The 56,212-nt window shown below is 51.1% G+C and carries 59 protein-coding genes, 1 tRNA gene and 1 pseudogene (1 of these 61 cut by a window edge); 30 read left to right on the plus strand and 31 right to left on the minus strand.

Annotation, left to right across the window (positions count from 1 at the left end; genetic code table 11):
* Positions 1 to 2,727, plus strand: a 2,727-nt coding sequence (locus tag D6029_RS06550; RefSeq protein ID WP_120063991.1) for an Ig-like domain-containing protein, incomplete at its 5' end; no start/stop codon positions are given.
* Positions 2,728 to 2,739: 12 nt separating this feature from the next.
* Here the strand turns inward: D6029_RS06550 and D6029_RS06555 are convergent.
* Together D6029_RS06555 and D6029_RS06560 are read right to left on the minus strand one after the other, a co-directional pair.
* Entirely contained in the window at positions 2,740 to 3,690 is a 951-nt protein-coding gene (locus tag D6029_RS06555) for a hypothetical protein (RefSeq protein ID WP_120063992.1), read from the minus strand.
* 159 nt (positions 3,691 to 3,849) lie between these two features.
* Positions 3,850 to 5,034, minus strand: a complete 1,185-nt coding sequence (locus D6029_RS06560) for an OmpP1/FadL family transporter (protein WP_120063993.1) — start codon at positions 5,032 to 5,034, stop codon at positions 3,850 to 3,852.
* Positions 5,035 to 5,474: 440 nt separating this feature from the next.
* On the opposite strand from D6029_RS06560, the gene D6029_RS06565 reads away from it, so the two are divergent.
* Both D6029_RS06565 and D6029_RS06570 read left to right on the plus strand, forming a co-directional pair.
* Entirely contained in the window at positions 5,475 to 6,998 is a 1,524-nt protein-coding gene (locus D6029_RS06565; RefSeq protein ID WP_120063994.1) for a DUF1254 domain-containing protein, read from the plus strand.
* A 52-nt stretch (positions 6,999 to 7,050) separates the two neighbouring features.
* Entirely contained in the window at positions 7,051 to 8,469 is a 1,419-nt protein-coding gene (locus tag D6029_RS06570) for a DUF1254 domain-containing protein (RefSeq protein WP_120063995.1), read from the plus strand.
* Positions 8,470 to 8,628: 159 nt separating this feature from the next.
* Here the strand turns inward: D6029_RS06570 and D6029_RS06575 are convergent, their stop codons facing one another.
* The 5 genes and pseudogenes from D6029_RS06575 to D6029_RS06595 form a co-directional block, all read right to left on the minus strand.
* The gene (locus D6029_RS06575; RefSeq protein ID WP_120063996.1) at positions 8,629 to 9,168 is read right to left on the minus strand and encodes a DUF2058 domain-containing protein; all 540 of its coding nucleotides are present in this window, start codon (positions 9,166 to 9,168) and stop codon (positions 8,629 to 8,631) included.
* A gap of 74 nt (positions 9,169 to 9,242) precedes the next feature.
* Entirely contained in the window at positions 9,243 to 9,674 is a 432-nt protein-coding gene (locus tag D6029_RS06580; RefSeq protein WP_120063997.1) for a hypothetical protein, read from the minus strand.
* 5 nt (positions 9,675 to 9,679) lie between these two features.
* Positions 9,680 to 9,946, minus strand: coding sequence for an ash family protein (locus D6029_RS06585; protein WP_120063998.1), 267 nt, complete (start codon positions 9,944 to 9,946; stop codon positions 9,680 to 9,682).
* A 585-nt stretch (positions 9,947 to 10,531) separates the two neighbouring features.
* Positions 10,532 to 10,783, minus strand: a pseudogene (gene xisR / locus D6029_RS06590) (excisionase family protein).
* Between the two features lie 65 nt (positions 10,784 to 10,848).
* The gene (locus tag D6029_RS06595) at positions 10,849 to 11,076 is read right to left on the minus strand and encodes an excisionase family protein (protein WP_120064059.1); all 228 of its coding nucleotides are present in this window, start codon (positions 11,074 to 11,076) and stop codon (positions 10,849 to 10,851) included.
* Positions 11,077 to 11,615: 539 nt separating this feature from the next.
* Here D6029_RS06595 and D6029_RS06600 point away from each other — a divergent pair.
* Positions 11,616 to 12,059, plus strand: a complete 444-nt coding sequence (locus tag D6029_RS06600; protein WP_120063999.1) for a hypothetical protein — start codon at positions 11,616 to 11,618, stop codon at positions 12,057 to 12,059.
* A 116-nt stretch (positions 12,060 to 12,175) separates the two neighbouring features.
* On the opposite strand, the gene D6029_RS06605 is transcribed toward D6029_RS06600, so the two are convergent.
* Both D6029_RS06605 and D6029_RS06610 read right to left on the minus strand, forming a co-directional pair.
* Complete coding sequence (locus D6029_RS06605) at positions 12,176 to 13,159, minus strand: hypothetical protein (RefSeq protein WP_120064000.1); 984 nt, start codon at positions 13,157 to 13,159, stop codon at positions 12,176 to 12,178.
* 159 nt (positions 13,160 to 13,318) lie between these two features.
* A complete protein-coding gene (locus D6029_RS06610; RefSeq protein ID WP_120064001.1) occupies positions 13,319 to 13,507 on the minus strand; it encodes a hypothetical protein in 189 nt (62 codons plus the stop codon).
* Positions 13,508 to 13,612: 105 nt separating this feature from the next.
* Here D6029_RS06610 and D6029_RS06615 point away from each other — a divergent pair, with 105 nt between their 5' ends.
* From D6029_RS06615 to bamE, 5 genes are all read left to right on the plus strand, one after another.
* Complete coding sequence (locus D6029_RS06615) at positions 13,613 to 13,804, plus strand: helix-turn-helix transcriptional regulator (protein WP_120064002.1); 192 nt, start codon at positions 13,613 to 13,615, stop codon at positions 13,802 to 13,804.
* A gap of 759 nt (positions 13,805 to 14,563) precedes the next feature.
* Complete coding sequence (locus tag D6029_RS06620; RefSeq protein WP_120064003.1) at positions 14,564 to 14,884, plus strand: hypothetical protein; 321 nt, start codon at positions 14,564 to 14,566, stop codon at positions 14,882 to 14,884.
* 16 nt (positions 14,885 to 14,900) lie between these two features.
* Positions 14,901 to 15,128 carry a hypothetical protein gene (locus tag D6029_RS06625; protein WP_120064004.1) on the plus strand — a complete coding sequence of 76 codons (228 nt, stop codon included), beginning with the start codon at positions 14,901 to 14,903 and terminating at the stop codon, positions 15,126 to 15,128.
* A 27-nt stretch (positions 15,129 to 15,155) separates the two neighbouring features.
* Complete coding sequence (locus D6029_RS06630; protein WP_120064005.1) at positions 15,156 to 15,539, plus strand: hypothetical protein; 384 nt, start codon at positions 15,156 to 15,158, stop codon at positions 15,537 to 15,539.
* A 14-nt stretch (positions 15,540 to 15,553) separates the two neighbouring features.
* The gene (gene bamE, locus D6029_RS06635) at positions 15,554 to 15,982 is read left to right on the plus strand and encodes an outer membrane protein assembly factor BamE domain-containing protein (RefSeq protein WP_208642670.1); all 429 of its coding nucleotides are present in this window, start codon (positions 15,554 to 15,556) and stop codon (positions 15,980 to 15,982) included.
* Positions 15,983 to 16,006: 24 nt separating this feature from the next.
* Here the strand turns inward: bamE and D6029_RS06640 are convergent, their stop codons facing one another.
* The 19 genes from D6029_RS06640 to D6029_RS06735 all read right to left on the minus strand — a co-directional run bounded on the left by D6029_RS06640 (position 16,007) and on the right by D6029_RS06735 (position 32,777).
* Entirely contained in the window at positions 16,007 to 18,820 is a 2,814-nt protein-coding gene (locus D6029_RS06640) for a transglycosylase SLT domain-containing protein (RefSeq protein ID WP_120064007.1), read from the minus strand.
* Complete coding sequence (locus tag D6029_RS06645) at positions 18,820 to 20,169, minus strand: phage DNA ejection protein (protein ID WP_120064008.1); 1,350 nt, start codon at positions 20,167 to 20,169, stop codon at positions 18,820 to 18,822. Before D6029_RS06645 ends, D6029_RS06640 begins: the two co-directional genes overlap by 1 nt.
* Before the next feature lie 8 nt (positions 20,170 to 20,177).
* A complete protein-coding gene (locus D6029_RS06650) occupies positions 20,178 to 20,822 on the minus strand; it encodes a DNA transfer protein (RefSeq protein ID WP_120064009.1) in 645 nt (214 codons plus the stop codon).
* Complete coding sequence (locus D6029_RS06655) at positions 20,816 to 21,277, minus strand: DUF2824 family protein (protein WP_120064010.1); 462 nt, start codon at positions 21,275 to 21,277, stop codon at positions 20,816 to 20,818. The genes D6029_RS06650 and D6029_RS06655 overlap by 7 nt, the downstream gene beginning before the upstream one ends.
* Positions 21,278 to 21,297: 20 nt before the next feature.
* Complete coding sequence (locus D6029_RS22500) at positions 21,298 to 21,465, minus strand: hypothetical protein (RefSeq protein WP_167455978.1); 168 nt, start codon at positions 21,463 to 21,465, stop codon at positions 21,298 to 21,300.
* 176 nt (positions 21,466 to 21,641) lie between these two features.
* Positions 21,642 to 21,890 (minus strand): PerC family transcriptional regulator, encoded by a 249-nt coding sequence (locus D6029_RS06660; protein WP_120064011.1) that lies wholly within the window; start codon positions 21,888 to 21,890, stop codon positions 21,642 to 21,644.
* A gap of 36 nt (positions 21,891 to 21,926) precedes the next feature.
* Positions 21,927 to 22,361, minus strand: a complete 435-nt coding sequence (locus D6029_RS06665) for a single-stranded DNA-binding protein (RefSeq protein WP_120064012.1) — start codon at positions 22,359 to 22,361, stop codon at positions 21,927 to 21,929.
* A gap of 202 nt (positions 22,362 to 22,563) precedes the next feature.
* A complete protein-coding gene (locus tag D6029_RS06670) occupies positions 22,564 to 25,332 on the minus strand; it encodes a DUF927 domain-containing protein (RefSeq protein ID WP_120064013.1) in 2,769 nt (922 codons plus the stop codon).
* Complete coding sequence (locus tag D6029_RS06675; RefSeq protein WP_120064014.1) at positions 25,319 to 25,711, minus strand: hypothetical protein; 393 nt, start codon at positions 25,709 to 25,711, stop codon at positions 25,319 to 25,321. The genes D6029_RS06670 and D6029_RS06675 overlap by 14 nt, the downstream gene beginning before the upstream one ends.
* Entirely contained in the window at positions 25,708 to 25,935 is a 228-nt protein-coding gene (locus D6029_RS06680; protein WP_120064015.1) for a hypothetical protein, read from the minus strand. The genes D6029_RS06675 and D6029_RS06680 overlap by 4 nt, the downstream gene beginning before the upstream one ends.
* Positions 25,932 to 26,159 carry a hypothetical protein gene (locus D6029_RS06685; protein ID WP_120064016.1) on the minus strand — a complete coding sequence of 76 codons (228 nt, stop codon included), beginning with the start codon at positions 26,157 to 26,159 and terminating at the stop codon, positions 25,932 to 25,934. Before D6029_RS06685 ends, D6029_RS06680 begins: the two co-directional genes overlap by 4 nt.
* Positions 26,156 to 27,445: an ash family protein gene (locus D6029_RS22795; RefSeq protein WP_472297466.1), complete on the minus strand. Its 1,290-nt coding sequence runs from the start codon at positions 27,443 to 27,445 to the stop codon at positions 26,156 to 26,158. The genes D6029_RS06685 and D6029_RS22795 overlap by 4 nt, the downstream gene beginning before the upstream one ends.
* On the minus strand, positions 27,438 to 28,280 hold the full coding sequence (locus D6029_RS06705; RefSeq protein WP_120064017.1) for an antA/AntB antirepressor family protein: 843 nt from the start codon (positions 28,278 to 28,280) through the stop codon (positions 27,438 to 27,440). The genes D6029_RS22795 and D6029_RS06705 overlap by 8 nt, the downstream gene beginning before the upstream one ends.
* Before the next feature lie 13 nt (positions 28,281 to 28,293).
* A complete protein-coding gene (locus D6029_RS06710; protein WP_120064018.1) occupies positions 28,294 to 28,725 on the minus strand; it encodes a hypothetical protein in 432 nt (143 codons plus the stop codon).
* The gene (locus tag D6029_RS06715) at positions 28,725 to 28,922 is read right to left on the minus strand and encodes a helix-turn-helix transcriptional regulator (protein ID WP_120064019.1); all 198 of its coding nucleotides are present in this window, start codon (positions 28,920 to 28,922) and stop codon (positions 28,725 to 28,727) included. Before D6029_RS06715 ends, D6029_RS06710 begins: the two co-directional genes overlap by 1 nt.
* Before the next feature lie 230 nt (positions 28,923 to 29,152).
* Positions 29,153 to 29,989 (minus strand): hypothetical protein, encoded by an 837-nt coding sequence (locus D6029_RS06720; RefSeq protein ID WP_120064020.1) that lies wholly within the window; start codon positions 29,987 to 29,989, stop codon positions 29,153 to 29,155.
* 132 nt (positions 29,990 to 30,121) lie between these two features.
* Complete coding sequence (locus tag D6029_RS06725; protein WP_120064021.1) at positions 30,122 to 31,348, minus strand: tyrosine-type recombinase/integrase; 1,227 nt, start codon at positions 31,346 to 31,348, stop codon at positions 30,122 to 30,124.
* A 166-nt stretch (positions 31,349 to 31,514) separates the two neighbouring features.
* A tRNA-Arg gene (locus tag D6029_RS06730) sits at positions 31,515 to 31,589 on the minus strand.
* Between the two features lie 222 nt (positions 31,590 to 31,811).
* A complete protein-coding gene (locus D6029_RS06735; protein WP_418230248.1) occupies positions 31,812 to 32,777 on the minus strand; it encodes a formate/nitrite transporter family protein in 966 nt (321 codons plus the stop codon).
* A 205-nt stretch (positions 32,778 to 32,982) separates the two neighbouring features.
* Between D6029_RS06735 and ccmA the strand changes: the two genes are divergently transcribed.
* The 9 genes from ccmA to mlaA all read left to right on the plus strand — a co-directional run bounded on the left by ccmA (position 32,983) and on the right by mlaA (position 40,105).
* Positions 32,983 to 33,591 (plus strand): cytochrome c biogenesis heme-transporting ATPase CcmA, encoded by a 609-nt coding sequence (gene ccmA / locus D6029_RS06740; protein ID WP_120064022.1) that lies wholly within the window; start codon positions 32,983 to 32,985, stop codon positions 33,589 to 33,591.
* Positions 33,588 to 34,247, plus strand: a complete 660-nt coding sequence (gene ccmB / locus D6029_RS06745; RefSeq protein WP_120064023.1) for a heme exporter protein CcmB — start codon at positions 33,588 to 33,590, stop codon at positions 34,245 to 34,247. Before ccmA ends, ccmB begins: the two co-directional genes overlap by 4 nt.
* 81 nt (positions 34,248 to 34,328) lie before the next feature.
* A complete protein-coding gene (locus tag D6029_RS06750) occupies positions 34,329 to 35,066 on the plus strand; it encodes a heme ABC transporter permease (protein ID WP_120064024.1) in 738 nt (245 codons plus the stop codon).
* The gene (gene ccmD / locus D6029_RS06755) at positions 35,063 to 35,275 is read left to right on the plus strand and encodes a heme exporter protein CcmD (RefSeq protein WP_120064025.1); all 213 of its coding nucleotides are present in this window, start codon (positions 35,063 to 35,065) and stop codon (positions 35,273 to 35,275) included. Before D6029_RS06750 ends, ccmD begins: the two co-directional genes overlap by 4 nt.
* Complete coding sequence (gene ccmE, locus D6029_RS06760) at positions 35,272 to 35,751, plus strand: cytochrome c maturation protein CcmE (protein WP_120064026.1); 480 nt, start codon at positions 35,272 to 35,274, stop codon at positions 35,749 to 35,751. The genes ccmD and ccmE overlap by 4 nt, the downstream gene beginning before the upstream one ends.
* On the plus strand, positions 35,748 to 37,700 hold the full coding sequence (locus D6029_RS06765; RefSeq protein WP_120064027.1) for a heme lyase CcmF/NrfE family subunit: 1,953 nt from the start codon (positions 35,748 to 35,750) through the stop codon (positions 37,698 to 37,700). The genes ccmE and D6029_RS06765 overlap by 4 nt, the downstream gene beginning before the upstream one ends.
* Entirely contained in the window at positions 37,697 to 38,254 is a 558-nt protein-coding gene (dsbE, locus tag D6029_RS06770) for a thiol:disulfide interchange protein DsbE (protein WP_120064028.1), read from the plus strand. Before D6029_RS06765 ends, dsbE begins: the two co-directional genes overlap by 4 nt.
* Complete coding sequence (locus tag D6029_RS06775; protein WP_120064029.1) at positions 38,251 to 39,330, plus strand: cytochrome c-type biogenesis protein CcmH; 1,080 nt, start codon at positions 38,251 to 38,253, stop codon at positions 39,328 to 39,330. Before dsbE ends, D6029_RS06775 begins: the two co-directional genes overlap by 4 nt.
* A 16-nt stretch (positions 39,331 to 39,346) precedes the next feature.
* A complete protein-coding gene (gene mlaA / locus D6029_RS06780; RefSeq protein WP_120064030.1) occupies positions 39,347 to 40,105 on the plus strand; it encodes a phospholipid-binding lipoprotein MlaA in 759 nt (252 codons plus the stop codon).
* Positions 40,106 to 40,172: 67 nt separating this feature from the next.
* Here mlaA and fadL read toward each other — a convergent pair whose 3' ends face one another.
* Complete coding sequence (gene fadL / locus D6029_RS06785; protein WP_167455979.1) at positions 40,173 to 41,495, minus strand: long-chain fatty acid transporter FadL; 1,323 nt, start codon at positions 41,493 to 41,495, stop codon at positions 40,173 to 40,175.
* Positions 41,496 to 41,870: 375 nt separating this feature from the next.
* Here fadL and D6029_RS06790 point away from each other — a divergent pair, with 375 nt between their 5' ends.
* The 4 genes from D6029_RS06790 (at position 41,871) to sixA (ending at position 46,562) form a co-directional block, all read left to right on the plus strand.
* Positions 41,871 to 42,155 carry a YfcZ/YiiS family protein gene (locus D6029_RS06790; protein WP_120064032.1) on the plus strand — a complete coding sequence of 95 codons (285 nt, stop codon included), beginning with the start codon at positions 41,871 to 41,873 and terminating at the stop codon, positions 42,153 to 42,155.
* 262 nt (positions 42,156 to 42,417) lie between these two features.
* The gene (gene fadI, locus D6029_RS06795) at positions 42,418 to 43,728 is read left to right on the plus strand and encodes an acetyl-CoA C-acyltransferase FadI (protein WP_120064033.1); all 1,311 of its coding nucleotides are present in this window, start codon (positions 42,418 to 42,420) and stop codon (positions 43,726 to 43,728) included.
* On the plus strand, positions 43,728 to 45,851 hold the full coding sequence (gene fadJ / locus D6029_RS06800; protein WP_120064034.1) for a fatty acid oxidation complex subunit alpha FadJ: 2,124 nt from the start codon (positions 43,728 to 43,730) through the stop codon (positions 45,849 to 45,851). Before fadI ends, fadJ begins: the two co-directional genes overlap by 1 nt.
* Before the next feature lie 222 nt (positions 45,852 to 46,073).
* Entirely contained in the window at positions 46,074 to 46,562 is a 489-nt protein-coding gene (gene sixA / locus D6029_RS06805; protein ID WP_120064035.1) for a phosphohistidine phosphatase SixA, read from the plus strand.
* Positions 46,563 to 46,667: 105 nt separating this feature from the next.
* Here sixA and smrB read toward each other — a convergent pair whose 3' ends face one another.
* Positions 46,668 to 47,219 (minus strand): endonuclease SmrB, encoded by a 552-nt coding sequence (smrB, locus tag D6029_RS06810; RefSeq protein ID WP_120064036.1) that lies wholly within the window; start codon positions 47,217 to 47,219, stop codon positions 46,668 to 46,670.
* A 171-nt stretch (positions 47,220 to 47,390) separates the two neighbouring features.
* Here smrB and prmB point away from each other — a divergent pair, with 171 nt between their 5' ends.
* The 6 genes from prmB (at position 47,391) to D6029_RS06840 (ending at position 52,001) form a co-directional block, all read left to right on the plus strand.
* On the plus strand, positions 47,391 to 48,323 hold the full coding sequence (gene prmB, locus D6029_RS06815; RefSeq protein ID WP_120064037.1) for a 50S ribosomal protein L3 N(5)-glutamine methyltransferase: 933 nt from the start codon (positions 47,391 to 47,393) through the stop codon (positions 48,321 to 48,323).
* Between the two features lie 80 nt (positions 48,324 to 48,403).
* Positions 48,404 to 49,489, plus strand: coding sequence for a chorismate synthase (gene aroC / locus D6029_RS06820; RefSeq protein ID WP_120064038.1), 1,086 nt, complete (start codon positions 48,404 to 48,406; stop codon positions 49,487 to 49,489).
* 4 nt (positions 49,490 to 49,493) lie between these two features.
* Complete coding sequence (mepA, locus tag D6029_RS06825) at positions 49,494 to 50,318, plus strand: penicillin-insensitive murein endopeptidase (protein ID WP_120064039.1); 825 nt, start codon at positions 49,494 to 49,496, stop codon at positions 50,316 to 50,318.
* Positions 50,319 to 50,329: 11 nt separating this feature from the next.
* Complete coding sequence (locus D6029_RS06830; RefSeq protein WP_120064040.1) at positions 50,330 to 51,127, plus strand: sulfite exporter TauE/SafE family protein; 798 nt, start codon at positions 50,330 to 50,332, stop codon at positions 51,125 to 51,127.
* A gap of 16 nt (positions 51,128 to 51,143) precedes the next feature.
* Positions 51,144 to 51,698 carry an elongation factor P hydroxylase gene (locus D6029_RS06835; protein WP_167455980.1) on the plus strand — a complete coding sequence of 185 codons (555 nt, stop codon included), beginning with the start codon at positions 51,144 to 51,146 and terminating at the stop codon, positions 51,696 to 51,698.
* A gap of 27 nt (positions 51,699 to 51,725) precedes the next feature.
* Positions 51,726 to 52,001, plus strand: a complete 276-nt coding sequence (locus D6029_RS06840) for a YfcL family protein (RefSeq protein WP_120064041.1) — start codon at positions 51,726 to 51,728, stop codon at positions 51,999 to 52,001.
* A gap of 160 nt (positions 52,002 to 52,161) precedes the next feature.
* On the opposite strand, the gene mnmC is transcribed toward D6029_RS06840, so the two are convergent.
* Positions 52,162 to 54,162, minus strand: coding sequence for a bifunctional tRNA (5-methylaminomethyl-2-thiouridine)(34)-methyltransferase MnmC2/FAD-dependent 5-carboxymethylaminomethyl-2-thiouridine(34) oxidoreductase MnmC1 (mnmC, locus tag D6029_RS06845; RefSeq protein ID WP_120064042.1), 2,001 nt, complete (start codon positions 54,160 to 54,162; stop codon positions 52,162 to 52,164).
* Between the two features lie 156 nt (positions 54,163 to 54,318).
* Here mnmC and fabB point away from each other — a divergent pair, with 156 nt between their 5' ends.
* Positions 54,319 to 55,536, plus strand: coding sequence for a beta-ketoacyl-ACP synthase I (gene fabB / locus D6029_RS06850; protein WP_120064043.1), 1,218 nt, complete (start codon positions 54,319 to 54,321; stop codon positions 55,534 to 55,536).
* A 77-nt stretch (positions 55,537 to 55,613) separates the two neighbouring features.
* Positions 55,614 to 56,212, plus strand: the 5' portion of a protein-coding gene (locus D6029_RS06855) for an MFS transporter (RefSeq protein ID WP_120064044.1). The gene runs 580 nt beyond the window's last position; the window shows 599 of its 1,179 coding nt (coding positions 1–599); it begins with the start codon at positions 55,614 to 55,616; its stop codon lies off the right edge, out of view.

Genomic DNA, 56,212 nt, shown 5'->3' on the forward strand with positions numbered 1-56,212 from the left:
CCATCGGTGATGCCGATGCAGACGCTGACGGATTCCGTGATGCCAGTGTCAAACCTGACGCCGTCGGTGATGCCGATGCAAACACTCACGGATTCGGTTATGCCAGTGTCAAACCTGACGCCATCGGTGATGCCGATGTCAGATCTGACGCTGTCGACGAAGATAACCATAGATTCGCTCGAACCCATTGAAACTCCGGATTCAAATGAGACTTCCGGTTCTGTCACGCATGTGAATGGCGGCAGTCATTCGCCAGATGGATTCGATGTTCAGAACGGAAATATTACGGCGATTGGTTCAAATGTGCATATCTGGTTGAGCGATGGCGATACCCGGCCCGAGTGCGCCAATCCTGACGATCAGATTAATTATTACCATGATGGCAACCCGAAAGGTGATGGGGCGCATACGGATGTTTTTGTGGCGCACCCAGGCAGTGGATATACCACTCACCAGGGCGGAAACCAGCCAATTGATATTCAGCAGTATTTGAATGCTATTCACGGGGATGGGCAGCAAGCGGCTGGCAGTGGGCATTCGGATTACATTTTCCTGCCAGATAGAACAGGGCTGGACGATACCTACACCAACACGCAGGGCAACAGTAACAACGCCAATGTTAACGTAAACACGCTGGATAATATTTCCATTGGCGGCAGCAATGGTGTTGATCATAACCTGAGTTTATCGGGCGTGAACGGTATCGAAGGGATCATCTTTGGCGATGGTTCCCAGCCTTACCTGGCCAATAATCAGCGCACTGAGATAACGTCTACGCACGCGCCAGTAGGTGAGCCAGAAGCCATGGTTAGCGGCACCGTCAGTGGTGATGTTGAAGCCGGTGACTCCGTTGATTTGCTGGTCAATGATCACATCTATCATGGCACGGTAGTGGAATTGGCTGACGGCCATTTGGGCTACCACATTGCCGTAAAAGTCGCCGATATCAATGCCGGACACGAGGTTCATGCCACTTTAACGGCAACAGACGAAGCGGGTAATCCGTTCACCGCAACAGCAGATCACACCTTCAATGTTGATGACGCCTCCGAGGGCAGCACCGAACTTGATGCCAGTACGGCTGCGAATGTTGATCTGGTTATTGACCCAGTGACGGGTGATGACGTCATCAATCACCATGAAAGCCAGGACAAGACCACCGATGTTAGCGGGACAGTGACGGGGGATGCCAGAGAAGGTGACGATGTCGTGGTGACGGTTGGTGGGGTTTCCTATGGCGGCCATCTGTTTATGCAAAACAGCGGTGAGCTGGGTTTCAGGATCCCCGTAAGTACCGGTTATTTAGTTGCAGGACAGGGCGTTCACGTTCAGGTCACGACCACGGATGAAGCGGGTAATACCAAGATCTTAATGGAACAAGATCATACGGTTAAGATTGACCTTGGTGCAGACGCCACGATCACTATCGATAACACCAACCCCGATGTGATCATGGATGAGGATGGCCATTCGACTTCCATGATTACAGGCGGAGTCAGCGGCGAAGCCAGGGTGGGGAATATTGTGCATTTGAATGTTCACGACAATGACTACACCGGCACGGTTGTTGATTTGGGTGACGGGCATTTGGGTTACCGTATTCCGGTAAATACAGGGGATTTGGCAGCTGGATACTCTATCCGTGCCAGAATCGATGTCACTGATAATGCAGGGAATACCACCACGGCAACGGCTGAGCATGCGATTACGCAAGACGTACCGGCCAGCGCTCCAACGCATAACGATGACGCAATCACGCATGACGCTCCAGTTGCCATGGAAAATCCCAATCCTGTCACTCATGTGAATGGGGGGAGCGGCTCTCCAGATGGCTTCGATGTTCAGGAGGGTAAAATTGTCGCAGTGGGTTCGAACGTGCATTTGTGGATCAGTGAAGGGGATTTAATCCCCAAATGCGCGAATCCTGATGAACAGATAAAGCACTACGGCAATAATAATGGTGGCGGCAACCCGCAGGGCGATGGATCTCATACTGATATTTTTGTGGTTCACCAGGGCAGCGGCTATTTGCAAGATGGCTCTCATCGAGAGTTGAATGCCATTAACGGAACGACGCAGCAAGTTGATAGTGGGCATAAAGACTATATTTTCGTGCAGGACGGAACCGAGTCTGATTACCACTTCTCATTTGGTAGCAATAACAATGCGAATAGCAACGTCAACACGCTGGAAAATGTCTCGGTGACAGGCACCAATAATGACGCAGGCCAGGGGTTGCATCTGCAAGGGGTAAACCATATCGAAGGCATTATTTTCGGGGATGGTAGCGCCCACACAGCGAATGATAGCCGCACGTCTATTGTTCACTCTGACTCACATCTCGAGGGAACCCAGACGCCGCCGGATGTCGATCACCATGCCCTGGCTAATTTGATAGAAAATACCGATAACATCTTCCATGCAGCTCCGTCGCCAGAGACCACCCTGCATCGTGAAATCTCGGCGGCTCCGGGTTGGCAACCTGAGCATCCGAGTGTTGGCGATACGGCTGAAAAGGTTAATTTAAGTGACCTGGCGCATGAACTTGAGAATGGCACGGATATCACAAGCCTGATTAAAGGTGCGGGGCAAGGTTCAGGAGAAGTGGCGCACACGGTGGCAGATGCGCATATCGTTTCGCCAGTGATGTCGGAACCTGCGGTAATAGATAGCGTGGCACACTCTTCATTTGACCATTTATTGGCTAAACCAGAGCATCACTATTAACCCGATTTTGACTTAAAAACTCATTGCCAGGCCGATACCGTAACCCGTGGTGTTATCTCCAAACATGTAACGCGCAACCAGGCGGGTGCGCGTGACAAAAACATGATATTCGCTGCTATCAAGTTCCAGGCCCAGCCCCACCGATGACAAGCTATTAAAGCCCAGTTGCCCGCGTTGTTCGCCGAGATATTCCGTGTGAGCACCTTCCAGAACGTAGCGCAGCGGTTTTTTCAGGAGCGTCCAGTCGGAAATCGGCGCACGGCGGCGCAGGTAAATGCCGAGGTTTTCGGCGCTTGCCTGGCCCTGAACGGATTTTGAGGTGCTGCCAAAAGATTGCAGGCTCATGGCGGAGTAGCGCAGCTCAATATCAATATCCTGCGGTTTGGAAAATAACTCATAATCGAGCATCAACGCGCCGCCGAGGCCATACGCATTGAGCCGCCCGCCGTCCAGAAACTTAAAGTCGTCGTCCAGGCGTTTTTCCACCACGTAAGTGCCGATGCGCAAATCGCTCGCCATAGTGCCTAACATCACATTGCCAATCGGGCGCAAGACCAGCTTTCCGCCCCATTGATCGGTGTACAAATGAAAGTCCCAGCCAATGCCGCCGGTGGCCGTCAGGCTGTTCCATCGGGTAGGGATTTTGCGGGTTTCTTCACCGTTGGACAGTACAAATTGAGGGTCATAACGGCTGTAACTCATGGCCCCTTCGAGGTAAATCGGGAAGCTTTGGCTGAGCGTGGCGCCGCCGCCAAATTGGGTCATCGTCAGCGCGTTATTCTCGTTTGAGCCGCTATCGACATTCAGGTCGCTGGCGGTGACATCGGGCACCACTGTGTAACTCATGAGGCTGAGTACGGCGTCAGCACGATGTTTAAGGCGGCTGCCGTCTAAAGCAAAACAAAGCGGGCTGGCGAACAGTGCGGCCAGGACAATGAAAGTGCCAGGAAACGGAATTGTCATAAGTTACTCATCGCCTCCTGATTGCTGAGAAATTTAGCGTTTGTCTTTGTCGGATGACGCTGCGCTTATCCGACCTACGGGCTGGGTTTTGTAGGGTGGATAAGCGCCAGTGTCATCCACCGTTTACCCCGCTCGTGGGCGTTACACCGGGCTTTAATTTTAGAACTGATAACTGTAGTTCACGCTCGCAAACCAAAGATAAGGATGGTCATAGCTTCCTTTTAGGGTCTCTGGTGTCTGGGTTTTGGATGACTGCATATGCAGATATTCCACGGCAAACCCAATGTTGCTGGCCTGGGTTAACTGATACTGTGCGCCAGTCGCGAAGCGCCATTCATCGCCCGTTGGGATAGTCATCGCGACATTGCCCTGGTCTTTATACGGCGTGCTGTCAAATGCCACACCCGCATTCAAGCGCCAGACATCGGTCGGACGATACTGCACACCCAGCGCCGTGTGCCAGGTGTCTTTCATACGGCTGGATTTATCCAGCGGCTGGCCGACAACGGTAACTTGCGGTGCGCCAAATCGGCTCCAGTCCTGCCAGCCTAAATCCCCCATTACCGACCACTGTTTATTAATGTCATGCACCAGGCTCAACATAATTTGTTGCGGCGCATAGACTTGCGCGGTCAGTGGCAGGTCATATTGCACGTTTGGCAGGTTCGGGAAACGCGCTTTACCGTCGATGCTGAAATCGTATTTAGTTTCACTATTCCAGGTCACGCCCGCGCGCGTCTGGTCGGTTAACTGCATCAATAAACCCAGGCGGTAGCTCATCGCCCAGTCGTGATCTTTTTGCTTCTCGTCGGCACCATCGACATTGCGGGTGAGCGACAGGAAACCGTAGTTAATATTGGCAGACGCGCCCACGGACACGCGGTCACTCAATTTATAGGCCAGAGAAGGGCTGAGGGTCATCGCCAGCAGGGCGCTCTTCTTGATCAGGCGGTCGCCTTCCCAGTTGCCAAAATCCACCCCCAAACCGTAGTTGCCATACATCCCGATACCCGCATACAGGTCGTCATTAATTTTCTGGCTATAGAACCCGCTGGCATTGGGCATCACGTCCAGGACATTGCCAGGACTGCGCTGTGAAGAATCATCCAGTTGGTAATTGATATCGCCGCCCAGCGCTTGCAGGCCGCCGGTCACCATATGGTCGGGCAGACGCGTCATGCCTGCGGGGTTGGTCACGATGGTGGACGCATCTCCCGCACGCGCGGCTTGCCCGGCACCCGCAAGCGCGGTGTCTTCTGTACCGATTTCATAAAAATAGAGCGCGCTAGCATGGGTGAGCGAAGAGAGTAAAAGCCCGGAGCAGAGGATGGCGATTTTCTTCATTGGCCTGCTGCCTTGCTCTTATTAAGAGTCGGTGTCGGTTGGTTCATTATTATCTCCATCTTTACCAGGGGTGTTGAATCGCCATGCTCAGGATGTTTCGGAATATGACAAATATAGATGCAGTTGCTTCAAAGCGTTGAGTTTCTTCAGGCTAAAAAGAGGGAATAAGCATCCGCGCAAATTTTTGAGGGCGCGAGGTTACTGAATCGAGGGGTTTTAAAGGGGGCAATAAGTGCTTTGGGGAATGAAGAACCGTTTAAAATTAAATGTATTTTTTAAAATTCTTAAACGGATTTGCAGGAACACTGTGCAATGCTTAATAACCGACAGACATAGCAATACAGTGAGTGCGGATATTTTGTCCCGCAGGTTAAAACTCTATTAGCAGCTACACTGGAACTATAAATTTATCGTCATTCATCATTTCTTTGAGAGATAACATGGCTTTAACGCGCAGAGAATTTTATAAACTCGCCTTGGGTTCAGCAGTAGGCCTGGCCGTTCTTAAGCACTCCTCCCTGGCACTTGCGGATTCACGCCAACTCCCCATTTCTTTAAAGCAAGGCGCTGGTGATAAAGGGGAAACGCTGGGTGGGCTTCCGCCTGCGAATTCCACCTGTTCGGTCACTGACTTTGATTATCAAATCAAGTACCAGCGGGCTTTCGAAGCGGTGTTGTGCTACATGCCTGCGGTTGCGATTTACAGTTTTCGCCGCGCGGCATTTGAAAATTTGGGGCTAAAAGATAATGACATTATTGCCTACTCAGCCCCGGCAACCCCTAAGCTTGAAGCCATTACTGCCAACAGCACCACGCCTTATATCACCGCTTTTACCGACTTGCGCAACGGGCCGGTTGTTCTGGAATTACCCGCAGCGGGAAGGGATGGCAGCCTGTACGGGCAGATTGTGGATGCCTGGCAATTCACCATTGCCGACGTTGGCCCGGCGGGGCTTGATAAGGGCAAAGGCGGTAAGTTTTTATTAACTCCACCAGGCTATAAAGAGGCCGTGCCGCCGGGTTATATCCATATTCCGTCGCCTAATTACCGCGTTGCCTTCGCTTTCCGTTCCGTACCTGTTGCCGGCAAAACGGCGCAAGATGCTTACCATTATTCGAAACGCCTGCGGATGTACTCTTTATCGCAAGCGGGTTCACCGCCCACGCAGCGCTTTGTCGACCCCATTAATGACCGTTACCCGACGCTGCCGTATTACGATGAGCGACATTTCAAAGATCTGCATGCGATAGCCAGCGTAGAGCCTGTCCGGGAACAGGACAAAATCATGATGGGCATGCTTTCTTCGCTGGGTATTAAGCAAGGCGAGGCTTTTAATCCCGACGAGAAAACCATAAAAGCATTACGTCAGGCGGCCATTGATGCCTGGTTTTATCTGCAAAACTGGTTCGATAATATTCCAAAAGACAAGCTGTACTGGTCTGACAGGCATTATGCGTCTCTGCTAATGGCAGATAAAAATAAAACATTCACCTTCGTCTACGACGATAAGACTGACATTATTGAACGGGCCGCAGAGTATTTCTGGTGTACTTACATGCCGAAAGAACTGACTGACTCCCCAGCCACACAATATTTAATGTCGATGGCGGATAATAATGGCAACCTGCTCGAAGCGGGTAAGCTCTATAAAATTAATATCCCCGCAAAAATGCCAGTTAAACAATTCTGGGCATTAACCGTTTATAACCGCGACACCATGTCCTTTATTTACAGCCCATCAGAAAGAACCACCTTGTCCTCGTATGACCTGGAAAAAATGAAAAAAGAGGCCGATGGCAGCGTCAATATTTACGTCGGGCCGCAAGCCCCTCAGGAACTGGAAAATAACTGGATACCCACCAGTGGGAAGCGTCCATTACCGGCGATGCGCTTTTATGGCCCAACTGAAGAACTCAATAACAAAACGTTTAAGTTGAATGACTTCGAGTTAGTCAGCCTGTGATTCATGTAAAACCCAGACATGACCGAACATTTTTAGCCGAAAGGAAACATCCATGATTAGTCTAAAACCCTTAGCCAAAGCGCTGCTGCTAACCGGGTTGCTCGGTGCCTCTTCCTTCACGCTGGCACAAACCCAGGCGCAGACCTGGCATGATCCATTGCTCACATTGCAGGGCACGCCGGACGTGGTTAATAAAGGCCTTGATGTTGACGGTTACAGCTCGGCAATTTCTGCCTGGAGCTGGGGATATCCGATCGTGCGCATGGAACAAGTGGTGCGTGATTACACCAACGTGCCGTCACCCAAACCGGCAACCAGCTACCGCGCCCAACTGAATCAGATTGGCTGGGCGACAGAACTTGCGACACCTGACGCAAAAGATATGCCGACCGCCAACAACGACACGCTGTATATGAGCGCAGTGGTCAAGCTGGATGAGCCTTACATCCTCACCGTTCCTGATACGCAGGATCGCTATTACGTGGTTGATGTATTCGACATGTGGCAGGAGCTGGAGCATTACATCGGCAGAAGAACCACCGGTACGCAGGCGGGGAAATTCGTTTTAGTCCCACCAGGCTGGAAAGGTGAGCTGCCCGCTGATGCGAAAGTCCTGAATGTTTCGACCAACAAAATCTGGCTGTGGGGGCGTTTGCGCGTCAAGCAGGGCGAAGACATGGCCCCTCTGCACAAGCTACAAAATGAATTTAAGCTGACTTCGCTGAGCGGAAAAGTGTATTCCGACACACTGCCGCCGCTGCCTGAATTGAAAAATGACGGCCTTGATTTCTTCCGTCTGTTAGCCGCAGCGCTAAAAGAAAACCCGGTTAAACCTGAAGATAAAGGTTTATTCGGCCAGTTCAGCCGAATTGGCCTGACCGACAGCGGATTCAATCCTGAACATGTGCCGCAGGTGATGATTGATGGCGTGAAGCGTGGCCTGGCGGATGCGCCAAACGTAGCGGCTTCAACGTTGACCAGCACCTCCGAAGACCGAAACGGCTGGAGTTACGTGCGGGGGCTGGATTCCTTTGGCTATAACTACCCATTGCGCGCGCTGGTTTCCGGGCCGTATCTCGGTGGACAAGGTGAAAAAGAAGCCGTTTACCCGATTCGCTATAACGACAGCGAGAATCAGCCGCTGACAGGGGCGAATAATTACACCATCAAGCTGCCGAGCGAGCCGCCGGTGAACGCGTTCTGGTCAATCACCATGTACGATGCCAAAACTAAAATGCTCGTTAACAATGAGCTAAATCGCTACAAAGTAGGCACCGACACGGAAGGACTAGTTAAGGGAAGCGATGGCAGTATCACTATCTCGCTTAGCCACAAAAAACCTACCGATCCGAAGGTAAATTGGTTACCGGCACCTGAGGGTAATTTCTACCTGCTGTTCCGTATGTACCAGCCGAAGGATGCCGTCATGAAGAATGAATGGAAGCTCCCGCAGGTGACAAAAAGTCAGTAAAAATAACCGGTTGTAGGTCGGATAAGCGCGAGCGTCATCCGACAACACTGCAATAAAAGGGCAACAGGTAAAACCGTTGCCCTTTTATTTTTTTGCAGCATCTGCTTTAAGCCGAATATTCAATCTCTACCTGACACGATAATTACCTGAGCGGAAGGATTACCACATCAGATCGTCAGGCACGACGAAATCTGCATACGGATCTTCTTCGTCTTTAGTTTCCTGGCTCTGTTCGCAACTTAATACAATGCTGCCTGGATCGCGCTGGGCAATTTTATCGGCCACGATAGATGGGATAATGGCGTATTCGCCTTCAGGTTTACTATCAGTCACCAGACGAGCAATGGCGAGACGGCCACTGATCAGCTGAGCCTGAGTTGTTTTATCCACATCTATTTTTTTAATCAGATTATTATCAGTGAAGTTGTAAGCAATATTCCCTTTTGAAATGACGATTCGGTTCATTTCAATAAGTTGTTTTACTTGAGCCTTATATTCTTTCGATAAAGCCGCTTGCTTTTGTTGTTCGCTTAATTGCTTATCACGTTCGATTTGCGCTTTTTTATTTTCTTCTACGGCTTCTCTTGCCTCACGAGCCTGAACGCGTGATTTTTTAGCCGTTCTCTGCACCTTAGCGACTTTTTTACTGCTGACTAAGCCAGCTTTGAGCATCTGCTCTTGTAATGTGAGTTTTGTCATTTTCGTTTCAGAAACCTATGAAATAGTGCCTGGGATTATACCTGCAATTGTAGAGGCTGTGCCAGACAACCGACTTAACCACGCACAAAGCGCGGCGCCTGTAGATCCTCGACCATTTCATTGATCAACTCAAACAACATGTCGGTTAAAGCGCGATTCACTTCCTCCGTATGGGCGCGGCTTAACAATGTTTGGGTAAGCGCATGGCAATACTGGCGCTGAATTTCTGAATCGCCATTCACTTGCACTATGACACCTTTTTCAGCGGTGAGGCTTTCGACCAGATAAGCGGGCAGCGGTTGTGTAAAGGTTGTTTTCAACACGTCCAGGCAATGCGCGATTCGCCCGCAAAGCGCCAGTTGTTCGGTTTCTGATTCAGATTCGATCAGTTCGTCGGCAAGGGACTCGCAAACGTCGAGCAGTTGGAAGAGATCCATGCTGGTGGTGATTGGGGAAAGCAGGGCGCTGTAAGGTTGCGGCTGAGAAATATTTTGAGCTGATGTCATGATGATTATCTCCGTGTGTGATCAATGTCATCACCACCGGAGTTTCCACGCTCATGGGTGGTGACGCTAATGAGGGTGGAAATACCGGACACAACGGAAACCGGCCAACCATAAGGTTGCCTCACCAGCGACACCATTGATAAGGATAAAGGTGTGATGGTGCTGCGACAATAGAAAACTATTGCCGCCGTTGTTATATCCGGGTTTCCACTCCCGACACCAGATTTTGCTGGTGCACAGGAAGAATACGCCCGTAGGTTTTCAGGTGACAAGTAGAATTATGGAGTTTGCAGCGTTGCATTTCTGAGCTGCGAGGTGCTACGCAAAATACAGATAATGTCGGAAGACGCTGCGCTTTTCCGACCTACAAAAACGTTGTGCAACAAAAAGATGGGAGTTCAGTGAGCAAGAAGAGAAACTGGTGTGATGAGAGGCTTAAATGGTGCCCTGCAGGAATGAATAATCACTCATAATTCATTGTTTTATATTGATTATATTTTGTTGTTGTTTTAAGGGTACCCCCATATATACCCCCACATGCATTTGTGAACTCTGGTTCTGGCTGTTTTTTGGCATGAATGGCCCTTGGGTTTGTTTGCTTAGCCACACGAGATAATTAGTTAAAACTGTTGGGGAGGGCTACTTTTTTTCACCTGGTCAAAAGTCTTTTAGTGTCATATATACCTGTCACACTTTTCTGAAGGAAGTGCCACAAGATGGAAAGTACCATGTGGCACTTTTCTTCAATAAGTGCCACAAGGAGGCCCGTAGCATGTGGCACTTTTACTGGATAAGTGCCACATGGTTATCACTTCCTAGGCACGGCAATTTAGTATCATCATCGGATGAGTTTTCTCCTACTTAAATTGACGTGGTTTTGCTGGATGCTGTCGCTCCACCCAGTTATCAATTTCGTAACGATTGTAGAGGAAAGGGCTGTTATCACTAGGGTGGCAGTCGCCGGAGTAGTGTCGGTATTCACGCCCCTCCAATCATGATTTGTTGCGAGCTGACTTGATGGCATTCTTCGTCAAACCAGTTATAGCCATCAATACTTCTTCTGAAACCCACTTGTTGGGCACCAGTTGGATTGTGTTCTTTTCTGTCACATAAACCCCTTTAACCTAGTAAACAAAATCCATCATTAAGCGTAAGAATTGCCTCAAACGCGAAATCAATTCCTGGGCTGCTTTTTAATCTGTGACTCAATCCACTTATTTATAGCTTCGATGTTATACATGCATTCACTGGTAGGCTTTGGCTCTCCCTCCGGTGATACATGCAGATACTCCCGCCCCTGCATCCAGGATGTTTTGCGTGCCCGACGAATCGTCCCTTCACGCAGGCCAGTAATTGCGATCAGCACAGTTTCAGTGACCCATTTGTTTGGCGCCAGCTGTATAAATTTATCCTCAGCCACAGAACAACCTCACTTCCAGTTTTTGTGTCTTCGATGCTAACTCACAAATCACCATCGTTATTGGAGTTGCGTTTCCTTTCCTGAATCTTATGTGGGATTTGATGCGGTGCGGAGAAACCATGTGATGAAGAGATTTTCTATATATACAGAAAAGTGCCTGATTTCTTGGGATAACGGGATAACTTTAAAATATATTATTAATATCAATTGCTTATTGTTTTAGATTTATCCCAAGGTTATCCCATTTATCCCAAAAAATGGCGAGTTATCCCATGATTTATGCGCAAAGCCTCGCTCAAACAACTGCAGGTGCTTCGCCATTTTTATCAATGAAATCAACTGACTCAAAATTGCGCCTCCCTTAAACACGGCCTTTTCCGTGGAAACCTGTATGGAAACCTCACGCGTACTTGTCCCGAAACCCCGACTGGCAAGGCTTGCATGACCACCAGCATTAAGATGTATAACAGCGTTATACAGTAGTACACTTATGTCTACCTATCAGCTATCGAGATTCACCCATGAGTAAATCAACATTAGTGGCCTTCCGCATTCCAGCAGAGCTACACGATACTTTTGCTATGGCAGTAGCTGAAGCTGGCACCGATAAAACGGCATGGCTCATTGACGCGGTACGCCAGAAACTAAACCAGCCGGACAGTAACCCTGATTCTCGTATGCTCGTGCTGGTGGAGCGAATGGAAGTGGCTGCTTCAGCTCTGGCTGGAGGCAAACAAGGGATACCAGCACAACCATACAATGAACCGGCTGTGCTCCAGATTGTGGCGGACACCATCAGGGAAGGTCTGGACAATGGGCGCATTATCGCAGAACGACTTAATGATGCCGGGTATCAGACTAAAATGGGGAAAGCATGGGACAAGGATATCTATAGCGCGTGGAAACGACAGGGTAATCATGCTGACTTGATTTCATCATTGAGGGAAAAATCTAGCGAACTTTAAATTACTAGAAATCCCCAATACCCTTTGGGGTTTGGGGAAGTGTTTTTACTCTCTTTGAATATCTTTGATTACCTTTGAATAACCTTGATAAACCTTGATGTGTAAGAAGTGATTAATTAATAATCATCTTCGCGGTCAATAGCCTTTGCAGTCTCAAGGCCTATAGCATTTTCAAGTAATTTTCTGCAGTAAGAGTCTCGTTCACTTTCCAAAGCAAACCATCTTGATGTTTTGGTTGTATGTGGCCGATAACGGAGTCGCATTACTGTGCGAAAATCGGGGGTCTTAATATGCTTGGGGACAATCGCAAAATGGCCATTTTCCTGAAGGTTAAAGCGATTGCTAGACTCTCTTTGTAGCTGCTCGAATAAATCCTCTACGACGTTTCTGCCATACGTTGGGCCCACAATTTCCGCATCGTCAACTGAAGCCTCATAGACATAGCCATAAGCCTCTATCAACCCCATGCTTCTTAGATCTCTCATGCCATCCTGGAATGCTTCAAAACCTGTCGCATCATCATTAAACAGCGCTGAACGAGCAAACCAAGGCCAACTGTACTCATAACCCCAATCTGAGCAGCTAAATACAGACATGACTTCGTTTGCGTATAAATGTGTTAAATCTTGCTTTTGAGCTTTCTTGGTCATCGCAGGTGGCATGCCGCCGTCATTATCCAAGTCATGTATTGAATAAAGTAAAATAAACAAACGCATTAGTTGCACATTATGCATTTGGCGGAGCCTGCGAACCGGCGCTATCTCATCACTGGCACCATCAACAATGGAGTTGGGCAGGAAAATGTAATCATCTTCTAACTCGGATATTTGAATTTTATACTGAGGCCGAGAGCCTGCTCTAACCTGTTCAACCAAACCATTCTCAATCAACAGTAATACAGCATCAGTTGCACGCTTCCTGGTAATTCCGGCATATTCAGCAATTGCGTTGTGACTCCATGATGTGGTCGCGTTGTCCCTACCTGAACCTCTAGCTATAACCAGCAATGAAACCGCGGCATTCAAACTGAGATTGCACGCCATTAAGAACACAGCACGATCAATGATGAAAATACCATCCTTCTTTTTTTCGCCAGCCATGAAAATCCTCAAATGGCGGCGAACAGGTGGATAATTGTGCTAAGAAACACTAAAATATCTCCGTTCGACACCACGTTACTTATGTACATTACGCCCCGGTTTAGCCTGCCAGCTCAGGGGCGTTTCCCTTATTCAAACCCAATGCTATCAATATTCATCTCATCTACGTAGCGTATCTGGTTTCTTCCACTGGTAAGCCGGGCTGGTCATCATGTTCCTGAAGCGGTTACGGTGCGCGATGCTGTCTTGTATCGAGCGGTGTATCTCTCGCTGGTCTGCCGGGGTGAGCTGGTGGCCTTCATGTTCAAGTTTGGCGATAGTGAGTAATTCTATCTCGCGTGGCGTCATAATTATTGTTCCCGGCTGCTGGTAGTAGGCAGAGCAAGGTTAGCACTTGTTGTGACTTTCTATAATTAGCGTGACAAGTACGCGCAAAAATTTAAAGGAGTCGCGATGACATTAAATCAATCTCTCCTGATCGCAGAATCCGAAGTGATGGAAATCCTGTTAATTTCGTCCAGGCAAACTATCTGGAATTACATCAACCATTACGGATTCCCGAAACCGATTCGAACTCGGCCCAAAGCCTACCTCCGGGAAGATGTGGAGCATTGGATCAGAAATGGTGGCGTTAACCAGAAATGACGCAGCAGTTCTAACAATGACGACGTCTGAATGACGCTATACTTTTTTCTTTACGTATCGCGGAGAAAATCGATGCCTTTGTCACTGATGAGAATTGACCAAGTGTGCGCGGTTATAGGCTATAAAAAACCCACCATATACCAATAGATGCGGGAAGGAAAATTCCCTCGGCCGATTAAAATTGGGCGCAGCGCTCGTTGGCCTTCGGACGTAGTAGACTCATGGATTAACGATCGGATAAATGAGAATAAAAATTACGGCTGGATAGCTTGCCAAGCTAGCAGCAGCCTTGAATGAATTACAGCTTTTGACAACCACTACTTGTTGGAACGGCTTTCATCAATCCCTGCACATTCCCTTTTTAGTGGCTCTAAAAACTCACGTGCGCGTGTTGGGCGTGAAAGTCGTCTGCTCGCGTAGTGATGACCGATTAATCTTCCTCGTGTGGTGACCCCAGATAAATCTTCCCGCATTTTAATGCGCCGGCACTCACGTGCGCGTATTGGGCGCGAAACTAACTGGAACAGCATTGGCATTGGGCTGAGCTATCGCATTCCAATGTCTGGTTTTGTGAGGTTCCCTTCACAATATGCGCATCTGCAATATCTCTTTTCTGCGCGAACCAATGTGCGAACTTAGTGCTGATACCATGTTGTGAATTGACCAGACCTACAATTTTTCGTAGGTCATTTTTTGATTTGGATTGAACTTGAAACCTGAAGGCTATGGTAGGGTGATGCGAAAAATAAGGGGGGTTAAATGCGTAGAGTACTTATTGTCGCAGCAGCGAGCCTTTGGCTACTTTCTGGACATGCGATAGCTTTGGATGCGAGTGATTTTTCTGACTTAGAAGGGTATACGGTAGCCAAGATAACCAAAGTAGATGGTGATTTTGAAGGCTGTGAATATGACAAAAAAATCACATTAATCAATGGCTGGACTCTCACTTGTAGTACATACCATTACTCGTATTCGTACTCGCCTCAAGTAGCCATTCTGAGTAGAGATATAGGCTCTGGGTATTCCATCAAGGCTGTAATCGGTGATTATGTTTATGAAATGCAGCCAATAAGAAAATAACAATAGTGAGAATTTAATGAATAAATTAATTGTGTTGCTTCCCTTCCTGCTGGTTGCATGCACTACAACGACAGAGATAAATCGCGGCAATGGTAAAAAGCAATTCTTGATTGCTTGCGGAGCTTCAACCCCTTGGAGTATCTGTTACGACAAGGCCAATGAGGTTTGCCCATCAGGTTATAACGATGTATCAAAATCTGGTGGATTCAACCGCAAAGAATTAACAGTAGAATGCATAAAATAAGAACATTATAAAATTAAGGTGATAGCAATGAAAAAGATTTTGATTACCGCTTTCGTCGCAATAGCGTTAGCTGGTTGCGCCACGAAAGGCACCCGCATTATGAACATTCAGGCAAACTGTGATGCCGTTAGTCCTGAGCCGCAAGACTTCTATAATTTCGTTGCTTGCATGAAGTCTGGCATTGCGCAGGATGAAAAACTGGCATCAACGCCAGTGGTCATTAAGTACGTTACAATGGCAGATCGTCTTTCTGCTCGCGCCCGCGCCGGAGATATCTCTCTTGCAGAAGCGCAATGGGAGCTTGATGGGTATTACCGCCAAGCTAACCCACGCGCCCGCCACCGCCGTGCGCCTAAGCCAGTACAATCCGTTCAGCAACCGGTTCAAGTTGACAAACAAGTACAACAATAAAATTAGAGATAGCTATGAAATATTTAATGATAGCGCTACTTTCACTTTTATTAACCGCGTGCGCGACTGGCGAGAAGATTGGTGATTTGTCACCTGGAATGTCTCGCGAGCAGGTAATACAAACTCTCGGTAAACCTGATGGTGACGCGGTTAATGGTAAGAATGAACTTCTAACTTACTCTAATCGCCTTATGTCAGGATGGAGTTATGATCGAGCCGATTACAAGGTAGTTCTTGAGGATAATAAGGTTGTGCAGTATGGCGCTGATGTAATTCGCCAGGATAATGGCATGGCGGCGGCAAGGGCACTAACGGCACAGCAAAGTCTGTTAATTTGGCAACAGCAGCAAGCTCTGCAAAATCAGTCTTCTTCTGTAGTGCCAAGAAGCACGACGACGAATTGCTTTAAAAATGGCAACAACGTTACATGCAATAGTTATTAGCCATCCTTGGCACTTTGCTTGATTTTACTTCTCGTGCGAATCTCCTGATAGCCAGCCAATAATGCCCACTCTGGCTATCTTCTCTTTCTCCGCTGCTGGAAGTACCCGGTTAAACTCCTTCCATGCATGAAGCTGGGACAGGCGCTTATCAAAGTGATTGACGATCTTATCCTGAGTTGCTGCTGGTGGCTTAGTTCTGGCAGCCGCGACCATATCTTTCCATACAGGGCTGGTCATTAAATCCTGAACCGCCTCGGCTCCGGTTCTTCTCGTCGCTGCCTTGGCCCCCATATGAGAAGCAATGGATGTATTAAGTACCGGGCCCACCACCGGAACATGCCCCATTGCTGTTGCGATTAATGCCATCTTCCCGTGCTTTGATAACTGGTCAACAAATCCCCCTGGCTGGTCAAATTTTTGGAGGAACCCGTTTAGCTTGCCGTTCGGAATATGGAAACGGTTAGTTGCCTTAACCTCACGCCCGAAAGTATAAAAACTCTCAAGCTCGCGCATTGTCTGTGGTGGAAGCTCTTTCGCCAGCAGTCGCACCGTCCCTTTGCGCTTCAGCTCACCATAGAAATCTACCAGCCCATTGATGTTTTCAGCCAAATCAGAGCGGCTACCTTTCCGCAGCATGTCGCGCATTCCGGTAGCAATGAGCTGGCTACGCATCTCTTTGTCAGGCATCGAGCGCATAAGCTGAGTGAATGGCTTTGTATTGCCGCTATACAGTCCATCAAGGGCGTTCTTGGCCTTAACCGTCACATCTCCTGTGAGATCTTTACCAAGCAGATTATGAACGCGCTTTTCCATCATCTTACGCTGTGCGGTAACGGCATTGGCGGCCTTTATCTGATCTCCAAACCCAGCCGCAATTGCTACAGAGTCACGATCTTTGGAAAGCACTGAATAAAGCTGGCTGAGGTTTCTTTCCTCTGTACTGCCAAAAAGAGTTTTCGATTTATCCAGCTCAGCGCCAACGAGTGACCTCATATTTTTCAGGCGTTGATAGGTTAATGGGCCGCTGTTCTCTGACATGGGCGATATGGCGTCATACACCTTTTTTTCGACCGTAGAGAGGTGTTGATACCCGCCAACATCATCAGCCATGGTATCAAGCGCATTACGTGTATTAACCGCGTCAACCTGTGTACGTGGCGATAGTCCCTCATTCACTGGTTTATAAAGCTCGTCCTCTTTGGCCTTCAATGCTTTTCGCGTGGTTTCAAAACTGGTTTTGAATTTATCGTCCATCGCCAGTCTGTCAGGCATCGCCCCGGCATCATCAATTATCTTTGATGCTCGCTCCGAGATACGTTTAATACTGTCGCGCTTCACTGCTGCCAGCGCCGATTCATCCTGAGAGGCAAGACCCATCTGCACAGCTTTAAATGCGTCATTGCCTGATGTGTACGCCTCAAGCATATCGTTGGGATCAAGGCCGAGTTGTTTAGCGGCATCTATAGTTTCTTGCTTCGGCTGGATATCGTTAATCACCTCAGCAATACGCCCTTCATTGCCAGACTGAGCCGCTTTTCCGTAGCTGGCTGCCGTCGCGTTAGTTGTTTCAGGCCCCGCTTGGGTAACGTTTGGCGCGGTAGCCATATCGGGCGCTGCTGCGTTCATTGTGGACTGTGCGCCAGCATCAGCATCCTGACCGGCACCACGAATAGCATTAACAACCTTCTGCCCACTTCTTACCATCGCTCTACCAGCCGTGGATCCAGCAAGCCCCAGCGCGGTTTCCTGTGCAAACTTAGCTGGGTCAATTTGTCCATTCTCTTGCGAGGCCACCAGCGTACCCGGCAAGTTTTCAGACAGCATACCTGCAACCTGTGTGGCTGCTCGTTGTGCGCGGGGAGCATTTGCAACTGAGGCAGTTGCGGCTGCGGTTTTTTCTGCGGCCACTCCGGGTATCAGGTACGGGCCAATCTCCTCCCCAATTTTTGCGTAAGGGTCTGTCGGACGGTCAACAGGACGTGATACAGGTGAAAGCGGAATGTATGTGCCATCACCCATGCCAAGCTGCTTTCCTGCCCATGCTCCTGCTGATTGGGCCGCATTCATCACCCCGATCCCGGCATCCATCACATCAAACGGTATGTTTGCAATTCCGCGAGCAGCCTGCTCCGGCGCGGCCTTCATTTCTGGCGACAGATACTCCATTTCTGGATTCAGATTCGACTGCGCAACCTCTGGTTGCTGCTCGCCAGGGGAAGTATTAGACAGGAACTGCGCGCGCTTTTCTTCCCATGAGCTTGCTGTTGGTCTTCCCGCCTGCTGATTGGTGAATTGCGCACGCCTGGATTCCCAAGCTGATGTATCACCTACAGCCGAGATAGCATTATCCAGCTCACCATAATCAGGCTGCTGGAGTTCCTTTCGTGCTGGACGCTTTGCAGACTGAGCATACTGAAGTGCTTCGCTATCTTCGGGAATAATCCCCGCATCTGAAAACTTCTGGAGATAGTTGGCGGTTTCATCTGGCAGGGTCGTTTTGCCGTTTCTGACAGCGTTCATTCTGCCATTGCCGGAGTTGTATCCAGCTATAGCCATACCAATATCGCCAAACCTTTTCATTCCACGGTTAAGGTGTGCGGCTGCGATGCTCAGTTGCTGCTTGTAGGGTAATGAAGCAGGGTCTACGCCACTCATCCCGGCGTCGGTCATAGCAGAGGGCATCAACTGTGCATAACCGCGAGCACCTTTGCTGGATGTGACATCTCCTTTTCCCCCAGACTCTGTATGAACAAGAGTTTCCATTGTTCCCTGCGGGAAGCCGTATTTGTTGTCGAGATTTCTGGCGAATGACGCCTGTGAATCATTCAATCTCGCCATTACATGCCACCATTGAGCTGTGCCTGATAATAACCCTCTGGCAGGTAGCCATGAGCCGTGACGTACTCTTTCACCAGTGAAGGATCTTGCATCAACATCTGAACATCTGTGGTTTCGTCTTTTGATTTAGTGACCGGGATACCAAGATCGGATATCTGGCGCTTTTGCATGCGCATAATAGCGTTTTGGCTTTTATTCAATTCCCGCACAAAGTCAGTGTTGCTGGTGGCATTTTTCAGGCCAGTCTGTGCTTGCATTAGCGCCGTTCGCTCCCCCTCTGTTGGGTTCCCACCAAACGTACCGCGCAGGGCTGGAAGCACCACCTTCAGGTTGTATTCGTTTGATTTGGCAGCAAGCGTTTTAGTGTCGTCTGATAAATTCGGTAATACACCGAGCACTCCACCCTGGTTGCGACTTACCGCGGTAGGGTGAGCTCCAACAATTGAGGAGAGTTCTCGGCCCACGCCGAGAGCCTGATTCAGGCTGTCGAGATTGCCAGCCACAGTATTGATTTTGTCAGTCTGTTTTTCAGTCTTCGCCTGCTGAACCTTCGTTATCTCGTTATTAATTTTCTCACGTTCAACATCATTGGTTTCCTTGCCAAGACGGGCTTTGAGAACCATTTCACGAGTTCTAAGCTGGTTGTCAGACTGAGCCTTATATTGATCCAGGTCTAAACGCTCATCACCTTGTCTTACAACCTGCACAGCGTTATAGGCATTAGTGTTGGCATTTTGCTGTGCCACGCCCTGCGCTTGCTGCTTATCTCTCACGCCAAAATAGCTGTTAGGGTCAGCGTGAAGATGAATAAGGTCTGTCATCTGGTTAAAGCCTTGCGGGTTCTGTTGCCATGACTGATAAACCTCTTGAGGGGTCAAGCCAAGACGCTGTAATACTGGTTCAGCTCCTTGTGCCGCATTAATCACGGCTTGCGGGTCGTTACTTTGTGATGCCAGGCGAAGATTCATCGCAGCGCTGGCAGTTTGCTTGTTCTGCTCGGCATCAACGAAACCCATTTGCTTTTGGGCATCCTCCAGGAATTGAGGGTATTGCGCGAATAGTTTTTGTACTGCCTCCTTATCGTTATTTGCTACTGCCGCACCCACCTTGGATTGGTAGTCTTTCTTTTGCTGCGCCATTTCCGCTTGCTGCAAACCCATTCGGACATCACCAAATCCCTTTACCGCCTGTAATCCAATATTGTTCTGGCCTGCACGCTCCCGGTCGTTGTTGTCACGGATGTATGCCATAGTCCGATCAACATCACTGGCTTGCGGTGCGTTGGTATTATTCATCCCAATGCCACCAAGCAAGCCACCTGGATTACCATTTTGTTGCCATGTAGCCATTTCTCACCTCAGAATAAAGTTGATGCTCCGCCGATCACGCCGCCAGCTATCGCTCCGTATGGCCCACCAATCTGCGCACCCATTGCGGCCCCAGAAGCGGCTCCCATTGCAAAGCCGCCGAGTTTAGATGGCTTGTTAGCATTAGCTGCGGAAATTCCCGCCTGCTGCTGCGCTAACTGCCCGGCATTGTTGGCGTAGGATTGCCCGGCATTCATCTGCCCGGTTAACGCGCCGAATCCCATATTCGCCAAGTTTTGATAGTTATTCATCTGACCACCAAGCCAGGCCTGCCCAAGTGTTGGAGCAATAGATGCCATCTGGTTGCTGGTTGCCGTGGAACCAAGCCCTCCAGTTGCCTCTGCTGCTGCCAAATTCTGATAGCGAGCCTGATCTGCCATCATTTTGTATTGGTCAGAATTGTAAAACTGCCCTAAAGCATTAGCCTGACCGCCAAGAGTGGATAAATTCTGTAACTGGCTAACCCCCTCCTGTGCAAGTGGCGTGAACGGGGCAAGATTTGCCAGCGTCGTCTGCCATTGCTCACGTTGAAGCTGAGTAGCCTTTTCTGTTGCCTTGGCAGCGCCTCCATCCCCGCCACCTTTGCAGTAGACGGCCTTGTTGAGATGCTTGCTTGCGATTTGATGAATTAGCATTTGATTAGATCCTTGTACTGATTGCGGCAGAGTTGATACAACGTCACCCCTACAGGGTTTCCGTTGCTGATGTAGGCATCATCAAGGTGTCCAACGCGAGTTGCGCCAAGCAAGCGGATAATTGCGCGTCCGTATTTGGTTGTATCGGGAACCATGGTGATGCTGTTTGTGAAAGGGGAGTTTTCGAGAAGCCATTTGCAGAATAAGCGGTGTCCCTGGAGAGCATATTCACCACGGAAACCGGGGGAGTAGATGGCGTGGCATTCAACTACCATATGCCAGAAGCTGCGCACCTCATGGACTCCGACAAGTAACACGCCCTCGTACACGCCAAGGTAAAGCGCTTCAGGTTTTATCAGGTAGCTCCCCCCTGTACCCACAATATTTCCTGTATTGCTGCGGTCATTGAGAAAGGCCTGTAAGCGCAATGGGTCATCAATGATTTTTAGTTTCATGCGCTATCTCCTGACGGATTTCACATCGCTGAAGCTAGGGCTTTATTCACCAGGCTACGCACAATGGCATTAAGTGAAGGAGCCAGATTAAGCGGCGATTTGCTGCGTTCTTCGTCCTGAATGCGCTTAACTTCTGCCATTTGCTCTTTGGTGAGTAACACCGGTTTAAAGTTTGGGTTCTGTGCCATTTCATGCCTCTCTCTGTATGTTTATACAGGTCAATAATATTTCATAAAACGCAACGTAACAAACAATCATTGCAAATTATGCAATACAAGGCCGTAAAAAAAGCCACCGTTCTGGTGGCCTGTGAAGTAGCGCTGGTATCTGGAAACATCAGCAAAATATTTTGCCGGTGATAAGGCTAATTCTTTTTGCCGGATAGCCGGAATGCTTCTCCGCCTGGCTGCGCTATTCCCATGCGGTGCTGTGTCTCTTTTGCTGCTCTGCTTAGGCCACCAAAGTTCTCTGCCTGCTGCGGTGGCAGCCTGGCGAGATCAATACATCTGGCTCTGCGTGATGCTATCCACTCCCGATCGTTCTCACTGGCGCACTGCTCGAGCACTTCCAGCCAGCGTGATGCGGCACGGCGGTATAACCTTTTTGCTTCCAGTTCTTCGGCCGTCTTTCACCATCTCTCTTTCCCTTGTCAGAACGGCGCTTCATCGTCAAGCTGTGGGCGCTGGTCAAATTCATCACTCTGCTGCTGGCTGGCATGATTCAGGGCGCTGGTGGCCTGACCTTGTGAGCCTTTCTTACCACCGGGACGTGCTGTCCTGGCGCTAATCACGCTGTCGGCTATAACCTGCGGCTGCTCCTTCTGTACGCCGTCCTGTCCTGCCCACTGGTTTAACTGCATGTTGCCGGCAACGCTTATCAGATCGCCTTTCTGGTGCTTCGCCAGCAGTTCGGCCTGTTTGCCAAATGCCACAACGCCCAGCCAGTAAGTGGCTTCACCGTTCGGTCCCGTATGGCAGGGCAGAGATACCGCTAGTCGCGCCATTGTCATTTGCTTGTCGTTCGCTGTAGTGCGGGTCTGGGGATCTGCCACCAGCCGCCCGTATGCTGAAATCTGTGCTGTCATTTTTCATCTTCCTCATGATCTACGTGACATTGCCAAGGTAATTCAGGCCGCAATGGTCATTTTCTGGGATAACTTGGGATAACTTTGGGATAAATTGAATACTATTAACTAACTGTAATATAAGCATTCATATTTAACTTATCCCGCTATCCCACTTATCCCAGACATTTACTCGCGTATGAGAGATTTATAACTGGCTGGCTTAGTCTTCTTCAACATCCACCAGAACCACAAAGCGCTGCTGTGTGCCATTGATACTGATTGTGCGACTGTCAAGGCGTCCCTTTTCCTTCCGCACCAGCATTCCGGCATCATCAAGGGCTTCACCGCCCAGCTTCTTCTGAATACCAGCGAGGATCTCCGCTTCAAATACAGAAGGGATGACGTGATATTCCTTCCGGCCGTCTTCACGCCGACCATCCACCAGATACCCTGCAAGGTTCTGAATGCTCCGCGCATGGGTCTGATCCATGTTCCCATTGGTCTTGCTGGTGGTGTAAGGCTGGAAGCGTGACAGGCCGTAACGCTGAATAAAGTCACGAGCACGGGTTACCACCTGGTGTTTCTCACGATTACCCAAACCATAATTCTCCAGCCAGTCTTTGAAGCTCTGGCGAACGGCAGCGGCGCATTCCTCGGAGCCCCAACCGGTAAGCTGCGCGGATAAGGTGGCTGCTGCGTCGAGCAATGCAAAGCGAGTCGCCACACGCTTCACCTGCGCGGAGGCACCCTCTGGCAGGCTATCAAGCCACTCATTTTCCTTGCTACTCACCATCTGAATGGCAGTTTCTTTGTCTGCTGCGAGCAGAGCAATCCATTCACGCCCAACTGACCCGCAACAACGAGCTGCCTCTCGCTTAATCGCGCGAGAATGCTGATCGCCATCATCCATGCCGTTAAACTCCACGGTATCGATAAACGGCACACTCACCAGGCGCACCAGTTGCCCGGCCTTCGGACTCATGCCATGTTTGAGCATGAAGGTCTCAAAGTCTTCCTCGCCGGTACTAAGGGCTGAGACCGTCCAGCGCAACACCGCACGGTTTCCACCTTCCTTGGCACCCTGTACCTTTCCTACACCGTTAAAAAGGGTATAGGCGCTGGTGGATACCTGCTTTGCATCGCCTCCCTGACCGATTTCATCAATGGGTAAGAACCCATCGTTACGGGATGCCGCCTCCACAGTCATGCCGTAGGCCGTAGTGAACCAGGATAGTTTCAACATATCCGGGACGCCGTAGATGCTCGATGCCGCTTCCACTGTTGTTGTCTTCCCGGCTGAAGACTGAGCAAACAGGTGAATACCAAAGCAAGAACCACCCGCCAGGGAGTTAAGTGGTGCGGCAAAGGCCACCAGCGCTCCCAGCATCATTGACTGATTGCCACGCATCAGCGCGGCTACGTTCTCACGCCATTGTTTTGTATTACCACGCACTATATAACCCGCCACCGCAGACGTGCCGCCACAGAACGCCACAGGCATATCAGGAACACCGACAATCTCACCGTCAGGCATGACATAAGCGCCACAATGCCAACCCGCTGTTTGAGTTATCGTCCATGGCGTACGTTCACCACGTCTTTGCAGGTGATCACCCAGAATATCGAGCAATGATTTACGTGTAGTGATGTTCACCCCGCGAGAGCGCAGACGCCCCCATCCAGCAGGCTGTCCCACCTCGCGCCGTGGTACCGCTTCAAACATTACGGCACTGCTTCCCTCTGGTTTCAGGCGAATAACCAGATAGTTCTCGCGCCCGTCCTGACCGATCCCCACCGTTTCCAGCTCATCGCATAGCCATGTTTCTTTCTCGTCAATGTCGCCGGTATCGTTATTCACCTTGGGTTCAACCCAGAACAAACCGCCGTGTCGAGCAGATATATAGGGTTTCAGTTCCTCACGTTTAGGCTTGTTTCCTGCAACCAGCGTCAGCGTTGGAGCGGTGTTAGTGTTCATAGCGTACATCTCATTGTTAAAGGCGCTGGTGGCAGCGTCGATACCATGTAACTGGCGGTAATCGTCCCAGTCAGCTTTGCATTCCCCTGGTGGCATGGACACCCACCCTGAAACAGCTTTCGCTGCTTTTTCTGCCATAACTTTTCCAGTGTTTACCTTTGGCTTTCCCTGATCGTCCAGCTCACCGGGCTTATGCCAGTCGTTATCTGCACAAAGGACAATTCTTGCCTCCGGATATCTCCGACGCATAAGCTCAGCAATGTGGATCATGTTGCCAGCGTCTATTGCTGCCACCGCAAGCGCATCAGGCAGCATCAGGTGAGCCGTTAAGGTATTTGCCAGCCCTTCGCCAATTAAAACCATCTGCGGTGCTTCTGGTGCGTTTACAGCGTGATAAGCGCCTCGCTTGGCTGAGCCGTAGAGCACTTTCTTTTCACCATGCGGTGTAATTGTCTGCGCTGCGGTTACATCCCCTGACTCACCCACCAGCGCCAGCAGCAGTGAACCATCAGAGAGAGCCGGGTAAGTGAAGCCCCCCAGTCCTTTGGCTTTCAGGTATTCGCTTTCGCCCGGCGCGGCTTGTTCTGCCAGTGCCTGGTATCTGGTGGTGAAGGCATTACGGCGCTTTACCGCATCCTCTGCGGCTTTCTGGTCGCGTTCTTGTTCCCGCTGCTGGCGCTCTGCTTCCAGTTGCCCTTTGTTCTGGCTGGCTACCGGTTCGGCTGCCCGGTAATCAATACCCAACACACCTGCAACCAAACGGGCTGCTTCTGCGGCATCACAGCGATTCACTTTCTTCACCAGCTCGAGACCATCACCCGCACCACATACATTGCAGAAATGCGCACCGCGCCCATTATCATCAAAACGGAACCGGTCTTTGCCACCACAAGCTGGACAAGCAGCCTGCGCACGAGGTGAAGCGGGAACGTTTATATCCAGCATTGAGAGCACGTCAGGCCACTTACCGCGAGCGACCTCAGCTACCTCACGGATCACATCAATGTTTCGCATCACCGTACCCCGTGTAATCAACCGCCCTGGCTATGTAGTCCATCAGCGTTTTCCATTTAATCTGACCGTATTCAGAGAGCTGCCCCTCATCATCCAGCCACATATCAAACTCCGCTGAAGCCGTTAACTTCCATGCTTCCTTGTGCGCTAACTTCATCAGTGGAAGAAGGACGGCATCAATCAGTTCAGTCACATCTACCGGTTTGAGTTCTGTCTCAACCTCCCGGCCTTCTGGCGTATGTAGCGTGGTTGACTCAACACCATTCACATACAGGTTATGAACCCAGACAGCTCCGGCAATTCTGGCGACCTGCTTAGCCAGTTCATCACTCAGGGCGTACTCAGCCTTTTCAGATAGCGCGTTGGTTTGCTCGGTCATTTTGCGGCCCCCGGTTTTTCAGCTCGCTTCTGCTTTAAATCCCTTTCAGAAAGCGCATTCAACTGACTGGCAACGCGGTGAACCACGTCAAACACCGCTGACAGCGCCCACGCCTGCTCACTATCATCGTCGGAAGGCAAGGCATCGATTAACAGGCTCAAGATTGCCCGCGCTTTTTTCAGCTCATTTTCCTGCTGATCAATATCGGTAAATGAAATGCTCACGCCTGACCTCCCCGTGATTCGCTCTCAGTTTCCTGCACTCTTTCCAGATCTCTATAGGCTGAGCCAGCGAGTGAACGTATGCCACCAATTGCTCCTTCCATCACTGTTACGTCCAGTTGGTCACTGGCAAACTCGACAGCAAGCAGCAGGCACTCAATCTGCGAGACTCTTTGCATTGCTGCCTTGAATTGCGGAAGTTTGGTTATTGCATTATTCCATTTCATGCCACCACCTCCGGCAGTTGATTACCTTCCAGCAGACAATGCAGATCACGAATGGAGATATCGAAAAGACCAACGAGGGCAGCCAGGTATTTATCACGGTTATCTGAATCGCTTTCGAGAACATCGCGCATCAACTCAGCCAGTGAGATTAATTGCGCAGTGCGCTCTATAGGATCGACGGTTAAATCGTAGGTTTTAAGCATGTGACACCCCCTGTACGAGGATGCGACCAGCAAAGAAGCAAACATGGTCACGCGCAAGAACGCGGCGTGCTTCTTGTTCTGAAATAGCAGGGATATGGTGGATAACAGCTGTGATTGTCGGACAATCGCGGCGAACTGCGGCGATAATCCAGATAAATTCTGGTGTAACTTGGGCGAGGGTAGTAGCCATGAGGCAGCCTCCTTTGTGTGATTTAAATCACCACCGAAGAGACCAATCTTGCTGGTGGTGAGCTGGACAGAGTTGGTCTTACCGGACACAAAGGAACCCGGCGCTTCCGAAGAAGCCCCCATCCAGCCCACCATAATTTCGTGAGCGGCGCGGATTATAACCGCAACGCTGAAAAAAGTGTGAGCCAAACCGTCGACACAAAAAAAGACGCTAGGCGCGTCATGTGTCGCCTTTGTGTTATCCGGGAGACCAATCCCGGCACCAGATTTTGCTGGTGCGTCGTTACCGTATCCCATAGCAACGGATGGCTGCAAGCCCTTTTTTATGGTGCTGCGGAACTCGTCGCCCTTTTTTATGGACTCCGAAAACTCCCCTCGGGCGCGCGTACTTGTCGCGAAACCCCGCCCCTCGCGTAGTGACTTCAGAAAAACCTTCAAACACAGGCGCAGATTAGAACTGAAGTTTTCTGAAGGAGCTAATACACGGGAAGTCCTCGCGCGCGGGCGCGTACTGTTGCATAAACTCCCGCTCTCGCATTGTGATGTCCGAAAAACCTTCCCGTCTTGCGATATGACCCCGCATAAACCTTTGTCTGCTCGCGTAGTGACGTAATTAAAATCTTCAGCTCGCGTGATGATTTCCGAGAAACCTTCCGCTGCTCGCGTGGTGACCGTAATAAAACCTTGGCCACCACTCATCGCGCACTTATGGACATTAGGTTTTATAAGGTTTTCGATGTCAGGTTTTGACAGGTAATCAGCCAAACTTTCGGCTGATTTATCGTTAGGATTTGTTAGGAACTGAGCGGAATATTTCGCTGAGTCCTGGACCATAACATTTGATAACAGGCCAGCCAGGGAAAAGCCCTTATTCTGGACGGCAGCATTAAGCATGATTGGCTCCCAGACGCTTGGCTAACCAACGTTGAGACAAGCGAATAAGTTCAGCTTTGCGCTGGTCGTAGGCCATGCCCATATCGATCAGGGTGATGTTAGTGCTTTCCAGATATGTCAGGTGCTCAAGCTGCTCGGCAGTCATGCTGTCTCGAGGCTCACCGGCAATACCGCTAACCTGCGCCCACTGCTTAGCCGTCAGCCCGCCCAGCACAATGCGGGCGATCATGTTGCTTTCGTTGCTGTAATGGCGTGGCAATGTCTGCTTGCCCTGCTCAGCTCGAGCTGTATCGAGAGCGGCACACATTGGCTTAAACAGGTTTGCGGCACCAATACGGGCTTTAAGCTGACGGCGGTACTGCGCGGCAATCTCCGGAGCGCTGCGGCTTAACGCTTCCTCGCACTGGATGAAGTAACGGCGAACGGCGCGGCCCTGCTCGTTGCGCTCAACCATTGCCAACTCTTTAGCCATACTCAGAGAAAGACCATGATCTTTGCTGCGTCGGTCACCACCTCGCTTCGTTTTCCATCCCTCGCAATGCTGATTAAATTGTGTACTTTGGTTCCCCGGATTTGGGGAATCAAAAATCACGTAATCAACGCTTTGTTCAAATCCATACTCTTTAATGCGCTCGGCAAGCCACGTTGAATAATCACGCCCTACGCCCATTGCTTTATGTAACGCTTTCGCGCTCGCAATATTGGTTTCACGCCCGCCAATTTGACCGGAAATAACAGGAACAATGGCAGCAAAGTCATTATTGCTAATACCGCCCAGGCTGGTGGCTGGCTGAGGGGAGGCCTCAGAAGTTAATCTGCGTTTTTCGAGTTTCATATTTCAGGCTCCGTTATGCAGCGTTAAATGCGTCCGGGTAAAGGATAAGGATGTCGTCAATCTGTTGGGATGAAAGGCCGATATAACTCCCGGCACTGGCGTTACAGTTCACAAGTTGGATAACACGCATGGCATCAGCTCGGCAGGTAATGCGATAACGTAAGTGGCTACCGATACCATCCGGATTCTTCTCATCGATACGCTCCAGTTGAATATCAAGGCTGCGCTCTAACTCGGATCCATAGTTTCGCCCAGACGATAAGCGGCAATAGCGGAGAATATCGTTTTCAGTCCATCCCTCTATGCCAGTTCTGAGCATATACACGCGGGCGCGGTGCTTCTTAGGTGTGCGTTTGGTTGGTTGAATGGTGCTGGTGGCGGGCGTAATATCAGACATGCGAGTATCTGACAAAGCCGTCTGCAGTTCTGGGCGGTTATTTTCCATTACGCCACCTCGCCACGAGATTCAGCAATGCGCTGATTAATCCACTCATCTACTTCACTTTCAATGAATGCGATTGAGCGTGAGCCAATTTTAATTGCGGCAGGAAAACGCTTCTCGCTCATCAGGCGATATAACCACGCCTTGCTGTAACCTGTGCGTTTTTGAACTTCGGAGAATCGAATTAGTGATTGCGACATATTTACCTCGTGGCGTCTATTACGGTTTGCCAGTACATTCAAACAGAAAAAAGCTGTGCTTTGTGGAAGTCAGAGTGAATTAGATGGAAGCCGTAATTACTTTATTTGGAAGTGAAATATGGTGGTTTTAGGAGTGGGGAGGCAGTTTTGGAAGAGGTTTCTAGATGAATAAAAAAAACACTACAGAAATTGGAAGTCACCCAGCCTAAGTGACTTCCTTGCAACCATTATCACTCTTCCAGCTTGGTGAGATTACGATCTAAGGCTGTATTCAATAGGTCTCTTAACGCTCTGTCTGTCAATGTGGTTCCAAGGCCAAAATCATTGATTGCTTTCTTGGCACTTTCCGCAATCGCAGATTTATTCATTTTTCCGGCACGAACATATTTTCCACCAGCCTTTTCCAGTGCGACGGCCATGCCAGCAATCATTAACAATGCGGTTTCTCTTCCATGAAATTCTTGCCATTGAGCACCCATTTCATTTTTTGGACAATTGTCACTGTTATCAGATGTCACAGTGCAATTATCTTCTAGCGAGTCTAGCGAGCTGCTGTTATATGTAAGTATTATCTTTTTAATTGACGGGGTAGAAAGATTCGCAATTGAAGGTGGGAGGGTGGGGAATTTTATTGATTTAAGAAATAACACAAACTCAGTTGCTTTTATACCAACATCATAATCATGAAAATCATGATTCCCGATTTGTTTTATAATTACAATTCGTTCGGTTTTCCAATTTTTTCGATATTCTTCATACGTTGGATACCCTAGCTTAACAATATTTTTGGCCCGTTCTGCAACTCCAGCTGGGAGAGGGCAAACCCATGTTTTAGCGACTCGTTCTAACACGTCAAGTGTTTCCTTGTGTGTTAACCCAACAAAGCCATCAGTAATATCATAATGATATAAATTCAGGTTCATATCGAATGGGATTTCTAATTCTCGATGTAAAGATGCTGCGACTTCATTTGGTGTCACCGTCTCAAGATAAGCAATTTCGTGAATTATTTGAAATAACGGAATAAATTCGCTACGTTCATTTTCAATTTGTTTAAAAAAATTCATCGCGCCACCTCACGCCCTCTAATATTAGGGGCTATGCCAGCCCGCAGAGGTGTGCGGGTTTTCGGGGATCAGCCTAGACATAGCCTTATTCTGTATCGTCTACTAAAGTCTACTACGGTCTTTTTTTACTGTCTATCCATCCAGTGATGCTAATTTCCCAAATGTGCCATGTACCACATTCCCGCCTCGTTCTAGGCTATCCATATAGTCGGCATACCACTGAAGCATTTCCCGGCGACCATCCAGATATTGGGCATGGTTGTACGTGCCACGGATGGAGTTCTTATCAACGTGAGCGAGCTGCGTTTCAATCCAGGCAGTGTTGTATCCCTGTTCATGCAGAATGGTACTCATGGTGTGGCGGAAGCCGTGGCCTGTTGCTTTCCCATCATAGCCAATGCGTTTAATCACTTGGTTTATGCTGGCTTCACTCATTGGTTTGCCAGCATCGTTACGCCCGGGGAATACATACTTTCCGCGTCCGGTAAGCTGGTGGATATCTTCAAGCAAAGATTTTGCCTGTCTGGATAATGGCACAACGTGGGGACGTCTCATCTTCATCCGTTCGGCGGGGATCTGCCAGATACCTTTTTCAAAGTCGATATCAGACCACTCTGAAGCACGTAGCTCAATTGTTCTCAATCCGGTGAGCATCAATAGGCGCGTACCGTTGCGAGTCAGCCGGCTTCCGCTGTAGTCATTCAAGGATGAGAGAAATGCTGGTATTTGCTCAACTTTCAAGTGAGGAAAGTGGCTTTGCTTTGGCGTGAGAAGCGCTCCTGATAAATCAGACACCGGGTTGTGCTTGGCTTTGCCAGTGATAATGGCAAAGGTATAAATCTGCTTACATGCCTGTCTGACTTTTTTCAGCTTGTGCAGAACATTGCGCAATTCCATCTTGCGCAGCACTTCCAGCATGTCGGTGGGTGTCAGGCTGGTAATGTCGGCTTTGCCAATAAATGGGAATACATCCATTTCAAGGCATGCCAGCATTGAATCGGCATACTCTTTCGTCCACTTTGCAGATTTATATACATGCCATTCCAAAGCGACAGACTTGAAAGAGTTAATAACAGCCCGCTCCTTCTCTCGCTTCTCTTCCTGCTTTAACGCTCCCGGATCACCACCAGCAGCAATTACCCTTTTTGCCTCGTCGCGCTTTACTCTGGCATCAGCCAAAAGCACATCAGGGTATACCCCCACAGCAAGCAGTTTTTCTTTGCCTGCAGCACGATACTTTAGCCGCCAGTACTTAGATCCATTCGGATTCACTAACAGATATAGGCCGCCACCATCTGCCAACTTATACGGCTTATCTTTTCCCTTGGCGGTGCTTACCTGGCGGGCATTAAGTTTCATGTTGGGGGTATCTCATTTCATTGAACGGGAAGCTACCCCCAAATGTACCCCCATATGACTGTAGATTTCAATAGATGTTAGTAGACGTTGAGATACTGGGATATGGCTATATAGGTTGATTTATTGGGGTTTTACAGACTTAAGTAGACGGCAGGATGTGTGTGAATGGTGTCCCCTGCAGGAATCGAACCTGCAACTAGCCCTTAGGAGGGGCTTGTTATATCCATTTAACTAAGAGGACAAATACCCTTCATACTTCAAGTTGTCTGTGCGTTGGCTTCCTCGTTCACCCCAGTCACTTACTGGAGTAAGCTCCAGGGGATTCACTGCGTCGCCGCCTTCATACAACTCGAATTATTTTGGGTATTTATACCCAACAAACAGGTATTGCGGGCAGTAGTATACCCGCTTTTGGCTTGCCGTTAAGGGGCTGGCCTGCTGATTGCCTGAAACGTAACCAGTTTTATGTGCGCCGCGTCTGCTTTTCGCTTTTGTCCGGTTCTGCGCCGCCTTCAACTTCCTGTTTGCGTTTCGCTTTAGCTTTCGCCTCGGCTTTTTTCTTGTTGCTCATATCGTTACGGATTTGCGCGTGGCTTATCAGCGCGAAGATAAACGTGCCGCCGCAAATGTTGCCCGCAAGGGTTGGCAGGGCGAACGGCCAGAAGAATTCGCTCCAGTGAATGGTGCCGTTAAAGACGAGGTAGAGGATTTCCACCGAGCCGACCACGATATGAGTTAAATCACCGAGCGCGACCAGCCAGGTCATGATGATGATCACCACGATTTTTGCCGCCCCCGCAGACGGGAACATCCACACCATGGTGGCGATAATCCAGCCGGAAATAATCGCGTTGGCGAACATCTCCCCCGGCGTGTTGTGCATCACATCCATGCCGATAGAAACGAACGCATCGCGGGTTTCTTCGTCAAATATCGGCATATATTCAAACGCATAAGCCGCAAGGCCGGTGCCGATAATGTTCCCCAACAGAACCATGCCCCATAATCGCATCAACAGCAGGAAGTTGCTGCCGCTCGGCTTTTGCATCACGGGCAGGACGGCGGTAACGGTGTTTTCAGTAAACAGTTGTTGGCGCGCCATAATGACGATGATAAAGCCAAAGGTGTAGCCGAGGTTTTCGAGTAAGAAACTGCCGGGCACGCCTTCGAGATTGACGTGAAATATCCCTTTTGCCAGCAGCGATGCGCCCATCGATAACCCGGCGGCAACCGCTGACCAAAACAGCGCCATTGCGTCGCGTTCCAGCTCCTTTTCCCCGTCCTGGCGAATGTGTTCGTGAATCGCCATTGCCCGCGATGGCAGTTGTTCCTCGTCTACTTCAATTTCTTCCCCGTGATCTTTTTCGTCACTTTCGACCTCAATTTCATCGGTGGACTTGTTGATTTTTTCTTCTTTAATTTCACCCATTTTTAAGGCCACTCACTCATTATTGACTCATCTAAGCGTAGCGGCTTTTGGCGTTGTTCCCCGCCTTGCGGGCTAAATTGAGATAATTTTGATCTCGGGTGTGCGGATTACCTCTTTTGGAGTACCGCAGCGGCGCTAGCCCAACTGGAGCAAAGCCTCTGATGTGTTATGATTTTGCATCCCGAGACAAGGAGCGACTCCCCAAATGCTAGAAGCGATTAACCTGACCTGCATCCGCGATGACCGCACGTTATTTAGCGAGCTGTCGTTTAGCGTATCGCCAGGTGAGATGGTGCAAATCGCGGGCAAAAATGGCGCGGGGAAAACGTCACTGTTGCGGATTCTGGCGGGGCTTGCGCAGGTGGAAGAAGGCGAAGTCAAGTGGCAGGGCGAAGGTTTATCCCGCGCACGTTATCAATATCATCAGGATTTGCTGTGGCTTGGGCATCAGCCTGGCATCAAAACCGTTCTTACCGCATTTGAAAATCTGAGCTTTTATCACGCTCAAAGCGCGGAATCCCTACGTTGGCAAGCACTCACTGAAGTGGGTTTGTTGGGTTTTGAAGATGTGCCGGTTAACCAACTTTCTGCCGGGCAGCAGCGTCGAGTGGCGCTGGCGCGTTTGTGGTTAAGTTCGCAAAAACTCTGGATTCTGGATGAGCCTTTTACCGCGATTGATGTGACGGGCGTAGAAAAACTCACTCGCCAGTTACAGCGCCACACCGAAAATGGCGGCATGGTGATTCTTACTACGCATCAGCCGTTGGCGGTTGAGAAGGTTCGTCAGATTCATTTGCAGGAGATCCTGGCATGATGCGCCGAATTTTCCTGCATGAGCTGCGCGTGGTGTTCCGCAAAGGCGCGGAAATCGCCAATCCTCTGTGGTTCTTTCTGATTGTTATCACCCTGTTTCCTTTGGGAATTGGCCCGGAGCCGCAGCTTCTGGCGCGTATTGCGCCGGGCGTGATTTGGGTAGCGGCGCTGCTGGCGTCGTTACTGGCGATGGACAGATTATTTCGTGATGACTTCCAGGATGGCACGCTTGAGCAACTGATGCTGTTGCCGATCCCTTTGCCGATGGTGGTGTTAGCGAAAGTGACCGCTCACTGGGTGGTGACGGGGTTGCCGCTGCTGATCCTCTCGCCGCTCGCCGCATTGCTGTTAGGTATGGATTTTTACGGCTGGCAGGTGATGGCGCTGACGCTGCTTATTGGGACGCCGACATTGAGTTTCCTCGGCGCGCCGGGCGTGGGTTTAACGGTGGGATTACGGCGCAGCGGCGTGCTGCTGAGTTTGCTGGTTTTACCGCTCACGATTCCGCTGCTGATTTTTGCCACTGCGGCGATGGATGCGGCTTCTATGCATCTTCCGGTCGATGGGTATCTGGCCATTTTAGGTGCGCTGCTGGCGGGCAGTGCGACGTTAAGCCCGTTTGCGACAGCGGCGGCGCTACGTGTGAGTATTCAATAATTAAAAATGTCGGATGACGCTTCGCTTATCCGACCTACAAGTTCTAACCCGATTTTGTCGATATTTTGTGAGCAAATGATTATGTGGAAATGGTTACATCAGCTCGCTAAACCCGAGCGGCTTTACCTGCTTTGCGGGCGTCTGGTGCCGTGGTTTGCGCTAGTCAGCGCGGTGCTGTTGGTGGTCGGTTGTCTCTGGGGCTTCGGTTTTGCGCCTGCGGATTACCAACAAGGCCAAAGCTACCGCATCATGTATCTGCATGTCCCGGCGGCTATCTGGTCGATGGGGATTTACGGCTCGATGGCGGTGGCGGCGTTTATCGGCCTGGTGTGGCAGATGAAAATGTCTGACCTCGCCGTGGCAGCGATGGCTCCTGTTGGCGCGGTGTTTACCTTTATCGCTCTGGTCACCGGTTCCGCCTGGGGTAAACCGATGTGGGGAACCTGGTGGGTGTGGGATGCGCGTCTGACATCCGAACTGGTGCTGCTGTTTCTCTATATCGGCGTGATTGCGCTTTATAACGCGTTTGACGACCGCCGCCTGGCGGGGCGTGCGGCGGGCATTCTGGTGCTGGTGGGTGTGGTGAATTTGCCGATTATCCATTTCTCCGTCGAGTGGTGGAACACGCTGCATCAGGGTTCGACCAATATGCAGCAAAGTATCGACCCTTCCATGCGCACGCCGCTGCGCCTGACGATTTTCGGTTTCCTGATGCTGTTTATCACGCTGACGTTAATGCGCCTGCGTAACCTCATTTTGCTTCAGGAACAGCGTCGCCCGTGGGTAATGGAGCTGGCGAATAAAGGGAGAAACGCATGAATAGCGCCTTTTTAAACTGGGCAGACTTTTTCGCCATGGGCGGTTATGCGTTTTACGTCTGGCTCGCCGTCGCGCTGACATTTATCCCATTATTCCTGTTGGTGGTGCATACCCGTATGCAGCGCCGCACCATTTTAAATTCTGTCTCGCGCCAGCAGGCACGGGAAAAACGGATCCAGGCGGCACGGCAAGCAGAGGGAACTGAATGAATACTCGTCGCAAAAATCGACTTTATCTGGCGCTGGCGGTGCTGGTCGGGTTGGGGCTGACCATCACGCTGGTATTGTACGCGCTGCGCAGCAATATCGACCTGTTTTATACGCCGAGCGAAATCCTCTATGGCAAAGGCGAAAGCCATCAGTTGCCGGAAGTCGGGCAGCGTTTACGCGTAGGCGGGATGGTTCAGCCGGGCAGCGTGAAGCGCGATAACCAAACGCTGAAAGTGACGTTCAAACTTTACGATGCCAGCGGCGTGGTGGATGTCAGCTACGTTGGCATTTTGCCGGATTTGTTCCGTGAGGGGCAGGGGGTGGTCGCACAAGGCGTGTTCGAAACGGGAAACCGCATAGAAGCGAAAGAAGTGCTGGCGAAGCACGATGAAAATTACACGCCGCCAGAAGTGAAAGAAGCGATGGATAAAAATCACCAGCGCGCGCCACAGGCCTATAAGGATAACGCTTCATGATGCCAGAAATCGGCAGTTTCTTGCTTTGCCTGGCACTTGGCTGGTCATTGTTACTCAGTGTTTACCCGTTGTGGGGCGTGGCGCGTAATGACTCGCGTTTGATGGCCTCATCCCGCCCGTTGGCGTGGGCGTTGTTTATCACGCTGTGTGCCTGTTTCCTGGTGCTGGTGAACGCGTTTGTGGTGAACGATTTCACTGTGCTGTACGTCGCCAGTAACTCAAACACCGAATTGCCGGTCTGGTATCGCGTGGCCGCCACCTGGGGCGCGCATGAAGGTTCGCTGCTGTTGTGGGTTTTACTGCTCAGCGGCTGGACGTTTGCCGTGGCGTTGTTCAGCCGCAGCATGCCGCAAGATGCGGTAGCGCGCGTGCTGGCAGTAATGGGGATGATTAATTTCGGCTTCCTGTTGTTTATCATTTTCACTTCGAATCCTTTCACCCGCACGCTGCCGGATTTCCCGATTGAAGGGCGCGACCTGAACCCGCTGTTGCAGGATATCGGGCTGATTTTCCACCCGCCGTTGCTGTACATGGGTTACGTCGGTTTCTCCGTGGCGTTTGCGTTTTCAATTGCGGCATTAATGGCCGGGAAACTCGATTCCGCCTGGGCACGCTGGACTCGTCCGTGGACGTTGGCGGCGTGGTCGTTTTTAACCATCGGCATTGTGTTAGGTTCGGCCTGGGCTTATTACGAGCTGGGCTGGGGCGGCTGGTGGTTCTGGGACCCGGTAGAAAACGCCTCGTTTATGCCGTGGCTGGCGGGCACGGCGCTGATTCACTCGCTTTCAGTAACAGAAAAGCGCGGCAGCTTTAAAGCCTGGACGGTACTGCTGGCGATTACCGCGTTTTCGCTTTGCTTGCTGGGAACTTTCCTGGTGCGTTCCGGCGTGCTGGTATCGGTGCATTCATTTGCCTCAGACCCCGCGCGCGGCATGTTTATCCTCGCCTTCCTGGTGATTGTGATTGGCGGCTCGCTGCTGCTGTACGCAGTGAAAGGTAGCAAAGTGCGCTCGCGTGTCGGCAACAGTTTGTGGTCGCGGGAATCCTTTTTACTCGGCAATAACGTATTACTGATCGCCGCCATGCTAGTGGTGTTACTCGGCACGTTGCTACCGCTGGTGCACAAACAGCTTGGGCTGGGCAGTATTTCTATCGGCGAACCGTTCTTCAATACCATGTTTACCGCGCTGATGGCGCCGTTTGCGCTGCTGCTTGGTATTGGCCCGTTAGTGCGCTGGCGTCGTGATGAACCGCAAAAGCTGGTGAAGCGCCTGGTGATTGCCGTGGTAGTGACCGTCGCGCTGGCGTTAATTCTGCCGTGGCTGATGCAGGATCGCGTTGAAGCGATGACGGTGGTCGGTTTGCTGATGGCGGTCTGGGTGTTTGTGCTGGCGTTGACCGAAGTGTACGACCGCGCCACGCATCGTTATGGCCTGCTGAAAGGGCTATGGAAATTACCGCGCAGCCACTGGGGCATGGTGTTTGGGCATCTGGGACTGGCGGTGACGGTAGTCGGCATCGCGTTTAGCCAGAACTACAGCATTGAACGCGATGTGCGGATGAAAGCAGGCGACAGCATCGACATTCATCAATATCACTTTGTGTTCCGTGACGTGCATGAACTGACCGGCCCGAACTACCGTGGCGGCGTGGGGATTATCGACGTCACGCGCAACGGTAAACCTGAAGCCACGCTGCATGCGGAAAAGCGCTTCTATAACAGTAATCGCGCAATGATGACCGAAGCGGCCATCGACGGTGGCGTAACGCGTGACCTGTACGCGGCGCTCGGCGAGGAATTGGACGACGGAAGCTGGGCAGTGCGCCTGTATTACAAACCGTTCGTGCGCTGGATTTGGATGGGCGGGATTTTGATGACGATTGGCGGCCTGTTCTGCCTGTTCGACCCGCGTTATCGCCAGCGTAAAAACCAGCCGGAGGCTGCATGAATCGCAAAGTTTTATTTATCCCGCTGGTGCTGTTTTTGTTGCTGGCGGCGATGTTGCTGTGGCAACTGACGCGTAATGCGCAGGGCGATGACCCGACGAATCTGGAATCTGCGTTAGTCGGCAAGCCGGTTCCGGTGTTTCGTCTTGAGTCGCTGGAAAACCCCGGCAAGATTTACGACCAGGCGGTGCTCACCGATGGCAAACCGTTGTTGCTCAACGTGTGGGCGACTTGGTGCCCGACCTGCCGCGCAGAGCATCAATATCTTAACGGCCTAAAAGCCCAGGGGATTCGCGTGGTCGGCATGAATTATAAAGACGATCGCAATAAAGCGATTACCTGGCTGAACGAGCTGGGCAATCCGTATGCGCTAAGCCTGTTTGACGGCAACGGCATGTTGGGCCTGGATTTGGGCGTTTATGGCGCACCGGAAACCTTCCTGATCGACGGCAAAGGGATCATTCGCTATCGCCATGCGGGTGATCTTAACGATCGCGTCTGGCAGCAGGAAATCAAACCGCTGTGGGATAAATACAATAAGGAGGCCGGGGCATGAAACGCGGATGGCTACTGATCGTCGCATTCCTGTTTTCGTTTAATGTCCTGGCGGCAATAGACACTTTCCAGTTTAAAGATGAAGCGCAGGAACAGCAGTTCCGCCAGCTCACCGAGCAGTTGCGCTGCCCGAAATGCCAGAACAACAGCATTGCCGATTCCAACGCGATGATTGCCTCTGATATGCGTCTGAAAGTGTACGAGCTGATGCAGCAGGGGAAAACGAAGCAGCAGATTATTGATTACATGGTGCAGCGTTACGGTAATTTTGTGACTTATGAACCGCCATTGACGCCAGCCACCGTCGTTTTGTGGGTGCTACCGTTGCTATTTATTCTCGGTGGTGCGGGTGTGATTGTGCTGCGCAGCCGCAAACGGCGGGTGCATTTTAACGACGAGCTTGAAAACGAAGCACAGCATACCGCTACCCGAAAAGCGCATTTCTGGTTTTTCGCACCGGGCGCGGTGGTGTTGATTGTGGTGAGCGTGGGCGTTTATCTGAAAACGTCTGATTGGCAAAAGGTGCGGCATTGGCAGCAAATTACCGCGCAAACGCCGCAGCTTTTGCAGCGTGCTTTAGACCCGCAGGCGAAACCGCTGGATATGCCGGAAATGGCCGATCTCGGACTGGGTTTGCGCACGCGTTTGCAGCACGAACCCGATAATATTGAGGGCTGGATGATGCTGGGGCGAATTGGTATGGTTCTTAATAATGCATCTACCGCTACACAAGCCTTTGCACATGCGTATAAACTGTCGCCCTCTAACAGTAATGCAAAGCTGGGCTATGCTGAAGTATTGACCCGCAGCGGCGACCCGCAGGATAACCAACTTGCCGGGGATCTTCTGCGTGAAATGCTCAAGGCAGATCATACAAATGTTCGCGTATTAAGCCTTCTGGCATTTAATGCTTTTGAACAACAAAATTACCGCGAAGCGATTGGTGCATGGCAAATCATGTTGCAAGTCTTACCCGCAAACGATCAGCGTCGGGCTGTGGTGCAAAGAAGCATCGAGCAGGCAAAAGCGGCGTTGGCAGGGAATGGCAGCACTGAAGTACGCAGCGGAGAGCAATAATAACAGGGAGAGACATATGAATTTCCGCCTGACCGGGCTGGCACTTGCCGCTACCGTATTGGTTGGCTGTGCTAGTTCGGCCGATACACAACCACAAGGGCGTTCGGACCCATTAGAAGGGTTTAACCGCACCATGTACGATTTCAACTTCAATGTGTTGGATCCGTATATTGTGCGCCCGGTTGCTGTGGCGTGGCGTGATTATGTGCCGCAACCGGCGCGTAATGGGCTAAGTAACTTCACCAGTAACCTCGAAGAACCGGCGTCAATGGTGAACAACTTCCTGCAGGGCAATCCGTATCAGGGGATGGTGCATTTCACCCGTTTCTTCCTGAACACCATGTTGGGGATGGGCGGATTCATCGACGTTGCTGGTATGGCAAACCCGAAATTACAGCGTGTTGAACCGAACCGTTTTGGTACAACACTGGGGCATTACGGTGTCGGTTACGGCCCGTACGTTCAGTTACCGGCATACGGTAGCTTTACGATTCGTGAAGATGGCGGCGAGTGGGTAGATGATTTATACGCACCACTGTCGTGGCTGACCTGGTGGATGTCTGTTGGTAAATGGACACTGGAAGGTATCGAAACGCGTGCGCAATTGCTGGATTCCGAAGGGCTGCTGAAGCAATCTTCCGACCCGTATATTCTGGTGCGTGAAGCGTACTTCCAGCGCCATGATTTCCTGGCAAACGGTGGGAAACTAACGCCGCAGGAAAACCCGAACGCTTCGTCGATTCAGGACGATCTGAAAGACATCGACTCCCAATAACAGCGATGTATTAAAGGCATAAAAAAAGGCGAAACCAAGGTTTCGCCTTTTTTGTCACTGTTAACGATTAGAACGCGTAGTTAAAGTTCATACCGTACAGCCAGGCTTTACCTTCAGACTTGAAGGTGTATGGGCCTTCTTTGAACTCAACATGCTGGCCGTGCATGTAGGAAACACCCAGGTCTACCGACGCATCATCGTTAAATGCGTAAGTTGTACCGGCGCTCAGCCAGAAGCGGTCCTGATCCGGGATGGAGATCGAACGGTTTTCAGCGGGAACCGGGCTATCGTCAAATGCGATACCGGTACGGAAGGTCCAGTTTTTGTCCATAAAGTAAGTAGTACCTAAAGCAATACGGTACGCATCTTTGAAGCTCTCATCTTTATAGAACAGCGTCTGGCCGTCGGTGCCGGTCGCTTTCAGCTCCTGGAACTGGCTCCAGCTGGTGTAGGTCACGCTATAGTGAATTGCCCACTGTGGCGCAACTTTGTTATAGCCAGACAGCTCCCACATTTCAGGCAGGTTCAGGGTCAGAGAACCTGGAACGGTTTGCCCGTTGGTGCCAGCCGGTAAACCGAAGTTAGACAACAGCGGGTTATAGGCAGAAGGCAGGTTGCTCTTATAGTCGCCGTCGAAGTCGATTTTAACTTCTGAACGGTAGGTGAAACCGTAGCGGTTGTCTTTATCGATTTCATAAAGAATACCGGCGTTCCAGCCATAGCCCCACTCGTCACCTTTCAGGTGCGCGATTTGGGTGTCGGAAGGAATACGCGAAACCGGGCCGGCCAATGACGGAGGCAATGCACCAGAACCTGCGATCAGTTGACCTAAATCGCCCGCATAACGCTCGATTTTCGCTTTCGCATAAACCGCATCAAAACCAAGGCCGAAGCTCCAGTTATTGTTTAAACGGTATGCGCCGCTCAGGTTCAGGTTCATGGTCGTCAGGTCGGTTTTGCCGCCCATTGAGCCCGCTGCGTAGTCATTATTAAACTCTGTTGCCAGACCGTAGTTGGAAGTGACAGAAGCGCCCCAACCAAACTGTTCGTTAATTGGCGCAACAAAATGCAGGTTTGGAACCCAGGCGGTAGGTGCGATGTTATCGGCATCGGTGCTACGACCTGTTGGAGAAGTCCCGGAGATATTAACGTCTGGATCAACGAATACTGCACCGCCGGAGAACATTGGGCGGTCAAACATCATAATCGTTGCAGGGTTACGGCTGGCGGAGCCCGCATTATCTGCGACTGCACCTTCCCCGGAATAAGCTCGGCCAAGGCCTGAGGAAGAGAACTCGTTTAATTGAAAGCCGGCTGAGTACGCCTGCGATGAGACAATTGCCACTGCAACCGCTAGGGCTGACTTTGTAAACAGGTTTTTCTGGCTCATGACCAAAACCTCATAATGGATTTATTTTTATACAAACAATGTTACATACCGTAACAGGAGCGCGAATAGTAGGGGCTGATCTGTTACAGAGAAATCAGACCAGTGGCGAGAGTATAGGTCTGACCAGATGGTATGTTGCAAGTTTGTATCTAAGATTTTTCGAATTTGATCGTGGAAACGAGATCTGCCTGGCAAAATCGGGTTCTGCGTCACCTGGCAAATCAGGTGAATCTTGTTTTAGATCATTTTTAAGTGTGATTTGGGTCACTTACAGATTTTGACAAGATTAACGACTGGAGTCGCTTCAACTCGGAGCGTAAAATAGGCAAGAATTGTTTAATCCTATTCAATGCGAAATACAGAGGAAATCATAAAATGAGTAAAAATACCGCTGATGAAACCCCGGTTTGCTGCTGTATTGATGTCGGTTCCATCATCGATAACACCGACTGCACAGCCACTTACAGCCGCGTGTTCGCCACCAAAGCTGAAGCGGACGAAACCCTGGCAGCCCTGAGCGAGAAAGCGCGTGCCGCTGAATCTGAGCCTTGCCAGATTGTTCCTCGTTATACCGAAGAAGCTGACGGCGTGCGTCTGGATATCGATTTCACTTTCAGCTGCCAGGCTGAAACCATGATCTTCCAGCTCGGCCTGCGTTAATCTCAATCCCTTATCCTGGTTTTCTCCCTCTCCCTGGGGAGAGGGTTGGGGTGAGGGCTCTTATTTTTCAGTCATTTTCCTACCGCAAAGCGTGTCCCCCCTCCCAATTTTTTAGTCCCCCGGTTGGCTGATTGTAACTTTTTGGTTAAAACTGTGATCAGGTCAGACCACTGTTGGTCATTTACAATTTTATTCCCAGAAATATGCAGTTACAGCAACATCGCTGTAGATTCATACATAAAGGGAAGAACAGGGGAGCGTTATGAGTCAGGCACTTCCGCTAGTCACCCGTCAGGGCGACCGCATTGCCATTGTCAGTGGTTTACGCACACCGTTTGCCCGCCAGGCGACGGCATTTCACGGCATTCCCGCTGTCGATCTCGGCAACATGGTGGTCAGCGAACTGCTGGCACGCAGCGAAATTCCCCCGGAAGTTATCGAACAGCTCGTTTTCGGCCAGGTCGTGCAGATGCCGGAAGCGCCAAACATCGCCCGTGAAATTGTTCTCGGTACAGGCATGAGCGTGCATACCGACGCCTATAGCGTCAGTCGCGCCTGTGCAACCAGTTTCCAGGCTGTGGCGAACGTTGCCGAAAGTTTAATGGCGGGAACGATTCGCGCGGGTATTGCGGGTGGAGCGGATTCTTCGTCAGTGCTGCCCATTGGCGTCAGTAAAAAATTGGGCCGAGTGCTGGTGGATGCCAACAAAGCGCGTACTTTAGGGCAGAAGCTGAAACTCTTCTCGCGCTTGCGTCCACGCGATTTATTACCCGTTCCGCCTGCGGTGGCTGAATATTCAACCGGTTTGCGCATGGGGGATACCGCCGAGCAAATGGCGAAAACTCATGGCATTACACGCGAACAACAAGACGCACTCGCGCATCGCTCCCACACCAAAGCGGCGATTGCCTGGAAAGAGGGCAAACTGGCTGAAGAAGTCATGACCGCCTTTATCCCACCGTATCGCCAGCCATTCAGTGAAGATAATAACGTTCGCCAGAATTCATCGATTGCCGATTACGCGAAACTACGCCCGGCATTTGACCGCAAACACGGTACGGTCACCGCTGCGAACAGCACGCCGTTAACCGACGGTGCGGCGGCGGTGATTTTGATGACAGAATCTCGTGCCAAAGAACTGGGTTTGAAGCCGCTGGGGTATTTACGCAGTTACGCGTTTACCGCGGTTGATGTCTGGCAAGACATGCTTCTCGGCCCTGCGTGGGCCACACCGCTGGCGCTCGAAAGAGCGGGGATCACACTTAACGACCTGACGCTGATTGATATGCATGAAGCCTTCGCAGCACAAACCCTGGCGAACCTGAAAATGCTCGCCAGCGAACGTTTTGCGCGTGACGTTTTAGGCCGTGCTCACGCCACTGGCGAAGTGGACGACTCGAAATTTAACGTGCTGGGTGGCTCGATTGCTTATGGGCATCCATTTGCCGCAACGGGCGCGCGCATGATTACGCAAACGCTGCATGAATTGCGCCGTCGTGGCGGTGGATTTGGGCTGGTGACCGCGTGTGCCGCAGGTGGCCTGGGTGCCGCTATGGTTCTGGAGGCCGAATAATGGAACAGACTTCCGCATTCCACTTACATGTCCGACTCGACAATATCGCCGTCGTGACTATCGATGTGCCGGACGAAAAAATGAATACGCTGAAAGCGTCGTTCGGCCCTGAAGTCCACAACATCATTAAGCAAGTTCGTGATAACACGGCGCTGCAAGGTTTGATCTTTATTTCTGGCAAGCCCGACAATTTTATTGCCGGTGCCGATATCAACATGATTGCCAATTGCCAGACCGCGCAAGAAGCACAAAATCTCGCGCATCAGGGCCAGCAAATCATGGCGGAAATCGCGGCGTTGCCGATTCCGGTTGTCGCCGCCATTCATGGTGCGTGCCTGGGCGGCGGGCTGGAACTGGCGCTGGCATGCCATTCCCGCATTTGTACCGATGATGAAAAAACCAAACTGGGATTACCGGAAGTGCAGCTTGGGCTATTGCCAGGTTCAGGCGGGACGCAGCGACTGCCGCGCCTGATTGGCGTGAGCCATGCGCTGGATATGATTCTGACGGGTAAGCAGTTACGCCCGCGCCAGGCGCTAAAACTGGGGCTGGTGGATGAAGTTGTGCCGCAGTCGATTTTACTGGCGGCTGCCATCGAATTAGTCGCCAAAGGCCGCCAGACATCACGAACTTTACCGGTTCGGGAGCGCATTCTCGCCGGTCCACTTGGCCGTTCGTTGCTGTTTAGCATGGTGGAGAAAAAAACCGAGCAGAAAACGCGCGGCAATTATCCTGCCACGCAACGCATCATCGACGTGATCAAAGTTGGTTTGGGGCAGGGGAGTTTTAGCGGCTACGAATCAGAAGCTAAAGCGTTTGGCGAGCTGGCTATGACGCCACAATCTGCGGCATTACGCGGTTTATTCTTTGCCAGCACCGAGCTTAAAAAAGAGCATGGTGCAGATGCAAAACCGCGCCCGATCAACGCCGTCGGCGTGCTGGGCGGTGGTTTGATGGGCGGGGGCATTGCGTTCGTTACGGCGAATAAAGGCAAACTGCCGGTGCGCATCAAAGATATCAATAACGACGGCATTAACCACGCGCTGAAATACAGTTGGGACTTGCTGGATAAAAAAGTGCGCCGTCGCCAAATGAAAGCAGCAGAGCGCCAGCGCGAAATGGCGCGAATCTCTGGCGGCACTGATTATCACGGTTTCCATAATCGCGATATCGTAGTGGAAGCGGTTTTTGAAGATCTCGCGCTTAAGCAAAAGATGGTCGCTGAGATTGAACAGAACGCCGCACCGCATACTATTTTTGCCTCAAATACTTCCTCACTGCCGATTGCCGATATCGCCGCCAACGCCGCGCGCCCGGAGCAGGTGATTGGTCTGCATTACTTTAGCCCGGTGGATAAAATGCCACTGGTCGAAGTTATCCCGCACGCAGGAACCAGCGCGGAAACGATTTCCACTACGGTTGCGCTGGCGAAGAAACAAGGCAAAACTCCCATCGTGGTGGGTGATAGCGCCGGGTTCTACGTCAACCGCATTCTCGCGCCTTACGTTAATGAAGCGATGCGCTGCCTGGTGGAAGGCGAGCCGGTCGATAAAATTGATAATGCGCTGGTGGCGTTTGGTTTCCCGGTCGGCCCAATCCAACTTTTGGATGAGGTGGGAATTGATGTAGGGACTAAAATTAGCCCTATACTTCAGCAAGCTTATGGCGACCGTTTTGCTGCACCGCAAAGTATTGCAGCAATATTGAACGACGATCGCAAAGGTAGAAAAAATGGGCGCGGTTTCTATCTTTATCCGGGCAAAGGGAGTAGAAGCAAAAAGCAGGTTGACCCTGCAATTTATAAGCTGCTCGGTGTCTCACCAAAAGGGCAACTGGCAGAAAAAGAAATTGCCCAACGCTGCGTGATGATGATGCTCAATGAGGCGGCGCGTTGCCTCGACGAAGGTGTTGTTCGCAGTGCTCGCGATGGCGATATCGGTGCAGTGTTCGGTATTGGTTTCCCACCGTTCCTCGGTGGCCCGTTCCGCTATATGGATTCTTTGGTAGCGGGTGAAGTTGTCGCGCAATTGCAGCGCCTGGCGAGTCAGTATGGGGAGCGTTTTGCCCCTTGCGACAGACTTTTACAAATGGTGGAAGAGCAACGAAATTTCTGGGGAAAGTGAACCCCGGAGTTCAAACTGTAGTCAAAGAAACATGAGTTTATGACTCGGTGAATGGATGCTGGTTGGTCACTTAATAAACAGTGATTGACTATACTTGCACCATTGAGGTAAAAAACAGCGTTTCATTCGATGTACGGATAAGGCACAATGCCCGGCTGCTGAATTACCCCTCTCAACATTCGGGGGAATTCAAGCATTCCTGGTTAACAAAAGCGGTGCAATATGCAAGTTTTTATCATGCGTCACGGCGACGCAGCACTCGATGCTGCCAGCGACTCAGTTCGTCCACTCACCCAGTGTGGTTGTGATGAATCCCGAGTAATGGCTACCTGGCTGAAAGGCCAAACGGTGGATATCGAACGTGTTCTGGTGAGCCCTTACCTGCGAGCCGAACAAACCCTGGATGTCGTGCGGGAAGCACTGCCCCTTCCAGGTAAAGAAGACATCCTGCCGGAGTTAACACCGTGCGGCGATGTGGGCCTGGTGAGCTGCTATTTGCAAGCCCTGGCTAATGAAGGGGTTGAATCGGCACTGGTGATTTCTCACTTGCCGTTGGTCGGTTACCTGGTGTCTGAATTGTGTCCTGAAGAGACACCGCCTATGTTCAGCACCTCGGCCATTGCTAATGTCACACTCGATGCCGAAACGGGTAAAGGTGTGTTCAACTGGCAGATGAGTCCATGCAATTTGAAGGTAGCGAAAGCTATCTGATAGCCGTAAGCATGAAAAATAGAAGAGCCGCTAAATGCGGCTCTTTTTGTTTTTCTCCCTCTCCACGTGGGAGAGGGCCGGGTGAGGGCATCAGGCCGCTCAAAACTATGGCAATTCCGGCGGTAACCACTCTTCGATTTCAATCAACACCAACAACGCCGCATCACCGCCATACTCTTTCGGCGACTGATGAAACGCCATCACATGCGGATGTTGCGCCAGCCACAGCGGCGTTTGCTGCTTCAAAACATGCTTACCATGCCCGTGCATCACGCAGGCGCAAAACACATGTTCACGACGACAGGCCGCAATCAGCGCACCTAATTCCTGTTTTGCTTGCAGCTGCGTCAGGCCGTGTAAGTCGAGGAACAATTCTGGCGAATAATCCCCGCGCCGAATTTTCTTTAGCTCAAAATGGCTGACGTCTTCACGCACGTAACGCGTTGGGCCTTCGGTCGCCAGGCGCGGCTGGAATTCATCGGAAAAATAATGACTGGCATCGGTTTGTTCCTGCAACAGCCGTTTCACCGGGACTTCCTGCACTTTTTTGCGCATTGGACGATGAACAATCGTGTCCTGAGTTAATTTTTTAGTGCCGCTCATCAGATCACGGAATAGGTTCTGATCGTCAGCGCTGAGCGGAGTTTTCTTCTTCATTGGTATCTCGTCTCGCATCTGCTATCGCGCCAGTTTACCTGGTTTGCCGTTCATCGCTAAATAAAACGTCATTTTCCCCACGCTCGGTGCGATTGAAATGCTGATTTGTCGCGGCCTTCATGGCAAACTAATCGATTATTGAATTAGCGCGAACGGCCTGCGGAGGGCAACGTGGATAAAATTTTCGTCGATGAGGCAGTGAATGAACTGCATACCATTCAGGATATGCTGCGCTGGGCAGTCAGTCGCTTTAGCGCCGCCAACATCTGGTATGGCCACGGCACGGATAATCCGTGGGACGAAGCCGTTCAGTTAGTGCTGCCAAGCCTCTATCTGCCGCTGGATATCCCGGAAGATATGCGCACGGCGCGTCTGACGCCAAGCGAGCGTCATCGTATCGTTGAGCGCGTGATTCGCCGTGTTAACGAACGTATTCCGGTTGCGTATCTGACCAACAAAGCCTGGTTCTGCGGCCACGAGTTTTATGTGGACGAGCGTGTGCTGGTGCCGCGTTCGCCAATTGGCGAGCTGATCACCAACCGTTTTGCGGGCCTGTTTGATAACGAACCGCAGCACATTCTGGATATGTGCACCGGCAGCGGCTGTATCGCCATTGCTTGTGCTTATGAATTCCATAATGCCGAAGTGGATGCGGTTGATATTTCACTCGATGCGCTGGCGGTTGCCGAGCAAAACATCGCCGAGCACGGCCTGGAAAGCCAGGTTACGCCGATGCGTTCCGACCTGTTCCGTGACCTGCCAAAAGTGCAGTACGACATTATCGTCACCAACCCGCCGTACGTGGATGCGGAAGATATGTCTGACCTGCCGGGCGAGTTCAAATTCGAGCCGGAATTAGGTCTGGCTGCGGGTACAGACGGTTTGAAACTGGCGCGTCGTATTCTGGCCTGTGCGCCGGATTACCTCGCCGATGGCGGCATCCTGATTTGTGAAGTCGGAAACAGCATGGTACATCTGATGGAGCAGTACCCGGATGTGCCGTTCACCTGGCTTGAGTTCGACAACGGCGGTGACGGCGTGTTTATGCTGACCAAATCGCAGTTGATCGATGCGCGTGAACATTTCAGCATCTACAAAGATTAATCTGTGCAGGCGGGCCTTTCGGCCCGTCTTCTTTTTGTTTACAACACAACGAAAATGACAACGGTAAGGAGCCGTGACAGATGGCAGGAAACTCAATTGGACAGGTATTTCGCGTAACGACTTTCGGTGAATCCCACGGAGTCGCACTGGGTTGCATCGTTGATGGTGTGCCGCCTGGCATTCCGCTTACCGAAGCTGATTTACAACACGATCTCGACCGCCGCCGCCCTGGCACCTCACGCTATACCACGCAACGTCGTGAACCCGATCAGGTGAAAATCCTCTCTGGCGTATTCGAAGGCGTGACCACCGGCACCAGCATCGGCTTGTTGATTGAAAACACCGATCAGCGCTCGCAAGATTACAGCGCCATCAAAGACGTGTTCCGTCCGGGGCACGCTGATTACACCTACGAACAAAAATACGGCCTGCGCGATTACCGTGGCGGTGGCCGTTCTTCTGCGCGTGAAACCGCGATGCGTGTGGCGGCAGGGGCGATTGCTAAAAAATATCTGGCGCACAAATACGGCATCACAATCCGTGGTTGCCTGACGCAAATGGGTGACGTGCCGCTGGAAATCAAAGACTGGGATCAGGTTGAGCAAAACCCGTTCTTCTGCCCGGATCCGGACAAAATCGAAACGCTTGATGAGCTGATGCGCGCGCTGAAAAAAGAAGGCGACTCCATTGGTGCGAAAGTGACGGTTGTGGCCGATAACGTGCCGCCAGGCCTCGGCGAGCCGGTGTTCGACCGTTTAGATGCCGATATCGCCCACGCGCTGATGAGCATCAACGCGGTGAAAGGCGTGGAAATTGGCGAAGGTTTCGGCGTGGTTAACCTGCGCGGCAGCCAGAACCGTGACGAAATCACCAAAGAAGGTTTCCAGAGCAATCATGCTGGCGGCATTCTTGGCGGTATCAGCAGCGGCCAGCAAATCGTGGCGAATATGGCGCTGAAACCGACCTCCAGCATTATGGTTCCGGGCCGCACCATCAATCGCGAAGGCGAAGAAGTGGAAATGGTCACTCGTGGCCGCCACGATCCTTGCGTCGGGATCCGCGCAGTGCCGATCGCCGAAGCGATGTTAGCGATTGTCTTGATGGATCATATGCTGCGCCAGCGAGCTCAAAACGCCGACGTAAATTGCCCTTTGCCGCGCTGGTAATGCGATGAAAAAAACACTCGTGGGTTTGCTGGCATTGCTTGCCAGCACCGCTACTTTTGCCGCCACACCGTGGCAGAAAATTAGCCATCCGATTGCGGGTAGCCCGCAGTCTATCGGTGCATTCTCTAACGGCTGCATCGTGGGTGCCCACGAGTTGCCGCTTAACGATCCGCGTTATCAAGTGATGCGGCAGGATCAGCGTCGCTATTTCGGCCATCCCGATTTAGTGATGTTTATCCAGCGGTTAAGCAATCAATCAACGCAACTGGGCCTTGGCACGCTGTTAATCGGCGATATGGGCATGGCGGCGGGCGGGCGTTTTAGCTCAGGCCACGCCAGCCACCAAAGCGGCCTTGATGTCGATATTTTCTTGCAGCTTCCAAAAGCGCGCTGGACGTCAGCGCAGCTTCTGAAACCGCAGGCGTTGGATTTAGTCGCCAGCGACAATCAGCATGTGGTGCCGCGTTTGTGGCAGCCGGAAATCAGCAGCCTGATTAAACTCGCCGCCAAAGATAACGATGTGACGCGGATCTTCGTCAACCCGGCTATCAAGCAACAGCTTTGCCTGGATGCCGGGGCCGATCGCGACTGGCTGCGGAAAGTTCGCCCGTGGTTCGCTCACCGCGCGCATATGCACGTGCGCCTGCGCTGCCCGGCAGACAGCCTCGAGTGTGAAGACCAACCATTGCCGCCGCCAGGCGACGGTTGTGGAGCCGAGCTGCAAAGTTGGTTTGCGCCGCCAGCACCGGGCAGCACGCCACCGAAAAAGAAAACACCACCGCCTTTACCCGCCTCTTGTCAGGCTTTGCTGGATGAGCACGTTCTCTAACGGATAAGTTCATGGAATGGTTTATGGTTTCCCCCCTGATGCTGGTGGTGCTGTTTTTTGTCGCCATGCTCGCAGGGTTTATTGATTCATTAGCGGGCGGCGGCGGTTTGATCACCGTCCCGGTCTTGTTAGCGACAGGAATGTCACCTGCCCATGCCCTGGCGACCAATAAACTCCAGGCCTGTGGCGGTTCGGTTTCCTCCTCAATCTATTTTATTCGCCGCAAAGTGGTCGATCTTAAAGATCAGAAATTGAATATTCTGATGACGTTTATCGGCTCCACAACGGGTGCGCTGCTCGTGCAGTACGTTAAATCAGACGTGCTACGCCAAATTTTGCCGCTACTGGTGATTTGCATCGGTCTGTATTTTTTACTGATGCCAAAACTGGGTGAAGAAGATCGCCAACGCCGTTTATATGGCCTGCCATTCGCACTGATTGCAGGCGGTTGTGTCGGTTTCTACGACGGATTCTTTGGCCCAGGTGCTGGTTCTTTTTACGCGCTGGCGTTTGTCACGCTTTGTGGCTTTAACCTCGCGAAATCTACCGCTCACGCCAAAGTATTAAACGCGACATCAAACCTCGGCGGCCTGTTGTTGTTTATCATCGGCGGGAAAGTGATTTGGGGAACCGGCTTTGTGATGATGGCCGGGCAATTTTTAGGGGCGCGTATGGGATCGCGTCTTGTGTTGAGTAAAGGCCAAAAACTGATCCGACCGATGATTGTGATTGTGTCGGCGGTGATGAGTGCCAAACTCTTATTTGATAGCCACGGAACGGAGATCCTCCACTGGTTGGGGATAAATTAAGATGACCACAGCGAATATGACAATAACGACAGAACACCATTATCAGGAACTTATCGACATTTTCGATAACTGCTTTAAGGATGAATTTAATACACGTCTGATTAAAGGCGACGACGAACCGATCTATCTTCCTGCTGATGAGGAAATTCCTTATCACCGCGTGGTGTTTGCCCACGGCTATTACGCCAGCGGCATGCACGAGATTTCTCACTGGCTTATCGCCGGGAAAGCTCGCCGCGAGTTGGTCGATTTTGGTTACTGGTATTGCCCGGATGGGCGCGATGCCGAAACACAAAGCAAATTTGAGGATGTGGAAGTGAAACCGCAGGCGCAGGAATGGCTACTGTGCGTGGCGGCAAATTTCCCGTTCAACGTGAGCTGCGACAACCTGAGCGGCGATGTTGATCCGGACAGAATCGCATTCCAGCGCCGTGTCCATGCGCAGGTGATGATTTATCTGCAAGAAGGGATCCCGGCGCGTACGGCAAAACTGATTGAAGCACTGCGGGAATATTATAAAACCCCGCCGTTGGCCGCAGAGCAGTTTCCGTGGCCGGAAGATTTAAACTAAAAACCTGCAAAATGATGAGGAAGTACGATGATCGCTGAATTTGAAACACGCATTCTGGCGCTAATTGATGAAATGGTTGAGACGGCCAGTGATGATGAGCTGTTTGCCAGCGGTTATCTGCGCGGCCACCTGACGTTGGCAGTGGCGGATGTGGAGCATGGTGAAGATCACAGCCCGCAAGCGTTGCACACTGCGGTTTCAGGCAGTCTGGAAAAAGCGATTCAGGCAGGCGAACTGTCACCGCGCGACCAGTCTTTAGTGCTGGAGATGTGGGATAATTTGTACCAGAAAGCACAGTTTTAAGTTCTCCCCCTCACCCTAACCCTCTCCCCAGGGAGAGGGGACTGTTACGGCTTTCTCCCTCTGAGGGGAGAGGGAACTGTTCGGTTTTCTCCCTCTCCTGGGGGAGAGGGGACAGTTTGGTTTTCTCCCTCTCCTGGGGGAGAGGGCCGGGGTGAGGGCGTTATTTCACTTCTTTACCCTTCAGTAATTTTCTCACCCAAAATCGATTTGGGTTCAACGCCGCCAGCGTTTCTTCATCCATCGGAATCGGCTCATCGCAGATTTGTGCTGCCAGAATTTCAGCCGCCAGCGGTGCGCTGCATAATCCTCTTGAACCCAGTGCCGCCAACATAAACAGATTTGGATACGCCGGTGCGGTTGGCGCATTTTCACGGCTTTCGGACAGTGTTGCATACGCTTCAAGCGTGGCGTCATAACGCGGAACGCTGCCGATAATTGGCAAATGATCGCGCGTAGCACACCGCACACCACAGCGGGCTTCACCCGCTGAAACATCCACTTCTTCAGGCCATGCCACATCTGGCAAACAGTTCAGCAAACGCTGGCGGTTATGTTGCTGATCTTCGTCGTTATATTGCATCTCTTCAGCGCCACGATGATAGCTTGCACCAATACAATGCTGCTTATTGTTCGGGTTTTGCGGTGTCAAATAACCGTCGTAACACAGAACCTGGCGCAATTCAGAAAGGGATTGCGTGGTTGGGATATGGCTGACCTGGCCGCCAACAGCGGAGAACGGCAGTTTTTCGGTTTGCGCGAATTTACTGACCTTGAAGCCGTTCGCCAGCACCACAGCCGCATGCTGTTTTGCTTCCTGTTCGGCAAATGTTAATTGCCATCCATCAGGGGTTTGATTCAATTCTTCAACACGATGTTGATAATGCGTTTTTAGCCCCAGGGTTTTTGCCAGCGCCAACGCGCCAGCGGTGAGTTGTGCCGGGCATAACCAGCCGCCGAGTGGGTAAATTGCGCCACCGTGCCCGGTTTTAACGCCGCACAGTTTGGCCGCAGTTTCTGCATCGACGCCATGGGCAAGCAACTGAGGGAATTCGAGGCTCAGCATTTGCTCGATTTTATGCTGACTCTTTTCGTCCCAGCCCAGTTGCGTTACGCCGCACCAGTCGTGATCAAAATCGACCGGAAGTGAGTCGTACAAGCGGCGGGCAAAGGTGAATGCCGCGCTGAAAAAGTGGGTCAGCGAAGCGCTGTGGGTATTTAGCAGCGGATAAAGCGCACCCTGGCGATTACCGGAAGCCCCTTGAGCTGGTGCGTTATCTTCACAGTAAAGCGTAACTTGCCAGCCACGGCGAAGTAGTGCAAGGCAGAGCAGGGCGCTGGCGACACCGCCGCCGACAATCGCGACGTCTTGCCCGGAAGCTGCCGGGCGGGCGTACCACGGCGTGTGCGCTGGTGTTGCCAAAGCAACGTCCATGACACCTGTCAGCATTTCCCGCTTACGGCCAAAGCCTTTGCTTTTGGTCATGGTGAAACCGGCTTCAATCAGGCCGCGACGCACAAATCCGGCGCAGGTAAATGTCGCCAGTGTGGCACCTGGGCGCGCCAGTTTTGCCATCGTATTGAACAGGTTTTGCGTCCACATATCCGGGTTTTTTGATGGCGCAAAACCATCAAGGAACCAGGCATCAATCTGATTATTTAAGGTGTCATCTAATTGCGGTATTAGCTCGTTAATATCGCCGAACCACAGGTCGAGAGTGACACGCCCACCTGCCAGCAAAATACGGTGGCAACCCGCAATCGGCAGTGGCCATTGCTGTTGCAATTGCGTGGCATATTCGGCCAATTCTGGCCAGTGAGCGTGGGCCGCGGATAAATCTTCTGCGGTTAGTGGGAATTTTTCAAAACTAATAAAGTGCAGGCGCTGGAGCGTGGCTTGCGGCTGTTTTTGGCAGAAATCATCAAAAGCCTGCCATAAAGTCAAGAAGTTAAGCCCGGTGCCAAAACCGCTTTCCCCAACGATAAATAGCGACCTTTCATGGCTGACGAAGCGCTCCGAAAGGCGGTTTCCTCCAAGAAAGACATAACGAGTTTCCTCCAGTCCATTATCATTAGAGAAGTACACATCGTCGAACTCTCGGGATACAGGTGTACCGTCTTCGTTAAAGCCAAGGTTGGCGGATTGTATTGGGGCGTGTTTCACTTAAATTACTCGTCTGGCGGGCAGTAAACGGATAGTAACTATGTGTGCGAAGCGGCGCAAATTTCAGACCAATTTGGCTGATCGGACTTGTTCGGCGTACAAGTGTACGCTATTGTGCCTGTCGAAATCCTAACAGTGCAGTAGAAGAGGTATTGAATGAAACGTGCAGTGATTACTGGCCTGGGCATTGTTTCCAGCATCGGTAACAACCAGCAGGAAGTCCTGGCATCTCTGCGTGAAGGTCGCCCGGGAATCACTTTCTCTCAAGAATTCAAAGATTCTGGAATGCGCAGCCATGTGTGGGGTAACGTTAAACTGGACACCACCGGCCTGATTGACCGTAAAGTTGTCCGTTTCATGAACGATGCCTCTGTCTACGCTTACCTTTCAATGCAGCAAGCGATTGAAGATGCTGGTTTGAAAGAAGAAGTTTATCAAAGCAACCCGCGTGTGGGCCTGATTGCAGGTTCCGGTGGCTCTTCTAAATCTCAGGTGTTCGGTGCAGACGCAATGCGTAGTCCGCGCGGCCTGAAAGCGGTGGGTCCATACGTTGTGACCAAAGCGATGGGTTCTGCGGTTTCCGCATGCCTCGCGACTCCGTTCAAAATTCACGGTGTGAACTACTCCATCAGCTCCGCTTGTGCGACTTCTGCGCACTGTATCGGTAACGCTGTTGAGCAGATTCAACTGGGCAAACAGGACATCGTATTTGCTGGCGGCGGCGAAGAGCTGTGCTGGGAAATGGCCTGTGAGTTCGATGCAATGGGCGCACTGTCTACTAAATATAACGAAACGCCGGAAAAAGCATCCCGTACTTATGATGCGAGCCGTGACGGCTTCGTTATCGCAGGCGGCGGCGGTATGGTTGTGGTTGAAGAACTGGAGCACGCTCTGGCTCGTGGCGCACACATCTACGCTGAAATCGTTGGCTACGGCGCAACGTCCGACGGCGCAGATATGGTTGCTCCATCTGGCGAAGGCGCAGTGCGTTGCATGAAGATGGCAATGCACGGTGTGGATACGCCGATTGACTACCTGAACACCCACGGCACTTCTACACCGGTTGGCGATGTGAAAGAACTGGGCGCAATCAAAGAAGTCTTCGGTAACAATTCACCGGCGATGTCTGCGACCAAAGCCATGACAGGTCACTCTCTGGGTGCCGCAGGCGTTCAGGAAGCTATCTACTCTCTGCTGATGCTGGAGCACGGTTTCATCGCGCCAAGCATTAACATTGAAGAGTTGGATGAGCAGGCTGCTGGCCTGAACATCGTGACTGAAACAACCGAGCGTAAACTGAATACTGTTATGTCTAACAGCTTCGGTTTCGGTGGCACCAACGCCACGCTGGTGATGCGTAAAATTAACGCTTAATCGCGTTGATATTAATAAGCGGGGTGCTTTTGCACCCCGTTTTTTTTGCATAATGGCTGCTACCAGGGAGCCGCAGTATGTCCTCAATAAATCATTCTCAGCTCAGTAATAAATCCGAAAACAAGTCCTTATTTGGCATAACCTTCGCGGTGTTTCTCACCTATATGACGGTTGGCTTGCCGCTGCCGGTTATTCCGCTTTTTGTCCACCATGAGCTTGGCTTTGGTAACACCATGGTTGGAATCGCCGTTGGGATTCAATTCCTGGCGACAGTTTTAACGCGCGGTTATGCCGGGCGTCTGGCCGATCAGCAAGGTGCGAAACGCTCGACAATGCAGGGAATGTGCGCCTGTGGATTTGCCGGTGTCGCTTATTTACTGGCGGCGCTATTGCCGGTTGATGCAATGGCGAAATTCGGTTTGTTGATAGTCGGGCGCTTGATTCTTGGTTTTGGTGAAAGCCAGTTGCTGACCGGAAATCTCACCTGGGGTTTGGGCCTGGTTGGGCCGGGGCGTTCAGGCAAAGTGATGTCCTGGACCGGAATGGCGATTTATGGCGCATTGGCCGCAGGCGCGCCGATTGGCTTGCTATTAAACAGCCATTGGGGATTTGTGGCGCTGGGTGTTTCGACTATCGCGTTGCCGCTGGTGGCTCTGGCGTTTAATGGTCGCATCCG

The sequence above is a fragment of the Buttiauxella izardii genome, assembly GCF_003601925.1.
GTDB classification, from domain to species: domain Bacteria; phylum Pseudomonadota; class Gammaproteobacteria; order Enterobacterales; family Enterobacteriaceae; genus Buttiauxella; species Buttiauxella izardii.

Excerpts from the sequence above, each read along its gene's own strand:
- D6029_RS06555 (WP_120063992.1), bottom strand. The coding sequence starts at position 3,690 with ATGACAATTCCGTTTCCTGGCACTTTCATTGTCCTGGCCGCACTGTTC.
- D6029_RS06560 (WP_120063993.1), bottom strand. The coding sequence starts at position 5,034 with ATGAAGAAAATCGCCATCCTCTGCTCCGGGCTTTTACTCTCTTCGCTC.
- D6029_RS06565 (WP_120063994.1), top strand. The coding sequence starts at position 5,475 with ATGGCTTTAACGCGCAGAGAATTTTATAAACTCGCCTTGGGTTCAGCA.
- D6029_RS06570 (WP_120063995.1), top strand. The coding sequence starts at position 7,051 with ATGATTAGTCTAAAACCCTTAGCCAAAGCGCTGCTGCTAACCGGGTTG.
- D6029_RS06575 (WP_120063996.1), bottom strand. The coding sequence starts at position 9,168 with ATGACAAAACTCACATTACAAGAGCAGATGCTCAAAGCTGGCTTAGTC.
- D6029_RS06580 (WP_120063997.1), bottom strand. The coding sequence starts at position 9,674 with ATGACATCAGCTCAAAATATTTCTCAGCCGCAACCTTACAGCGCCCTG.
- D6029_RS06600 (WP_120063999.1), top strand. The coding sequence starts at position 11,616 with ATGAGTAAATCAACATTAGTGGCCTTCCGCATTCCAGCAGAGCTACAC.
- D6029_RS06605 (WP_120064000.1), bottom strand. The coding sequence starts at position 13,159 with ATGGCTGGCGAAAAAAAGAAGGATGGTATTTTCATCATTGATCGTGCT.
- D6029_RS06610 (WP_120064001.1), bottom strand. The coding sequence starts at position 13,507 with ATGACGCCACGCGAGATAGAATTACTCACTATCGCCAAACTTGAACAT.
- D6029_RS06615 (WP_120064002.1), top strand. The coding sequence starts at position 13,613 with ATGACATTAAATCAATCTCTCCTGATCGCAGAATCCGAAGTGATGGAA.
- D6029_RS06620 (WP_120064003.1), top strand. The coding sequence starts at position 14,564 with ATGCGTAGAGTACTTATTGTCGCAGCAGCGAGCCTTTGGCTACTTTCT.
- D6029_RS06625 (WP_120064004.1), top strand. The coding sequence starts at position 14,901 with ATGAATAAATTAATTGTGTTGCTTCCCTTCCTGCTGGTTGCATGCACT.
- D6029_RS06630 (WP_120064005.1), top strand. The coding sequence starts at position 15,156 with ATGAAAAAGATTTTGATTACCGCTTTCGTCGCAATAGCGTTAGCTGGT.
- bamE (WP_208642670.1), top strand. The coding sequence starts at position 15,554 with ATGAAATATTTAATGATAGCGCTACTTTCACTTTTATTAACCGCGTGC.
- D6029_RS06640 (WP_120064007.1), bottom strand. The coding sequence starts at position 18,820 with ATGGCGAGATTGAATGATTCACAGGCGTCATTCGCCAGAAATCTCGAC.
- D6029_RS06645 (WP_120064008.1), bottom strand. The coding sequence starts at position 20,169 with ATGGCTACATGGCAACAAAATGGTAATCCAGGTGGCTTGCTTGGTGGC.
- D6029_RS06650 (WP_120064009.1), bottom strand. The coding sequence starts at position 20,822 with ATGCTAATTCATCAAATCGCAAGCAAGCATCTCAACAAGGCCGTCTAC.
- D6029_RS06655 (WP_120064010.1), bottom strand. The coding sequence starts at position 21,277 with ATGAAACTAAAAATCATTGATGACCCATTGCGCTTACAGGCCTTTCTC.
- D6029_RS22500 (WP_167455978.1), bottom strand. The coding sequence starts at position 21,465 with ATGGCACAGAACCCAAACTTTAAACCGGTGTTACTCACCAAAGAGCAA.
- D6029_RS06665 (WP_120064012.1), bottom strand. The coding sequence starts at position 22,361 with ATGACAGCACAGATTTCAGCATACGGGCGGCTGGTGGCAGATCCCCAG.
- D6029_RS06670 (WP_120064013.1), bottom strand. The coding sequence starts at position 25,332 with ATGCGAAACATTGATGTGATCCGTGAGGTAGCTGAGGTCGCTCGCGGT.
- D6029_RS06675 (WP_120064014.1), bottom strand. The coding sequence starts at position 25,711 with ATGACCGAGCAAACCAACGCGCTATCTGAAAAGGCTGAGTACGCCCTG.
- D6029_RS06685 (WP_120064016.1), bottom strand. The coding sequence starts at position 26,159 with ATGAAATGGAATAATGCAATAACCAAACTTCCGCAATTCAAGGCAGCA.
- D6029_RS22795 (WP_472297466.1), bottom strand. The coding sequence starts at position 27,445 with ATGCTTAATGCTGCCGTCCAGAATAAGGGCTTTTCCCTGGCTGGCCTG.
- D6029_RS06705 (WP_120064017.1), bottom strand. The coding sequence starts at position 28,280 with ATGAAACTCGAAAAACGCAGATTAACTTCTGAGGCCTCCCCTCAGCCA.
- D6029_RS06710 (WP_120064018.1), bottom strand. The coding sequence starts at position 28,725 with ATGGAAAATAACCGCCCAGAACTGCAGACGGCTTTGTCAGATACTCGC.
- D6029_RS06715 (WP_120064019.1), bottom strand. The coding sequence starts at position 28,922 with ATGTCGCAATCACTAATTCGATTCTCCGAAGTTCAAAAACGCACAGGT.
- D6029_RS06720 (WP_120064020.1), bottom strand. The coding sequence starts at position 29,989 with ATGAATTTTTTTAAACAAATTGAAAATGAACGTAGCGAATTTATTCCG.
- D6029_RS06725 (WP_120064021.1), bottom strand. The coding sequence starts at position 31,348 with ATGAAACTTAATGCCCGCCAGGTAAGCACCGCCAAGGGAAAAGATAAG.
- D6029_RS06735 (WP_418230248.1), bottom strand. The coding sequence starts at position 32,777 with ATGGGTGAAATTAAAGAAGAAAAAATCAACAAGTCCACCGATGAAATT.
- ccmA (WP_120064022.1), top strand. The coding sequence starts at position 32,983 with ATGCTAGAAGCGATTAACCTGACCTGCATCCGCGATGACCGCACGTTA.
- ccmB (WP_120064023.1), top strand. The coding sequence starts at position 33,588 with ATGATGCGCCGAATTTTCCTGCATGAGCTGCGCGTGGTGTTCCGCAAA.
- D6029_RS06750 (WP_120064024.1), top strand. The coding sequence starts at position 34,329 with ATGTGGAAATGGTTACATCAGCTCGCTAAACCCGAGCGGCTTTACCTG.
- ccmD (WP_120064025.1), top strand. The coding sequence starts at position 35,063 with ATGAATAGCGCCTTTTTAAACTGGGCAGACTTTTTCGCCATGGGCGGT.
- ccmE (WP_120064026.1), top strand. The coding sequence starts at position 35,272 with ATGAATACTCGTCGCAAAAATCGACTTTATCTGGCGCTGGCGGTGCTG.
- D6029_RS06765 (WP_120064027.1), top strand. The coding sequence starts at position 35,748 with ATGATGCCAGAAATCGGCAGTTTCTTGCTTTGCCTGGCACTTGGCTGG.
- dsbE (WP_120064028.1), top strand. The coding sequence starts at position 37,697 with ATGAATCGCAAAGTTTTATTTATCCCGCTGGTGCTGTTTTTGTTGCTG.
- D6029_RS06775 (WP_120064029.1), top strand. The coding sequence starts at position 38,251 with ATGAAACGCGGATGGCTACTGATCGTCGCATTCCTGTTTTCGTTTAAT.
- mlaA (WP_120064030.1), top strand. The coding sequence starts at position 39,347 with ATGAATTTCCGCCTGACCGGGCTGGCACTTGCCGCTACCGTATTGGTT.
- fadL (WP_167455979.1), bottom strand. The coding sequence starts at position 41,495 with ATGAGCCAGAAAAACCTGTTTACAAAGTCAGCCCTAGCGGTTGCAGTG.
- D6029_RS06790 (WP_120064032.1), top strand. The coding sequence starts at position 41,871 with ATGAGTAAAAATACCGCTGATGAAACCCCGGTTTGCTGCTGTATTGAT.
- fadI (WP_120064033.1), top strand. The coding sequence starts at position 42,418 with ATGAGTCAGGCACTTCCGCTAGTCACCCGTCAGGGCGACCGCATTGCC.
- fadJ (WP_120064034.1), top strand. The coding sequence starts at position 43,728 with ATGGAACAGACTTCCGCATTCCACTTACATGTCCGACTCGACAATATC.
- sixA (WP_120064035.1), top strand. The coding sequence starts at position 46,074 with ATGCAAGTTTTTATCATGCGTCACGGCGACGCAGCACTCGATGCTGCC.
- smrB (WP_120064036.1), bottom strand. The coding sequence starts at position 47,219 with ATGAAGAAGAAAACTCCGCTCAGCGCTGACGATCAGAACCTATTCCGT.
- aroC (WP_120064038.1), top strand. The coding sequence starts at position 48,404 with ATGGCAGGAAACTCAATTGGACAGGTATTTCGCGTAACGACTTTCGGT.
- mepA (WP_120064039.1), top strand. The coding sequence starts at position 49,494 with ATGAAAAAAACACTCGTGGGTTTGCTGGCATTGCTTGCCAGCACCGCT.
- D6029_RS06830 (WP_120064040.1), top strand. The coding sequence starts at position 50,330 with ATGGAATGGTTTATGGTTTCCCCCCTGATGCTGGTGGTGCTGTTTTTT.
- D6029_RS06835 (WP_167455980.1), top strand. The coding sequence starts at position 51,144 with ATGACAATAACGACAGAACACCATTATCAGGAACTTATCGACATTTTC.
- D6029_RS06840 (WP_120064041.1), top strand. The coding sequence starts at position 51,726 with ATGATCGCTGAATTTGAAACACGCATTCTGGCGCTAATTGATGAAATG.
- fabB (WP_120064043.1), top strand. The coding sequence starts at position 54,319 with ATGAAACGTGCAGTGATTACTGGCCTGGGCATTGTTTCCAGCATCGGT.